Here is a 57671-nt window from a genome sequence, read left to right as displayed (position 1 = left end):
GCTGCGGGAAGGGGGGATTTTGATTGCCCCGATCGACAAAGGACGCGAACAGGTCATTACCCGCTTCACCAAACAAGGGGGAGTCATCCATGAGGATGCCCTGGAAATCTGTGATTTTGTCCCTGTCCTCGATGGAGTAGTACGCAAATGAGTGATCAGCGCGAATTTTGGAACGAACGCTACGAGAGAGAAGGGTACTTTTACGGTAAAGAGCCCAACCGATACCTCGCTTCGCATATCGACACGCTGGAAGCGGGGAAAGAGATACTTTTTCTGGGAGAGGGGGAAGGGCGCAACGCCGTCTATGCCGCTAAAGCAGGGCACCGTGTCACCGCCTTGGATGCTTCCGATATCGGCTTGGCCAAAGCTTCCGCCCTTGCCCAAAGCGCCGGATGTACCATCACCTGTATTCATGCCGATTTGGAAGAGTGGGAGCCGAGCGGTCACTATGACGCGATCTTTTGCTCGTTTCTCCACCTCGCCGAACCGCTTCGCAGTGACGTTTTTTCAAAAATGATCCAGCATCTCAAGAGCGGCGGATTGTTTGCCGGAGAGTTTTTCTCGATCCACCAGCTTCCCCGAACGACCGGCGGACCTAAAGACGAAACGCTTCTCTATACCGCTGACGCTCTGCGAAGTATCTTGGAACATACCCCCTGCGAAATCCTCGAACTCTGCGAAATCGAAACGGAACTCAATGAGGGAAGAGGGCACATCGGAATCGCGTCGGTCGTTCGGATGGCGGTACGCAAATGACGACGACCCTTCCCGAAGCCTTTGTCGAACGTCTCTCGCAAATTGTTCCACGTGAGCAATTCGAGTCGATCATCCGTACTTTTGATGAACCCAAACAGGTCACTTTTCGGGTCAATACCCTCAAATCGACTGCCGAAGCCCTCGAGAACGATCTCAAAGCGGCGAATATACCCTTTGAGCGTGTCGGTTGGCTGGAGGGTGTCTACCGTATCTCTCCCGCAGACAAACTGGCGCTCACCCAGACGGATGCCTTTTACGGAGGAAGACTCTATATCCAAAATCTCGCCTCCATGGTCGCACCGCTGATCCTCGCCCCGGAGCCGGAGGAGACTGTCCTCGATCTCGCCGCCGCTCCCGGAGGGAAGACTCTGATGCTGGCGGGCATGATGCAAAACACCGGATGGCTCTCGGCGGTGGAGCTTTCGCGTGAGCGCTTTTTCCGTCTTCGCGACAATCTCGAAAGCCAAGGGGTCACCAACGCCCATACCTACATGACCGACGGACGAAGCGTCGGGAAAAAATGTCCCGAGATGTTCGACCGTATCCTACTCGACGCACCGTGTTCTTCCGAAGCGCGCTTCAAAACCCATGATCCGAAATCAATGTCGTTTTGGACCATCCACAAAGTCAAAGAGACCTCAAAACTCCAGCGCCGATTATTGCTCTCCGCGTTCGAAGCGCTCAAGCCGGGCGGGAAGCTCCTCTACTGCACCTGTTCATTTTCTCCTGAAGAGAACGAGATACCGCTTCAGCACCTCTTGGAGCGCCATGGTGAACATTTAACGACCTTACCCCTCACTTTGCCCTTTGATAACATCCAAAAGCCTCTAAGCCGCTGGGGAAAAGAGATTTTCGATGAACGGATCCAGAATGCCGTCCGGATTTTGCCGACCGATACCATCGACGGCTTCTTTTTATGCCTTTTGGAAAAAAAGTGAACTCGATTCTCTTTGTCTGCCTCGGCAATATCTGCCGTTCGCCGATCGCAGAAGGGGTTGCGCGCCGCCTGATAGAAGAGGGGGCTCACTCGATCACCGTCGATTCTGCGGGAACGGGAAGCTGGCATGTCGGTGAAGCGCCCTGCAAACACTCCGTACAAGTCGCCCGCAATAATGGGATCGATATCTCAACCCTCCGTGCCCGTCAGGTCACCCGAGCCGATTTCACGTCGTTTGACCTTATCGTCGCACTCGATCAAAGCAACTATAACGATCTCAAAGCATTGGGATGTACGAATCTGGTGAAACTGGGTGAGTTCGGTCATGCGGGTGCGGATGTCCCCGATCCCTTTTTTTTCGATGGGTTTGAGGGATTCGATCACGTTTATGCGATGATCGAATCGTGTGTGAGAGAACTGCTTAGCCGCTAAAAGGAAGCTCCTGGTATCCCATAGAGGCTCCCTGGATATAAAACGGCGCTTCATTCACACGTCCACTGTAACTACCGATCGCTAACGCTGCACTGCTGGGTGTTATCTCTGCCGTTATCCCCTCGGACATGTCCAATCCACGTAAAACATTATCACTCACGAGTTTGGCATCATTCACACCCTCGAGTCGAAACAGCACATCGATCCAGTCGTAACCGCGTGCGATATCCTGAACACTGAAACGGATTTCGATGGAAGTAGGGGATAGAGGGGTAAGGGAGCGGATTTCGCCCTCATGGGCAGAATCGATACGTTCAAGCAGGCTTTTGAGCGCTTGGGCGCTCAGGGGCTTTACTGACACCCTTCACACTCCATCGAGCGGTCTGCCGTGTCTTGTTTTTGTTCCGGTGACTGGGAACGGAGGTAGTAGGTCGATTTGAGACCCAGTTTCCATGCGAGCATGTAGATATCGTTGAGATATTTCCCGCTGGCACGGTCAAGGGTGATAAAGATATTGAGGCTTTGCCCCTGATCGATCCATTTTTGGCGGATTGCCGCCGCTTTAACAAGGATCGTCTGATCGAGATCATACGCCGGAGTATAGTATCCCCATGTCTCAGGGCTGAGCTGAGGGGCAACGACCGGAATAAGACCAGAAAGATTCTCTTCAAACCATTTGCGTTTGTAGATCGGCTCGATCGTTTGTGTCGTTCCGGTGAGGATAGAGATCGAACTCGTCGGTGCGATCGCCATCAGGTAACCGTTACGCATCCCCTGGCGTTTGATCGTTTCACGAAGTTCATCCCACTCATAGTTCGGAGCGAAAAGTCCTCCGCGGTCGACGAGGTTTTGCACCTCCGCCGTCGCGTGATCCATCGGAAGGATACCGCGGCTCCATTTGGAACCTTGGTACTCGGCATATGAACCTTTTTCGAGGGCAAGATCCGAGGAAGCTTTGATCGCGTTATAACTCACCGACTCCATCACTTCATCGATTTTGTCAAAATGTTCTTGGCTTCCCCACACGATTTTGCTTTCCGCAAGCATCTGTGCTTCACCCATAACACCCAAACCGATAGCACGGCTGCGCATGTTCGTCCGTTTGACTTTCTCTAACGGATAGAAGTTGAGATCGATAACATTGTCCAGTGCGCGGATCGCTACCGGGACGATACGGTCAAAATCCTCTTTCGTATTCACGCGGGAGAGATTGACGCTGGCGAGGTTACAGACTGCCGTTGCACCGTCTACTTTCTCTTTCTCGACGATATAGATCGCTTTTCCTCCCATTGAATCGAGTGCCGTTACTTTGTTCGCCGGTTTTTCGATCCCGCTGTCCACTTTGACGATCTCATCTTCTTCGTAGGTCACAAACGATCCGTCATCAAATTTGATTTTGATCAGATAGTGGTTCGGCTGGGTATTTTGGAAAATCTCCGTACACAGGTTCGAACTGCGGATAATCCCGTAATGGTCATTCGGGTTAGCACGGTTAGCGCTGTCTTTAAAGCACAAGAACGGGCTTCCTGTCTCAAAATACGAGGTGAGGATTTTTTTCCAAAGGTCTTTGGCTTTGGTATGCTCTTTGATCACGCTCTCATCTTGTTCAAGTTCCAAATAACGTTTTTCGAACGCCGCTCCGTGAAGCTCTGTCAGTTCTTTTACATCGTAGGGATCGAACATAGTCCAAATGCCGTCTTCGACGACACGTTTCATAAACATATCGTTGATCCAGAGAGCAGGGAACAAGTCATGCGCACGGCGTCGCTCTTCCCCGGAGTTTTTCTTCACATCGAGGAAATCTTTGACATCCATGTGCCACGGTTCGAGATAAACGGCGATAGCCCCTTTTCGCGTTCCGAGCTGATCGACTGCGATAGCGATATCGTTCGTGATTTTCAAAAACGGCACCGTTCCGCCGGCCGCATTCTTATGGCCGTCGATAAATGATCCCATCGCGCGGACCTGCGTCCAGTCCCAACCGATTCCGCCGCCGAATTTAGAAAGCAATGCCATCTCTTTGTAGGCATCAAAAATCCCTTCGATGTTATCAGGGCTTGAACCGATGTAACACGAACTGAGCTGATGACGGGTCGTACGGGCATTAGAGAGAGTAGGGGTCGCCATCATCACTTCAAATTTCGACATCATGTCATAAAACTTTTTCGCCCACCCTTGGCGGTCGGATTCGTTTTGTGCCAGGAACATCGCAACCGCCATAAACATATGCTGAGGAAGCTCGATTGGATCACCCTTGCGGTCTTTGATCAAATAACGGTCGTACAGTGTTTTAACCCCGAGGTAATTAAACTGCAAGTCACGTTCAGGGACGATATACGCATCCAGCTCTTCCAGATTGTATTTCTCTTTGAGCCCCAAAAGAATACGCCCTTCGGCTTCACCGCGTTCAAAATAGCTTTTGAGTGTGCCGTATCCCGTAAAACCGTTTACACGGTGGTAAAGATCGTATAAAAAGAGACGCGATGCGACAAACGTCCAGTTCGGAGAGTCGATATCGATCTTATCGACCGCCGTTTTAATAAGTGTATGTTGAATCTCATTACTGTTAATACCGTCACGGAACTGGATCTGTGCATCGACTTCCAGTTCGCTTTGCGATACGTTAACCAAACCTTTGACAGCTGCTGAAGTATATTTTTGAATTTTTGTTATATCCAACGGCTCACGGCGGCCGTTACGTTTAACTATGGTTAGCATCTCTCTCCCTTGTAACCCATCTATTTTGAAAGCCAAGGGACTTTTCCCTTGTACCGTAAGGCACTAAATCTTGCCTCATTTTCGAGGCAGTTTAGACGTATTATAATCACTCAATATTGTATTGTTTCTTATACCGAAAGAATGTTTTTTTATGATAATTATTTAAACACCCGTGCAAAAATTTTATCGACATTTTTGGTGTAGTAATCAAAATTAAAACATTCGCGGATTGCTGCTTCACTCAGACTTTGGCCCAATTCTTCATCCGCCAAAAGATATTGCAAATAAAGGCTTTCCCCTTTTTCATTAACGGCACTGTTTCCTTGCTGCAGCCCTTCCCATACTTTCATCGCATTGCGTTGAACGATACGGTACGCATCTTCACGGCTCACCCCTTTGAGAGGAAGCTCAAGCAAAATACGTTGAGAGAAAACGAGTCCGCCGGTCAGGTTCAGATTACGCATCATATTTTCAGGATAAACAACGAGGTTCGCTATAACACTGTTAAAACGGTGCAGCATAAAGTCACTCGTTACAAAACTGTCCGGCAGCCAGAAACGCTCGGTAGAACTGTGAGAGATATCACGCTCATGCCATAACGCAACGTTTTCCATCGCAGGGATAACATAGGCACGAACCATACGGGCTAACCCTGTTATATTCTCCGTCAAAATCGGATTGCGTTTATGCGGCATTGCGGATGAACCTTTTTGCCCTTTGGCAAAAAACTCTTCACACTCATACACTTCGGTACGCTGCCAGTGACGAACCTGTACCGCAAATTTTTCGATCGAGCTCGCCATCAATGCCAAAGCGGAAGCAAGACGTGCATAACGGTCACGCTGAATAACCTGGTTAGAAGCAGGAGCCGATTTAAGCCCTAACGCCTCACACGCATACTCTTCAAGTTCCAACGGTGCGTGAGCAAAATTACCCATAGCTCCGGAAACCTGACCGACACAAATCACTTCCATCGTTTGTTCCAAGTTTTCCAAATGGCGGGCCATCTCGTCATACCAAACCGCTAACACCAAACCAAACGTAATCGGCTCGCCGTGAATCCCGTGGCTTCGTCCGACCATCAATGTCATCTTGTGTTCCATCGCACGTGTTTTGATCGATTCCATGACCATTTTGACATCTTCAATAATAAGTGCCAATGAATCGCGCATTTGAAGAGCGACCGCAGTATCAACCGTATCCGAACTGGTCATTCCATAATGGAACCAGCGGCTCTCTTCTCCGAGGGTTTCCGATACGGATGTTGTAAACGCAATTAAATCGTGACGGGTGATCGCTTCGATCTCATCAATACGCTCAACACTGAATCCCGCATTTTTGACAATCTTCTCAGCATCCTCATCAGGAATAAGACCCAATTTATTCCAAGCGATAACAACCGCTTTCTCTACATCAAGCCACGCTTGATATTTTGCTTGGATACTCCATTTGGACTTCATCTCTTCTCTGGCGTAACGATCTACCATATCTACTTCCTTACTATGCTAAAATGCGCATCTTATTAATTATAGAGTTTATCCAACCCTCCCTAAAAAGGAATTAAATTGCCCTTCATCACCAAAAAACTTCATGCTCCGACACGTCAAAAAGCATTCCGCTTTTTAATGCAAGAGTTAGGGATTGCTCAAAGTGAAGCGCAGCGTTTAATCGCAAAAGGGAGACTCTCCCAGGATGGGGTTGTAATGTCTAACAATGCTGGATTCATCGAAGGGACATTTGATTTTATCTGTTTCGAACCTTTGACGCTTGGACTGGAACCCATGTTCATCGAAGAGGAATTCGCCGTTTATGATAAACCAAGCGGCCTTCTCGTTCACCCTCAGAATCGTCATACCCCTTACAGCCTTAACGATGAAATTAAACACCGTTTCGGCCACAATGCCAATATTACCCATAGGATCGATCAAGAGACTAGCGGATTGGTTTTAGCAGCACGGAACAAAGTATCTGAGCGTACTTTAAAAATGATGTTTGAGGATCGTAAAATCACCAAACGCTATCTTGCCATGGTCAAAGGTCATCTGAAAGAACCGCTCGATATTCAAGAACCTTTATTACGGCGTGAAGATGCCAGCTCATTTGTCCGCATGATCGTTCGGGTTCACCCTGAGGGAAAACCGTCCCGAACATTTATAAAGCCTCTTCAATATTTCCCTGACACCGATATGACTCTTGTAGAGGCCTCACCTCACACCGGACGTCAGCATCAGATACGGGTTCATTTGTTCCACGTGGAACATCCGATCATCGGAGATCCTATTTATGGTCAAGATGAAATCAATGCCGTTCGCTTTTTAGATCGGGAGATGTCTGCCGAGGAGCGCTTTCTAAATACCGGGGCATCTCGTCTTCTTCTGCATGCGCATTCACTCGAATTTACCTATAACGATACTCTTTACACCGTTGTCTCTAAAGAAGATTTTGTTACCCAATGCTTTGATGCGATGAAAGCCAAATAGGTACTATGCCTTTCATTACTAAAAAACTTTATTCACCCGTTTCCCAAATGGCCCTAACGTTTTTGACAAATGAATTAGGCATCTCACGAAGCGAAGGTCAGCGACTCATCGCTCGAGGTCGCTTATCCCAAAACGGCATTGTTATGTCTGATCAATTCGGGTTCATTGAAGGGGATTGCGAGTTCATTTGTTTTGAACCGTTATCACGTGGATTCAAACCTATGTTTGACACAAACGACTTTGCGGTTTACGACAAACCCAGCGGTTTGTGTGTCCATCCTAACAGCCGCCTCTCCCCCTATACCCTTAATGATGAGATCAAACATATGTTTGGAAATGATGCTAACGCAACTCACCGTATCGATCAAGAGACGAGTGGTTTGGTTTTGGTTTCAAAAAACAAAAAAAGCGAAGCTGTTTTAAAACGGTTATTCTCTGAACGTTCTATTACCAAACGCTATCTTGCAATGGTAAAAGGGCATTTTGAACACTCAATCGATATCCAAGAGCCTTTATTGCGAAACGATCATCCCAGTCTTTTGATTAGTTCAGTGGTTCTGGTTCACCCTGAGGGAAAACCTTCCCGTACCTTTATCAAACCTCTTCAATATTTTCCTGAACATGACATGACGCTCGTTGAGGCTTCCCCATTGACAGGGCGAACGCATCAGATAAGGGCCCATTTGTTTCACGTGGAACATCCGATCGTCGGCGATCCGATCTATGGACAGGAAGCAATCGATATAGCACGTTTTTTAGAAAAAGAGTTGACGGATGAAGAGCGTCTCCGCAAAAGCAGCGCGACACGCCTCTTGCTTCATGCCCATTCTCTTGAATTTGAATATGAAAATAAACTCTATACTATCGTATCGAAAGAAGATTTTACTGCGCGGTGTTTTGAGGCGATGAGAGTTAACGAAAAGTAAGAATTTTTCATTCCAATTCCCTGTTTTGATCTCAGGGAAATAGAAAGTCTATATAAAATTTATTCGGCTCCCCGAATATACCGCTGCCGTTTTGCCTCTTTTATTTTACGGATATCTACCAATATATAGCCGTCAATACAATTATTAAAGTCGGTATCGATCCCGAAATCCATAAATTGTACACCCCCTTCTTCACACAATTCACTGTATTGTTTGTAGAGGGTAGGTATCGATACGTCCAATGCCCGAAGATAGTCTTTGAGCCTTTTAAAATCCTCGGGGTAATTGTCCCCTGAGAATAATTCTTGAAACTCTGAACGGACAAAGTCCGAAAGAAAATATGGGGATTTAGCTCTTACCATCGTATGGTCACATCCGAAATAAAGAGTGTAAAAATAGACCAATGCTTCTTGCGCATGCTTCGGAAAGCTCCCAGATATACTTACCGGACCCATCATATATTTGACTTGAGGATTGTGGCTTAGATAAGCACCGATCCCTTGCCATAGATAATCCAGCGCGCGGCTTCCCCAATATTTCGGCTGAACGAAACTGCGTCCGAGTTCAATCGCATCTTCCAATACAGGATCAAATTGATCACTCATTTCGCACAAATCGGACATATACAACCCTTCTTTGCCTAACCATGAGAGTATCCATTCACACTCGCCGATACGGTAGGCTCCGGCGATCTCTAACGCCTCATCGTCCCACAGCACTAAATGATGGTAATAGCGGTCATATCCATCGATATCGCGTGCATGTCCGCTTCCCTCACCCACTTTACGAAATGAATACTCTCGAAGCCGTCCGATTTCATTAATGATGTTAGGGGCATTTTCATGCTCAATAAGATAGATTTCTTTGTTATCGCTTGTCAGCCCTAACAGTTCTCCCTTACGAAGTTCGCTTCTAAGCTCTTGACGTGACACAGGATGGGCGATCGAACATTCTGTAGGATAAATTCCCTTTTTTCCCTTTGCAACGCGTAGAAGATGTTTACGGAAGAGTTTAGCATGACGTTTCTCACTCAGATTAAAATCACTGAGGGCTTTTTCACTCACCATCTGACCTATCGTAAAATCAAATACCCGATTTCGCGCGGCAAATATTTCATGGCTCAACAATAATCCGCCCAATGGTTTATAGATCCACGAAGCAGCATAAAACAATGGACTGTTCTTCCCTTTAATATGGATAGGAAGAATCGGCGCGGCATTGCGTTTGGCAAATTTAACAAATCCCCCTTTCCATATACCCTCTTTAATACCGAATATTCCTGCACGCGATACTTCACCGGAGGGAAAGAATATGACGGCCTCTTCCGCCTGCAGCGCATTGTCAATCTGACGAAGAGCATGTTTGGATACTCTATCGTTAAAATTATCCACGCCGATCATATACTCTTTTAATTGGGTAATTTCTCCCAGCATTCGATTTGCTACGATTTTAACTTTTTTATCTTGACGTACCGAGCATACCATCTGTATCAAACAAAGTGCATCTAACGCCCCTAAAGGATGGTTCGCAACAATAATAACTTTACCGATAGTCGGAATGTTTTCAATTTGACGATGAATCGTTTTATAGGATACATTTAAATATTCTAAAACTGCATCGATGAATTCCAATCCGCTTTTTTCTTCATGAATCTCCATAAAGCGGTTTATGGATTTTTCATGAAGGAGCACACGTGTTAATCCGACGATTGTTTTATTCACGATCGCCGGATAACGAAATACTTTCGGGTGTTCTTTTCGTAATATGTATTCTGCACTGACCATTGGATAAACCTTTATTGAAGAATTCACACTCTTCTTTGTGTTTCTATTTTTGAAACACTAAAGGATACGCATTGCGAAGCGGTTACATTTGGATTACCGCGCGATTACACCTCAAAAAGCGGAAAAAAAAATCAACTTATGTGAATAACTTTTTATAACAATGATTTATTTTATTATTTATAGGAATATATCTGTAAAAGTCCCTAAAATAGGGACTTTAAGGTGGTTTAAAGAAAGCATATTTCAGGGTATATTTATATAAAATATTTCTGAAACAAAGAAGAATATGAAGGCTTTTCGAGTATAAAATACCGTGACTTATTCACAGCACGGTCACAGTGTGAATATTACACATTTTGGAAAGAGTTTGAGTTTTTTTTCTGGATTCAGAAATCTTTTAGGCAATAACAAAGATAAACACTTAAGTCTGCCATCAATTGAAAATCATTAAGGATCTCTAAGGCTCTTTGGATAAACTTCTGACTTGGCGACCTTCCTGGTGTGTTGGTCGCTTACAGAACTGTTTTCAATATCTTAGCCCTCACGCAATTTCATCACACGCATTCTCTTTAACCGATAAACTTTTTTCTTTCAAACTATTTTTACGAACGATTTGATTTTGCTTATTCATTTCAAGTTTAACACGTTGGGCGTGGGTTATTGCCACAGCCATAGCATCCGTAATATCCAAAGGCTTGATCTCTTTGGTAATCCCCAGTATCTGTTTGACCATAAATGCGACTTGCTCTTTTGCCGCTTTGGCTTTTCCCGTCAATGCTTTTTTGACTTGCAGCGGTGTATATTCGGCAAACATACCAAATTCTTGCAAAAGCTTGAGGGTAATAGCACCGCGAAACTGGGCAAGCTTTAGTACTGTTTTCGGATTATGGGCATAAAAAATATCTTCCATTGCTACTTCATCGATTTTATGGGCTGCGAAAAGCTGTTCAATCCCTTCGGCCACCTGAGGAATTTGATATTGAAGCTCTTCACTTTTCATTTTGATCAATCCCGCTTCGATAAGACGTATTTTTTGCCCCTCGATTGCAACGATTGCGTATCCGCAGTTTCGTGTCCCCGGATCGATTCCCAAAATATTCACTTCAATACTCCATTCACAGGGGTGAATAAAGATATTCACCTCTTATTTGAACCTAATTATAGGCAAATATTGGTATTATTCACATTACTATTCACAGGGTCAGGTATAAGATGAATTCAATCGGCAAACAAGTTTTAAACGCACTCAAAGGGGAGATTAATGATATAGACTATCAACGCTATATCAAACAGCTCACCTATGATGAAAACGAATCCAAAAGCAACTTAGCCATTTTTCGTGCACCCAATGCATTGATAGCCAATTGGGTACGAACAAAGTTTGCCGATAAAATAGCGCATCTTTTTGAAATCAAAACCAATATTAAACCTACCGTATCCATTTTGATCCAATCTTCATCTGCACCGACAACAACCCAAAATTCTTCTGTAGCAGTTAATACAGAACGTCCCGGCGGATCTTTACTCAATCCATCCTTTACTTTTCAAAATTTTGTTGTCGGAGATTCAAATAATTTTGCTTTTATAGCAGCCAAAAATGTCAGTGAAAAACCGGGAGTCGTATACAATCCCCTCTTCATTTACGGGGGAGTCGGTTTGGGAAAAACCCACCTGATGCAATCGGTCGGCAATGTAATGTTAGCGCAAGGCAAAACAGTTATATATACATCGGTCGAACAGTTTCTAAATGACTTTACACGTCATCTCAGTAACCGGACCATGGACCGGTTTAAAGACAAATACCGTAAATGTGATTTACTCCTTATCGATGATATTCAGTTTTTAAGTAACAAAAATCAGATTCAAGAAGAGTTTTTTCATACGTTTGACGCTCTTCGAAATGAAAACAAGCAAATCATCATCACCTCGGATAAACCCCCTAAAAAAATCGGAGGGCTCGAAGAGCGCCTTAAAAGCCGATTTGAATCGGGACTCGTTGCCGATATACAGCCTCCTGAACTTGAAACCAAAATTGAAATTATCAAGAAAAAATGTGAAATCAACCGTGTTAAACTCGATCGTGAAGTTATCAATTATGTGGCAACCATTATTGAAAACAATACCCGGGAAATTGAAGGTATCCTCTCTAAGCTCAATGCCTATTCACAACTCATGGGTGTCGATATAACCATCGAATTCGCCCGCAATGTACTCAAAGAACAAATGGCCGAAAAACGGAGCAATATCACCACTGATCTTATTATGGATACGGTTGCCAAAGAACTCAATATTAAACCGAGTGAAATACGTTCCAAAAGCCGTAACAGCAATATCGTTTATGCCCGCCGTATTGCAATCTATCTCTCACGTTCCCTTACTCCGAATTCTATGCCTCAGCTGGCGCAATATTTTGGAATGAAAGATCATACCGCCGTCAGCCATACCATGAAAAAAATTCAGGAACTGATGAAAAATGATGAGGATTTTCGTGTAAAAGTTGAAGAACTGTCTAATAAAGTTTCTATTGCTACTCCGGAATAAAATTTTTGTGTTTGTAAAGGTCTTTTAAAAAAGATATAATTCAATATGTGAATAGAAGTGAATGAAACGTATACGGTTCATCACATCTTCAAAGCAGGAGAGATGGGAGTTTACAGGGTGTTTTCACCCATTCACACCCCCTTATTACTAACTACTACAATTAATGCTATATATAATAATAGGAGTCACTTATGAAAATTACCGTTGACAAGTCGGTCTTAGAAAATATTCTTTTGCACCTTCAACCTTTTTTAGAAAAAAAAGATACGTCACAAATCACTTCTCATATTTTGCTCTCCACTGACGGAAGAACTCTCTATGCAAAAGCTACTGATTATGAAATTGGACTTGTTATACAAACCAATTCCGTCAACGTTGAAGAACCGGGTTCACTAACTGCTAACGGTAAAAAGCTCCTTGATATAATCCGCATTCTCAAAGATGAAGAGATTGAACTCAATCTTGATAAAGATACTCTTCATATTCGCCAAAAACGTTCTAATTTTAAACTTCCTACTTATAAAAGCACAGAATTCCCTACTTTTCCTACAACCGATGGAAAACCTAAAATTATGATCAATTCACACGTATTGATTGAATCACTGAAAAAAATCACTCCTGCTGCCGATACCAATAATCCAAAATTCGAATTAAACGGTGCCTTGATCGATATCAAATCAAATCAGATCAATGTTGTCGCAACCGATACTCGCCGTTTGGCTTTAGTTCATATCGACAGTCAAAATGATGCTGAACTTTCTATTATTGTCCCTAAAAAAGCAATCATTGAAATTCAAAAACTTTTTTCGGAAAACATCGAAATTTATTACGATAACACCCATCTCATTATCAAATCCGAAGACTCTCTTTTTTATACCAAGCTTATTAACGGTAAATTCCCTGATTACAGCCGAATTATTCCAAAAGAAGCTCATCGTACTATTACCTTGCCTAAAAGTGCTATTATTACCGCTATCAAGCAGATAACGACCATTTCCAATGATCTCAAACTTACTTTTCAGCAAGACGCGATTTTGTTTGAAAGCTTAAGCGATGATAATATCGAAGCAAAAACGGCAGTAGAAATTGAAAACGGTTTTGATACTCCGTTTATTTTAGCAATCAACAGCCGATATATTTTAGATTTTCTAGGTCAAGTTCAAGGAAGTGAATTTATTCTTGAAGCCAATGAATCCAATCAGCCTTTCGTCTTAAAAGATCAAAATTTTAAAACCATCGTAATGCCGATAGTCATTTAATTTAATTCTAAAGGGATATTTTCCTTTAGTTAAATTGCTAATTTTCTTTCTCTAAAAATCCACGTGAAACAAGTTTTACTTTTCATCAACACTATTATTTATACTTCTCAATTGCAAAAAAAACCTTCTTTTTAGTTTATATCAGGTAAAATAAAGCCATTTAACACGCTATCGCGGGAGCAATTATGGAACAAAATTACGGTGCCAGCAATATTAAAGTCCTTAAAGGGCTCGAAGCAGTTCGAAAACGACCCGGTATGTATATCGGTGATACGGGTCATCGCGGACTACACCATCTAATTTATGAAGTTGTTGATAACTCGATTGATGAAGCGATGGCCGGACATTGTGACACCATAAATGTAACGTTGACAAAAAACGGAACAGCCATTGTAAGCGATAACGGACGGGGTATTCCGACCGATATCCACCCGGGAGAAGGTATATCTGCAGCTACGGTTGTATTAACCGTTCTTCATGCCGGCGGTAAATTTGATAAAGATACCTATAAAGTTTCCGGCGGTTTGCACGGGGTAGGGGTATCGGTTGTTAATGCACTGAGCAGTGATTTAAAAATGACCATTTTTCGTGAAGGTCAAATTTTTGAACAGGATTTTAAATGCGGTATTCCTCAAGAACCGCTTGCCGTAGTCGGTACAACCCGTAAAAAAGGGACAATGATCGAGTTTGCTCCCGATCCTTCTATTTTTACAGAAACAATCACGTTTGATTATGATTATTTGGCAAAACGATTCCGTGAACTTGCATACCTCAATCCTCGTATTACGATCGTTTTTAAAGATGACCGCAACGGGGCAAGCAATAGCTATCATTTCGAAGGCGGAATCAGCCAATTTGTTACTGATGTAAACAAAAAAACGGTAGTTGCGTCTCCATTTGCATTCAGCGAAAAAATCGAAGATATCGAGATGGATATCGCTTTGATGTATAACGACAGTTACGACGAAAAAATGTTTACCTTCGTCAACAATATCAATACTCCAAACGGCGGTACACACGAAGCCGGTTTCCGTGCAGGACTTACCCGTGTTATTTCAAACTACAACAAACAAAACGGTAATGCCAAAGAGAAAGATATCCCTTTATCCGGTGAAGATGTTTCTGAAGGTCTTATTTGTGTTGTATCGGTTCGTGTACCGGAACCACAATTTGAGGGACAAACCAAGGGAAAACTTGGAAATACCTATGTTCGGCCGTTAGTACAAAAAGTCACCTATGAAAAATTGACCAAATACTTCGAAGAAAACCCGATTCAGGCAAAAGCGATCATCCAAAAAGCCCTTATGGCGGCACGCGGACGTGAAGCAGCGAAAAAAGCTCGTGAATTGACCCGTCGTAAAGATGCAATGACGGTCGGGACACTTCCGGGAAAACTTGCCGATTGTCAGAGCAAAGACCCGAGTATCAGCGAACTTTACCTGGTGGAAGGGGATTCTGCGGGCGGTTCGGCTAAACAAGGGCGTGACCGTGTTTTCCAAGCGATTTTGCCTCTTAAAGGTAAAATTCTCAACGTAGAAAAAGCCCGTTTGGACAAAATCCTGAAAAGTGAAGAGATCACCAATATGATCACTGCTTTGGGTTGCGGAATCGGTGAAGAGTTCAATGAAGATAAACTTCGTTATCACAAGATTATCATCATGACCGATGCTGACGTCGACGGAAGCCATATTCAAACCCTTTTGTTAACCTTCTTTTTCCGATATCTTCCGAAAATTGTTGAAAACGGCTATCTTTATCTCGCACAGCCTCCATTGTTCCGATATAAAAAAGGGAAAAAAGAGATCTATTTTAAAGACGATCGCGTAATGAATGCCTTTTTGATCGAAAATGGGATCGAAGCATTAGAAGCAGAACATCTTAATATCGGTGTAAATGATCTTGTCTCATTTTTCAAAATGGTTGATCATTACCGCAGTACCCTTGATGCACTGGAGCGTCGTTATGCTTTGGTTGAATTGATCCGTTATTTCATCGAAAATCCGGATTTGATCGGATTGCCTCTGACTGAGTTATATTCTAAGGTCGAAGCGTTCTTAACGGCTAAAGGAAACAATATCCTCAGCAAAAGTATCAGTGATGAAGATATGCACCTTTTTGTTCAAACCAAAGAGGGTCTTGAAGAACTTCATGTGAATGATGAATTGTTTGCATCACCGCATTTTGCGGAAGCAAATTACATCTTTCAAAAAATCCAGGATTGGAATTTGCCTCTTGAGGGCGATTTGTTAGAGTTGCTTACCCAGATCACCGATTATGCGAAGAAAGGTTCTTATATTCAGCGCTATAAAGGTCTTGGGGAAATGAATCCTGAACAGCTTTGGGAAACAACTATGACTCCGGAAAACCGTGTATTGTTGCGTATTACGATAGAAGATTCCGAATCTGCCGGCGATTCATTTAATCTCTTTATGGGTGATGATGTCGAACCGCGTCGTAACTACATTGAAACGCACGCCAAAGACGTCAAGCATCTAGATATTTAATGACCTATACTGAAGAAAAAGAGAGGGAACACCGTTTTGCGCTAGCATTACGAATGGGGTTGCCGATCTTTTTTCTAAGCTCGGTCACTCTTTCTGCCCTTTTCACGCGATCTTATACGACCTTCTCTTCCCTGATTATATTGTCCATTTCGCTGCTGGCGATAATGGTTTATTTTATTTTTTATCTTATTTATCAGAGCACCCAAGAAAATATCACCGATACAACAACGCATACGTTTACACCGGAATATTTTTTTCGATTGTGCAAAAAAGCGCTTTCTAAAAAGACGCAAACGCTCGTATTGATCAGTGTAGAAAATTTATGGTCGATCAATGAACGCTACGGGGTCAAAAACGGTGATAATGCTTTACAGAGTACGGTGATCTTGCTTGATTCATTTTTTCGGGATAAAAAAATCGAAAAATTGCCGGTCAGTCGATACAAAGGCGGAGATTTTTTACTTTTTTTACCGGGTGAAAAAGAACAGTACCAATCTCTTATTGAACTTTTTTTGAGCAAATATCAAAATTATGTGAATAACGAGATGGAAATACGGCTAGAAGCCGTTATGCTCGATTCTCGGCTTTCAGATGACATGGATTTATTAGTAAGTCGTTTGTATGAATTTCATCATGACCGGATCAGTTCGGAAAAAGAAGATTTTTATACAATTAACGAGCTTGAAAAAGAAATTCTCGAAGCGTTGGAAAAAGGAAATTTTTCGATTGGATTTTGGCCTGTATGCTGTGATGAATATCCGGTTTATGATACTACGGTCAAACTGATCGACTCCGAAGGGCGTTTTATTCATCAAAGCCGCTATATTCCGGTTTTGAACAGACTTAATAAAATGCGTATTTTAGAGAGCGATGTATTGGAAAAAATCGGTGCCTTATGCGATGAAAGGGATCGAAAATTTGTGGTAACGATCTCATCGGTCACGTTACGTAATCCTCATTTTTTTGAGCATGCATTAACACTGTTCGAACGATATCCGTTGGCCCGTTATAAAATAATTTTGATGTTTGAAGAGAAAGAGTATTGTCACCAATTGGAACGTTTTGCCCATCAAATTGCCCATTATCGCAAAGCAGGGTACAAAATTGCTTTGGATCGCTTGGGAGGGTATCATACAACGCTTTTGTATCTTAAAGAGATCGAAGTGGATCTTGTTCGATTTGATTCACTCTATACGCGTCACATCAAAGAAAGAGGATATCAAAATATAGTGCAGGGACTTAACTTAAGTGCACATTTATGCGGTGCTAAAACGTGGTTAACAATGATCGAAGATGAATATACGGATAATCTTGCTCAATCGTTAAAGATTAACTATCGGCAGGGAAATTATCTGGGTAAAATTTTAACGATTGAACAATTATAAAAAAGGAAACAGATGAAATACGGAGAACAAATCGTCGAAAATTTTGATATTGAAAAAGATTTTGAAATATGGCCTAATGCGCATGAGCGTGATTATGTGATTAAAGTGACATTGCCGGAGTTCACCTGTTTGTGTCCCCGCAGCGGATATCCCGATTTTGCAACGATTACGATTGAATATACACCGGACAAATGGGTCGCCGAACTCAAAGCAATCAAACTATACATTAATTCGTTCAGAAACCGCCATATTTCGCACGAAAACAGTGCCAATGAGATCTATAGCCTATTTGAAGATAAAATCGCTCCAAGACGCTTAAAAGTGGTTGCTGATTTTTATCCGCGCGGAAACGTTCACACGGTGATTGAAATTGACAGTGAAAAGAATCAAGTATCCCGCTAACTGCGGGATCAATATTAAATCTAAATTTACGATCTAAAATTTGTAGGTGTAAGTGAGGTTGGCACTGCTTCCCCAGTGATGAGGAATGGTATTGCTTCCGTTTGTGTAATTGAGATTAGGGGTATAGACGCTTTCATTTAAGATATTATCAAGATAGAGAGATAATAAAGAGTGACCGTTCTTGCCAACTCCCCACATTTTCGCCGTATCAATTGAAATATTGGCAGTTAAAAGATTGTAGGCATCTGCTTTTGGATTACGCAGAGGTGCGCTATTGGTTTGTGTTAAATCGGTCGATTCTCCTATATAACTGTTAAAAATACCGATATTCATTCCATTTATCCCCTGATAGGAAGCACCGATTTTGGCCATCATGTTGGGGGCAAATGTGCTGTCTTTCACGCCGCTGTTCGTTTTGTTCACCTGATAGCTGAAATTGCCGAGAACGCTGATATACTCATTAACCTCTACACGTCCTTCGATCTCTAATCCTTGAAAACGGACATATCCTTGATTAGTAAAGGTTGTTGGGGTACCTGAGACTCTCACAATTAAATTCTCGAGCATTGAATCGTACAGAGCTATCGCAAAGTACTGTTTGGATGTTTGATAAATAAGCTGAGCATCATAAGTCGCCACTTTTTCCGGATCAAGTAAAGGGTTTCCTTTCAGGGTCGCCGCATCGATTTTGGCTTCTTGAAGATTCGGTGAGCGATAGGCTTCGCTGTAGAGAAGTTTGAGCCACCAGTTATCGCCAAATCCTTGAATAAATCCGGCCCGTGAGGAGTAGTCCGTTTGTGTCTCTTCCGGTTTGTTTAACTGGATCCCCGCAATAATTTTTTGTTTCGGGGAGATCATGTAGTCCATTTGGGTATAGGCGCTTTTATTGCTCATGCTTGAAGCGGTAAATCCTTTTGTGAATTCCGTTTTGTATGTCGACGTATTGGCGCCGAAAAGGAGATTTAGATCGGTAGCGACATTGCCGCGTACAATTACCTCTGTCATGTCGTAGCGATCTTTATAGTGGTTGCGTCCACCCGCTTCACTGATCTGCCAGTCGAATTCTCCTAAATTAACGGTATAGTTTAAAGAGACATCCCATCCGTATGTAATATCGTAGAGATAACCGATATCGAGATAGTTTCTTTTCTTTTTCATCGGGGAGGAAGGGAGCTGAAATGAAGAGCCGCCGCTGTCTTCATTATTGTTCATCACCATCGCATTGAGGGAAAACCCTTTGTATTGACCGTTAATCACAAGGTTATCGCTGTTTTCACCTGTATCGTATGTTCCGGCAATGTTATCTTTGTCGACAACGCCGCTTACGCTATCACCGCTGGCACGGATAGCGTTGAGTCCGACGTTCAGGCTGTAATCGGTTCCGGCTGTCAATGTTGAAAGTTGGAGCTGTCGGCGGTTAAAACTTCCTGCGCTGATGTCGACTTGAGTTTCATTGATCGATTTGTGTCCGTTTTTGGTAATGATGTTAATGACACCGGCCATCGCATTGGTTCCGTATATAACGGATCCTGGACCTCGTATCACTTCAATGTGATCAATCATTTCCAGCGGGAATCCGAGATAAATATCAAAATTGAATCCACCGTCTGTCCCGTCATGTATCGGACGGCCGTTGAGCAAAACCACTTCCCATCCCTCTTGATGGGCACCGTTCATTGCCCGTATTGAGGTTTTGTTATGCGGGCGCTGGTGTGAACTCAACACCTGCATTCCGACGAGACGGTCGATAACGTCACGCAGGTTTCTTGCGCCGTACTGGTGAATTTCCTGAGAGGTTATAACGGTAATGATACCGGGCGCCAAATGCTGGCTTTCGCTGCGCCGCGAGGTGCTCGTGACCTCAATGTTGAAGATATCTTCGAGTGAAAGAGGCGTCAATTCCGATGATTCATCCGCTTGGAGAAGTACACAGGAAATAGCTGTAAGAAAGAAAATATTTCTCATGAGCAACCTTTCTCTATTATTTAATACAATAATAACACTGTTAACATAAAATATATTTAAGAAATTGACTCATCCTTGTGTGTCGGCAACTCAAGAGGGAGGGTGATGGTAAGTTCTATCCCTTTTTGAAGCTCGGAGTCAAGGGCAATTTCTCCAGAAAGTTTTTGGGTAATAAGATTGTAAACAATATTCAATCCCAATCCTGTCCCCCCTGCATTGCGTTTCGTAGTTGTAAATGGTTCGAACGCGACTTTTTTGATGTGTTCTTCCATCCCGACACCATTATCGGCATACGATAAAATAAGATTCTTATCGTTTACTTTGAATCGGATTGTGATTGTCGCATCCGGCGTAGCGGCATTAAAACCGTGCAATAATGAGTTTTGAATAAAATTGCTGATGATTTGGGCAAATACGCCGGGATAAGATCTGATGATGAGATCATGATCCCCTTGTAGCTCTACCCTGACCGGAATTTTTTTAAGTTGGTTATGGAAGGTGAGCAGAATCTCCTCAAGGTACTCGTAAAGGTTGAAATCTTGTTTGTCTTCTACACTCTGATCGACGGATATACGTTTAAAGCTGCGAATCAAATTAGCCGCCTGATTAATACTTTTAAGAAGCAATTGGGCTGTTTCGTTCAATATACCGAGCTTTTGTTCCATGGAGGATTTTTTGAGGGTCCCTTCTTCCATTTGTCGAAGAAGCTGTTGCGTTTCCCTGACGATAATGGATCCGCCGGTAATCGCGTTGCCTAGGGGAGTATTGACCTCATGGGCTACACCGCTGACCAGATTTCCGAGTGCGGCCATTTTTTCAGACTGTACCAGCTGCACCTGCGTTTTTTTCAAAGATTCAAGGGAGTCTTGGAGCTCCTGTGTCCGTGATGCCACACGGGCTTCCAAATGGGTTGTTAATGATTCGGTATCACTTAAGAGATGGTTAAAGGCATTGTATAAATAAGCGATTTCATCGTTTTTGGTATGGGTTACACGCAGTGAGTAGTCGCTATTTTCCGCTACCTTTTTGGCGGCATCTGTTAGGGTAAGAATCGGTTGAAGGATCTTTTTACTGAGTAATCGTGACATTATATAGACAAAAAATATCAATCCAATAGAAAAAATTGAGACAATTTTTAACATATCTAAAATAAATGTAGTAATGCGATCCGTAGTTTTTTCAATATAAAGGTAGCCTAGAAGTTGCCCGTTTTGTTTAATTTCTAGAGTAGTTTTTAAATTTCCGAGTTCCCAGGGGATCCAACCCGAATTTTCATACCGTGTTCCCAGAGGAAAGATACGAGAGGGAAATGTACGGTTAGAGGGATTAAAAAAGGCTAGAGGCTTTTTATCGGGAGAGTAGACAATAGCCAAAAGAATATTTTTGTTACTCTGCAGACGACGCATGTTGGTTTTAATACCTTGAATATCGAAAAATGCCAACGGTGCCGTGATTAAGTCAACCACCAGATCAGCTTCCAATTTACTTTCATGGATAAATACCTGCTTTTCATGATCAGTACTGTACCAAATCTGGAACGATGTCGCAAAAATAACAATAAATAGGCCGCTTCCGACTAAAGAAAGAACCATTTGTGAGGTTATAGAGTGGCTATTTAGACGCATTTTGACTCCCGGTGGGTTCAATAACGGTAGCAAAGTTGAGAAGTTTGTAACTGGCATTTAAGCGGGCATTTTCAAGATTGCGCTGATTGATCACAAACCGAAACATATTGTTTTCCAAATAAAAACCGATCATTCCCCCCTGTCTGGTATCTCTGTCATCATCACTGATGAGCAAAACATTGTTTTTTCGTAACAAACTCAGTACGTTTTCATTTTGATTGGGCTTTGATCCTCGAAAATAGAGGATATTGCATTTCATCATTTCGTTTAACGGATCCCCGACATTGAGTGAGATAACCTTGAGGGGACGATTGTTGAAGAGGCGGGATGAATAGCTCTTTTGAAGAGATTTGGCAAATAGATTGTCATTGTAGATGCAGACGGTATACGATTCAATCGGTTCCGGCCATTGGATAAACATGGTAAAGCGTTCCAAATAGGCCGCTTTGATGCTTTCTTCTGAGACGGCTAGCAACGAAACAGCACAGAAAAGAGAGAAAAAAACGGCAGTAAAAGCTTTGCGCGCTTTCATTGAACCAAATCTGGTTTGGGTTCGCCTAAAAAATACCCTTGGGCATAATCAATTCCCATTGATTTGACGATCTCGTATACTTGAGCGCTGTGGACAAATTCCGCAACGGTTTTGACCCCAATTTTATTGGTAAAAAAGAGAATAGATTCGGTAATGGTTTGGGACTTTTTATTGACATCGATATCTTTGATGTAGACCCCGTCAATTTTAACAATGTCGAGATCGAGGTTACCGAGCTGGGCGAAGTTCGAACACTGGACCCCAAAATCATCCAGACATAGATGATATCCTATCGAGGTGAGTTCATTGAGATGTTTTTCGGCAATCGGATTGGTTAATATGCTGCTATCTTCCAGAATTTCAAAATAGATCCGATCGGGCTTGATTCCATAACGGGTACGTGTTTGTTCAATAAAATTGACAAAATTTTCTTCGATAAGATCCTGATCGGTAATATTGATCGTGAAGCCGAAATCATTGTCGGCAAATTTGGCACATGCTTTCTCAAACATCCTCTGGGTTATCTGGTAAAGCAATCCTGCATAGCGAGCTGTTCCTAAAAAGAGATACGGAGTATAGACGGTACCGTCATGTTCAAGCCGCACAAGGGTTTCATATTTGACTATTTCACCGCTTTTACAATCCACGATGGGCTGATAATAGGCAAGCAGTTTATTGTTATCGAGGGCATCTTTGAGCCATTTGGTCCATTTGGTATTTTCTTTGATTTGCGTAATAACACCCAGATTATCTGAATAAACTTGCACGCGATTGCGGCTCTTTTTTCGTGCTTCACGCAGAGCAATTTCGGCCTTTTGGATCATATTTCCCATGTCGTGTTCAACAACACCGATGGTGACATTAATGCGGTGTTCGATACCATTGATGAGAAAAGAATTTTTGCTGATACTGTTTTGAATGCGAAGAACTTCTTTTTGGACGTCCTGAACTCCTTTGAGACAGGCTAATATGGCAAATATATCTGCCTCAAGACGATAAACGGTACACATTTGGCAGGAGATATCACGTATGATATTGCCAAATTGGAGCAACATCTGATCCCCTACGTCAAATCCATATACATCGTTAATCATGCTGAAGGAATCGATATTCAGTAAAATCAACGACATCGGTTCTTCAGTATCGAGATCGTAGTTAAGTTTGACCCGATTTCCAAGACCGGTCAGACTGTCGGTTATGAGAGTGTTATAAATCTCATTTTTTTTATTGAGGAGTTCAATGATTTGTTTGTATTGGGAAAGTGCGCTTCGAATGGTGGTATAAAGGCGGTCAGTCGTGAGCTCGGTTTTTTCTTTATAATCATTAATATCGTAATGATCGATGACGTAGCGTTCCGGAGCTACACCCGGCTGTCCTGTTCGGATAATGATTCGTACGGCAGTATTATTAAAGTGATATCGGATAGTTTCGACAAGATCAAGCCCGGCCGTTTCTGTTTCCATAACGACATCGAGCAAGATGACTGCAATATCATCGTTTCGTTTGAGAATTTCAGCCGCTTCATTTGCACTGTAGGCCGAGATAAATTGAATGTGTCTGCGTTCATAAATAAAATCATGAAGGGCTAATTTTGTAAAGGAGTGGACTTCGGTATCATCATCTACGATCAATACAGTCCAAGGTGCTTCGGATAATTCCTCTTTTTCTTCGGGAGCGAATAAGAGCTCATCTTTTAGCATCCTTTTCCCTCCTTTATTCAATATACTATTTTTTTCTCATTTTTTAATAATAGCATAAAAAAATGCAGAATAAAGATAAAAATGTTGTATCAACCAAATTTTCCGGTAATGTATTCCTGCGTCAATTTTTCTTTCGGGGTAACGAAGAGTTCTTCGGTATGTCCCAACTCAATAAGCTCACCGAGATACATGAACCCTGTATAATCACTGACCCGTGCTGCTTGCTGCATATTGTGGGTAACGATAATAATACTGACGCGCTCTTTGAGTTCGATGACCAGTTTTTCGATTCCCTGAGTCGAGATCGGATCGAGTGCGGATGTCGGTTCATCGAAGAGCAATACTTCAGGTTCTACCGCAATGGCGCGGGCGATACACAAACGCTGCTGCTGACCGCCTGAGAGGCCGTTTGCGTCATTTTTAAGACGGTCGCTGACTTCTTTCCAGATTGCCGCATCTTTGAGCGCTTTTTCGACACGGTCGTTTAGCTCGGTTTTATTTTTGATCCCCTGAAGACGCATACCATACGCAACGTTATCAAAAATAGACATCGGGAACGCAGTCGGTTTTTGGAAAATCATCCCGATTTTACTGCGCAAAAGGATCAAATCTTCTTTGGCTTCGAGAATATTGCGTCCTTCGAACTCGATTTCACCCTTATAGGTATTTCCGGGATAGAGGTCATGCATACGGTTGAATGAACGCAATAAAGTTGTTTTACCACAACCGGATGGTCCGATAAGCGCTGTAACGGAATGTTTGGCAATCGGCATCGAAACTTTTTTGAGACTCGGAGCGGGTGCACCTTTATAGGTGAACTCAAAATTGCGGACGTGGAGTGCGCAATCTTCTTTAATATCGATAATGCTTGCCATAGTTATTTCCTTTTGCCGGCGAATAAAATTAGTCGTCCCACAATATTGAGACCCAAGATAAACATAGAGAGGATAAAGGCCGCTGCCCATCCCAGTTTTTGCCAGTCATCATACGGACTGATCGCATAGTTGAACATTGTTACCGTCAGTGAAGGCATCGCCGCATTGAGATCGGTGGTAAAAAAGTTATCGTTAAACGAGGTAAAGAGCAGCGGAGCCGTCTCTCCCGCAACACGGGCAATACCGAGCAGGACACCGGTTAAAATCCCCGCTTTTGCACCGCGATAAACGACATCGAGTATCACTTTGTATTTCGGAGCACCGAGGGCAAATGCCGCTTCACGAAGTGTACCCGGGACAAGCTGAAGCATATCGTCGGTTGTGCGTAAAATGATCGGAATCATCATAATAGCCAGCGCGATTGCACCGGCCCATGCACTAAAGTGACCCATCGGCATAACGACAACAGCGTATACGAATGCACCGATAACGATTGAGGGTGCAGACATCATGATATCGGAGATGTCTCGGATAGCATGGGCAAGTCGGGAGTTTTTACCGTACTCGCTCAAATACGTTCCCGCCATAATTCCCAGAGGAACACCGATAACGGTCGCCAATCCGACAAGGATGAGCTGTCCGACAAGGGCATGTCTTAGACCGCTGTCTTCGTATCCCGGAGGGGCACCTTCGTAGATGAAGATATTCCAACTGAGGGCATCAAGCCCTTTCATGACCAAAATACTTAAAATCCAAAACAAGAAGGCCAAGGCGACGATGGCGCTGAGTGTTGAAAAGGTTAACGCGATTTTATTGATAATAATCCGTTTTTGGGTTGCGGTCATTGTCCTTTCCTCACTTTACGTAAAAAGTAAAACTTTGCGACGGCGATAACAACGAAGCTCATAATGAGCAATGTCAAAGCCAACCCGAAAAGGCTAGAGAAATAGAGTGAACTGTCCGCTTCGGTAAATTCGTTGGCAAGAGTGACCGGGATCGAGGTCGTCGGATCCATAATACTTTTTGGAGTATGGTGAACATTCCCCATGACAAAGGTAACGGCCATCGTTTCACCGATTGCCCGGCCCAACGCAAGAATAAGCGAACCGATGATCCCCGCTTTAGCATAAGGGATAATAACGTCTTTGATAACGTCCCACTGTGTTCCTCCGAGTGCATAGGCAGACTCTTTCAGAATATCCGGAGTAGTATTCATCGCATCACGGGTAACGGCCGCCATAAACGGTAAAATCATAATGGATAAAACGATCCCTGCCGCGAGCAATCCGATTCCCATGCCGCCGAAAATATCACGTAAAATAGGGACAAAAAAGAAAAGTCCCCACATTCCGTAAATGACCGAAGGGATAGCCGCGAGGAGCTCGACGCTGACACCGAAGAACCCTTTGATCTTGTCATGTGCGATTTCACTGAGGAAGATCGCAACGCCGATAGCGATAGGAATAGCGAAAAGCATCGCCAGGAAAGTGGAAGCGACAGAACCGAAAATCGCCGCATAAGCCCCAAATTTATCGAGATTGGGAGCCCATTCATCTTTCGTGATGAAATCAAGTCCAAACGTCTGCATAGCTTCAGTCGACTGATTAAATAGAACCACAAAAATCCATGCGACGATGAATAAAATCAGCAGTGCACTGGTGCGGGTCATGTTTAGGAAGATTTTATCAATCATGCCAAGCCTTGCTTAAAAAATATAGGCAATTATAGTATAAGATCGTTACAAGTTCGTTACGACCCACTGTATCGCCTCTTCATGGGTGAAAAATTCTTGATTTAATTGCGCTTCGAATGCGGCTTCCAATATCGATTTAAACTCGACTGAGGGTTTTAATCCGAGTTTTATAAGATCACGTCCCATCACTAGAGGCGCAGGCGGATGGTGCAAAACTCCCAAAGCATTTGCACGTTCGTAAAGCCATTCGCCTGCTTCAAAATGTTCCGGTTTAGGAGTGTTAAAGTCCCGTCCAAAAAAATCGGCTTCTGCTAAAATAATTAAATCATGGATATTTACTAGGGTGCTAAGTCGAAGTATTTCACTCTCATTTGCCTGAGCGCGGTAGAGTTTTCTCGGCCATCCGTGATAACGGATCAGAGGCAAGACACGGCTGATAAGGGCTTTGTCTTCGGTAATACGATCCAGCCATTTCTGGGCAATTTCAACCCCTTCTTCGGCATGTTTCGGGGCATTGAGCATACCATCCGGATCGATTGTCGTATCGGGTTTGCCGATATCGTGCAGCAACGCTGCCAGCATCAGTGCCATATCGGCCCGGTTCTCGCCTTGTCGCATCGATGCCATCACATCAAGCGTCATCAGCGTGTGTATCCATACAGAACCTTCGGGATGAGACGCAGTATCCTGAGGGGTCAATTCGAGCTTTTCAAGCGGTGAAAAAAAAGAAAGACCTCCCATCTCCCGCAGCAGTTTCATTCCTATAGAAGGATGAGCACTTAGAAGCAGCAGTTTTTTAAGCTCCTCGAAAATCCGTTCTTTGGGAAGTTCGTCTAGAGCACCTTTCGCAATCATATTGTGACAAAGGTCTAACAGCTGATGATCGCATGTTAGCTCATATCGGGCGGCAAACTGCACTGCACGCAAAACTCTCAGAGGATCATCGATAAAGGTCTCAGGATCGACACACCGCAGACGTTGATGTTTTAAATCCTCACAGCCGTTGAACGGATCTAAGAGTGTATCGGTGAGAGGATCATAGCCGATGGCATTGATCGTGAAGTCACGGCGGCGTGCAGCGGTGGTAAAATCGAGTTCGCTAAACCACTCCATCTCGAACCCTTTATGCCCGAAACCTGACTTGGATTCACTGCGCGGCGGGGAAAAATCGATCGAGTATCCTCCATAGGAGAGTTTTAGGACACCGAAGCTTTTGCCGACGAGGTTGAGCTTTCCGAAAGGGCGGAGGAGGGTTTCGAGGGATTCTATCGATGTTACGCCATAGAGTTCTATATCCAAGTCGTGGGTAGGGTGTCCGGTGAAAGTATCACGGACGAATCCTCCGACCAAAATCGGTTTGATTCCATGTTCTGAAAGGTGTTTGAAAAGTTGTACCAGCGCAGAGGAAAGTGTAATTGTCATTTCGTTGTTTTGTTTTTCTGGATGAAGTTTTCGAGTGAGAAACTAAACGTCGATCCGACCCCCAGAGTACTCTCTATCTGGAGAGTGGAATCATGCAGTTTAAGGATATAGCTCACAATAGAGAGCCCAAGACCCATAGAATTGTCCCAGCGGTTTTTTTGAACCCGATAAAATTTAGAGGTGATCTTGTCGAGTTCATTAGGGGCGATACCGATCCCTTTATCACTAACGCGAAGTGAGTTTGGTGTTAGGGTGACCGTCACCTCTTCTTCGGAGTATTTGAGCGCATTATCGACGAGATTGGTGATGATGAGCTCGATCATCGTTTTATCGGCATAGACCATTTTGGAGAGACCGTTGTAGCGGATAACACGCGTCGGATATTTGACCTGTAAAATCGCAATGGATTCGGTACATATCTCGGACAGATCAAAGAAAGAAGGCTTAATGGAAAGATCATTGTTCTCAAGTTTTACCGAGAGGGCCAGACGGTCCAGCATCAAGGTAACGCGATGGGTATTGGAGAGAATTTTGGCTAAGAATTTTTCACGGATCTTCGGGTCAAGACCGAGATCGTCATGGAGTGTTTCAGCGTATCCCATGATCGCGGCAATCGGGTTTTTAAATTCGTGACTGATGGCGGAAAGGATATCGTTTTGCTGTTTGTTGATGAGTCGGAGTTTGGCGGTGTGTTTGCGTTTTTGTTTGTCGCGGTTATGGAGTTTTTTAACCAAATTTTTAAGAAGTATCGAGATTTGTAAAAACTCACGGAAGTATTCCGGTTTAAGGACCGCATGGTAGTTTTTAGCCGATACCTGATCTAAAAAGTGGGTGATCTGAAGAATATCATAACGGGCTTTTTTCGAGATGTTATAGGCAATCATGAGGGCTATGATGACTAAAATACTAAATCCACCCACCATTTTGAGCCATAATCCGTAAAAATGGTCCATCACGCTTTCCAAACCCATGGCAAGGCGGATGTAAAATATTTTCTCAGGAGTAATTATTTTGTGGGCGACATAGATAAAGTCGGTTTTGACGGTATTCGAATAACGGGTAGCAACCCCATAAGGCTCCGTCATAGCGTGCATCACTTCAATACGGCCGGAATGATTTTCCATCGTTGTCTTATCGGCATCACTTTCGGCGATCACTTCCCCGTTTTCAGCGATAATCGTTACCCTCAGAAAGGTTTTTCCGGCTACTTCTGCCGCAAATCGGTCATAATTATCCGTGGTGACGAGCAAAGGTTCCAAGAGGCTTATATCTTCAATAAGCCGATTTTCACTTTCTTGGATGATCATCGATTTGAGAGTGAAAAAGCTAATAAGCGAAGCGACCACAAGAGCGGCGAAAAAGAGTCCTAAAACATTTAGGAAAAAGAGTTGATGGATCCTTAGCACAGTGTGTATCCGACTCCCCGCACCGTTTTTATGTATTCTTTGCTTTTATCCGGATCAATTTTTTCTTTGAGGCGGTTGATGGCAACATTGACGGTTCGGTCTTGATATACTTCATCACTCCCCCATACATTTTCGAGGAGATAGTCACGTTCGAGGACAACGTTCTCATTGACGATCAGCGCATGCAGCAGATCAAATTCGAGTTTGGTGAGTTCGACCGGCTTACCTTCGATATGGACCGTTCGTGCGGCAAGATTTAGAGAAATATCGCGGTAGGTTACGTTGCCTTCGCTGGAGAGTTTTTTCGTACGTCGAAGGACTGCTTTGACCCGTAAAATAAGCTCTTTCATACTGAAAGGCTTGGTGATGTAATCATCTCCTCCCCGCTCAAAACCCTGCTCGATCTCTTCATCTTTTTGCTTAGCACTGACGAATATTACAGGGGTTTGAATCCCCCGTTTGCGGAGTGATTCGACAAACTCACTACCCTCGGCACCGGGCAGATTCCGATCCATTAGAATCAGATCAACACGTTCTTCTTCCAGGGCATCGACGACATGCTTGGTATTTAGAAAGCCGATCGTCTCAAAACCTTCACGCCCAAGGTGATACTCCATGAGTTCCAAAATATCTTGTTCATCTTCGACAATCAGTATCAACGTATCCACGCATGATTCCTTTTTTGTAATTCTAAATTTTGATACGGCCTAGTTGTGTAAATTCAGTTCGCCGCCTTTTTGTGCATAAAGCATCAGCGAAGCAATATTAACCGTACGGTCACCGATACGTTCAAGTTTGCGAAGGGTTCCCAAAACTTTGACATATTCGACGGAGAGTTCATTGGCGTTTATGATAAGTGTCAGAAGCTCTTTTTCCATAATAGAAAAGAGATCATCGTTTTTAGACTCTTCGACCATAACCTTGCGGTAGACATCATCCGCATCACACATATCAATATTATTCAAACATTCAATGATGTATTGTAACGCATTGATCGTCGTTTTGTGCAGCTGAATGATGGCATTGGTCAAAACAGACATGTCACATCCGCCCATGCAGTGTTCATAAAGACGTTTGCTGTATTTTTTGAGGCCGTCGCCGATACGATCGATTTCGTTCGTCATTTTCAGGTAGGCGACTAACAGTCGTAATTCATCGGCTTCCGGACCGAAAAGAGCAAAAGTTTTGATAATTTCATTATCAATCTTGTTTGCATCCGCTTGGAGGTTTTTGATATGGGTGCGTGAAGTTTCGTACAAATCGGTATTATCAGTTTCGAATGCTTCGAGTGTTTCTTCGCTGGCTAGAATGATTTGAGAGAGCATTAGTGAAATCATTCCGCGGATTTCATTCAGTTTGTTTTCATAGCGTGGTAGCATTAGTGTGCCTTTGGTTAAATAATAATACATCATTATAACGTTAGTTTATAACCATGAGATTACAAAAGATGCGTATTCATTGTAATCGTTTCGTTACCCGAACATTCTACAATGACGCCATCAAAATTCCAAAGGATTCCATTATGCTAAGAAATGCTACAAAAGGTTTGGTTATCGCGGCAATCGCGGCAACTTCGATGATCGCAGCCGATAAAATCAGCGGTGCAGGTGCGACCTTCCCAGCTCCATGTTATTATGACTGGGCATACAACTACCAAAAAGCGACTAAAACTCGTGTCAACTACCAAGCAATCGGTTCAGGCGGCGGTATCAAACAAATCACTGAACGTGTTGTCGATTTCGGTGCAACAGATGCTCCAATGACATCAAAAGAGCTTGCTAAAGCAAAATTGACTCAGTTTCCTGCGGTAATCGGTTCTATCGTTGTAGCCCACAACCTTCCGGGTGTTGCCGATGAAAAACTTAAACTTAAAAACTCTGTTGTAGCAGACATCTTTGCCGGAAAAATTACAATGTGGAATGATCCTGCTATCGCTGCGGACAATGCAGGTATCAACCTCCCGGCTGAAAAAATCATTGTTGCTCACCGTTCAGACGGATCAGGAACAACGTATGTATTTACTGATTTCTTGAGTGATTCATCTAAAAACTGGAAAAGCAAATTCGGTGTTGGTAAAGCAATCGGCTGGGCAACCGGTGTCGGCGGAAAAGGAAACGAAGGTGTAACTAACCTCATTAAACAAACTCCTTACTCTATCGGATACATTGAAAACGCCTATAAAGAGAAAAACAATCTTTCAGCGGCAACATTGCAAACAGCGAGCGGCAAATGGGTAACAGCGACAAAAGCAAACTTTATGTCAGCAGTTAAACAAGCTTCTTGGAAAAAATCAGAAGATTTCTACGGTTCATTGGTATCTCAAAAAGGTGATACTGCTTACCCGATCGTAGCGGCAACCTATATTCTTTTACCGAAAGAAAAAACAGAAGTTAACGCAGAAGTTATCAAATTCTTTGACTATGCATTCAAAAACGGTGATGCAGCGGCAACAAAATTGGGCTATATCCCACTTCCTGTCGAAACAACAAACCTTGTTCGTGAGTACTGGGCAGAAACTAAATAAGTTTTTCCTTCACCCCTTTGAGGGGTGGTACCTTTAAGCGCATAAAGTGCATTTAGAGGTGCCCTTGTGGCACATTCATTTCTTCTCCTTCTTCAATTCCTTAAGTTTTGCTTGTCTGTCCTGGCGTATGCGTTCAGACTGGCGTTTTATTCACATCTGTCTCCCCGTTTTTCATTCATTTTCCTTATTGTAATCATTCTGTAATGTAACAATCACGTAATCAAATTTCTCTACAATGACATCACTAAAAAACAGGAGTGATTCTTATGAATAAAGTTGTATTATCTGCCCTTGCTGCGGCGATGATTAGCGGTGTTGCATCAGCTGATGCACTAACCCTTTACAGTGACCCGAAAACAGGTCAAGTTTACACAACACCAGGCGAAGGCCGTGTAGAGATGGGCGATTTTATCGATGCTAAAACGGTTGATATGCAAATGCGTGATCAAGAATCAAATTTTGCTCAATATCAAGACAAACAAAAGAAATATGTAAACGTTAAATCAAAAGCAAAAACGCTTGAATTTAGCGGTACACACTATTTTGGTTTGACATCTATCAGTCCTGAGCGTACAGGCAGTACAAGTGTTGATAACTCACGAGGATTTGAACTTCGCCGTAACTATGTTCAAGTAAAAGCATATTTTAACGACAAAGACTATTTCCGTGTAACAATGGATACAACGAAAGAACTTACGAGCGGAACTTCATATGCAAATATGTATGCGAAATATGCTTACCTTTGGTTGGATGAAGTTCTTCCGTACACTGGCGTAGAGATCGGTATCGCACACCGTCCGTGGATCGATTATGAAGAGCACAATGCTTGGCACTATCGTTCAATCAACAAAGTTGCCCTTGAGCAAAAAACAAATGCGACAGACAACGGACCGGATTTAATCAACTCGGCTGACCTTGGATTCAATCTTAAAACCAAAACAGATATGTTCTCATCTGAAATCGGTCTATTCAACGGTGAGGGTTACCATGCCGATAAAGCAGCGGCAAACCAAGAGAACAGCACAGATCTTTCACTCGAATGGCGTTTGACGGCTCACGTACTCGGAAGCGGAACGAAAGTGGGTAAAAATGACCGTACAAAAGATACGTATGCGAACATTTCTACGTATGGTATGATCTCTAAAAATCATAAAGACAATAACGTTGTTGAAGACGATGCGGCTGAATACGATCGTTCTTTCTACGGTATCCATGCGGTCTATAACCAACCGGAATTCTTGATTGCAGGGCAATATTATACTGCAAAAGATAAAGCACAAAATTCTGCACTTGGTTCTGGTAAAGAGTACAAAGGGTGGTCAGTCAATGCTGAAATCCGCCCAATACAAGACTGGACAGTGTTAGCACGTTATGATGTAAGTGATATTGATGCAGTTGCAGCAGGAACCGGTGTTAAAACTAAGTCTCAAGATATGAAGCAAACCATTTACGGTGTAGCATATAAATACAATAAAAATGTAAGCTTCATTGCTTCTGGTAAACATATCACGGATGCAACAGAAATCACTGATCCTGCTACAATTGATAAAGCAAAAGAGAAAGATGTTTACATGTTGACTACCGAAGTTAAATGGTAATAACCGCTTAACGGCAAATCTTCTATAAGTATCCCGCTTTTGCGGGAGACATTCTCCTTCATCCATTTTTAGCTACAATACTTCTCATATCAACTAAAGAGTCACCATTATGATCACTATCAATTTAATACTCACCATAGTGGGGTTATTGTTTGTTTTAATACTGTTAGTCGGGATATATGTCTGGAGCAGTAAAACTAAAACAGCACAACCCGAAAGTCCCGCGACTATTGAAACGTTTGAATCACTCAGTGCGATACTCAAGAACCGATCATCCTCTGGGGCTGAGCTTAATCATGCGGTAGAGATGATTTTAAGCCGTTTCGGAACGATTAACTCGCATACGATAGGCACATATAAACATTTAGTTGAATCACTCTGTGTACATCCCCGCACCGATTCTAAGCTGATATTGCGATTTGAAAAAACACTTCGTCAGGCTAATCCGGCTTACGCGCATGAGATCGAACAGTCTCTCGGAGTTGGACTGGGCGCACGAGGATAGTTTATCGCAGTTTATACTCGATCGGAACAGTGATTCGTACCGATTTGGAAGGTTTCGGAAATTCGGAGGCAGAAGTTTCGATGAGTTTTCTTGCGGCATCATCGAGAAACTCAAACCCGGAGCTTTGGGCGATAGTAATTTGACTCACTTCCCGGTTGGTCCCCAAGGTAAACGAAACGACGGTTTCTCCCTGCTGGTTAAGACGGAGTGCATTTCTTGGATATTTGAGCCGTTCCGATAATATAACCCGAATTTTCCCTAAATTTTCTTCAGCATAATTTTCCTCGATTTTCAAAACGGGAGTCTTTTGCGTCATAATTGGCGACGGTTCAGGTATTTTGGGCGCAATGGTCGGAGTGACGGGTTCAGAAAAAACCGGAGGCGGTGTGATATTCGGCTTATCCATAGGGATGACCGGTATTTTAGGTGATGGTGTAGCCAATGGTGTTTTGGGAACAGAGGCCAATTTCTCTATTTTTGTTATCGGCGGAGATGACGGGGTTTCAGGGTGTACCAAAACAGATTCGGGAGATTGCATTAAAATCTTGATTTTGATTTTTTCCGGCGCTATCGGCATATTTTTGTACACTATGCCCATCGCTCCGATAAAAAGAGCAAAAAGGGCAAGATGAATACCTATCGACAGGATAAGAGGATTAGTGGGGCGCACGTATTCCAAATATCATTTAGAGTTTGACTTCTACTTTGGCTGCCGCACGGAGAGAATCGGTCGTTTTATTCATCTGGGATTTAAACTTTTCAACTTTTAAAAACTGAGCGATCTCTTTTTTGACCTGCTCATACGGCAGTTTTTTATCTCCCTGCTTCATTTTGTCACCGTTAGCATCATAAAACGCTTTTGTCTCAGCTTCGGTTACGCTGATTTTATTCATCTGCTGTTTCATCCACATGTCGACGGCCAAATCATCTTTGATCGCCGCATATTGTGCTTTGAATTGAGGGGTGTTTTGCATACCGCTTTTCATAACCTGATTTTTGATGAGAGTTTGATTGACGAGTTGATCGACTACCTGACGTTTCATTTTCGGATCGAGTTTTTCAAAACTCATCCCCGGGATGGCTTTCGCCATAAATGCGTTTGCATCATTGGTTGTGATTGCTTTGCCGTTTACGGTAGCAAGCGTTGCGGGTGCAGCAAATAAACAAGATGAAGCAAGAGTTAGTGAGGCAAGTAAATGAGAAAGTTTCACGAAATTCCTTTTAAATTATGATGAAAAACATTCTAGTATGAAAATGTTAACAAACTTCTTTTATGGGCACATTTAAATAGAGATGTTTGAAAGAATAATTGTAATTAAAATATTGATCATAACGATTTATAGTTTTTTATACTTTTTTAATCTATAGAGTTATATTATGAACGTAGGTTAACGAAAAAAGGAGTAAACAATGAAAAAAGAGCTTTCAATAGCATTGGCTTCAATACTAATTCCATTAAGTAGTTTTGGATTGACATTACAAGAGGCAGTCCATCATGTTACCTCTACAAATCCTATCATTTTGGAAAGCATTGAAAATTATCGTGCTACGACATATGATGCCGATATGGCAAAGGCGGGTTATCTTCCAAGTATCGATTTGGTCGGCCGTTACGGTACAGAAAAAACAACTACGGCTGCTACCCCTTCGGACGGGCGTTCGCTGAAACGCTATGACAGGGAAATCAAAGTGACGGAAAATATTTTTAACGGGTTCGGAACCGTTGAAGATGTTAAAAAACAAGAAGCGCGAATTGAAGCGGCTAAGATGAGTGTTATGGAGAAAGCCAATCAGTTGAGTCTTCAGGCTACGGAAGCGTATTTGGGGCTTATGAAGCAATACGAAACCCTAAAATTGGCAGAAGAAAATCTCAAAAAACATGAAGAGATTCATCAAAAAATCAAAGAGCGTACCGATAGCGGATTCGGGACAAAATCAGAAATCGATCAGTCTTCGGCGCGTGTAGCTCTTGCAAATTCCAACGTGATTATTCAGCGCAGCAATTATCGGGATGCAATGACAAAATTCAAACGTATATATGGAGAAGATGTAGCACCGGAAACGATGGTAAAACCTGTTTTCAGCTCCGCTCTTGCATCAAATTTCGATACGGCACTGGATGAAGCAAATGCCAACTATCCGTCATTACTGGTACAAAACAATAATATCATTGCGGCAGAGCATAATGTAAAAGTAGCGATGAAAGAGTACTATCCTCGAGTGGATGTTGAACTTCGTCGAACCCGTAATGACAATGTCAGCGGAGTAGAAGGGCCGGATGATACCGAATCAGCCATGATTATCGCTTCCTACAATCTCTATGCCGGCGGTTATTATCAAGCCAACCGCGATAAACAACAAGTGAATGTTTTGAAAGAAAAACAATCTATTAATGATATCAAGCTGCGGGTGAGAGAAAATCTTGATTATGCTTGGACAGCATATGATGAACTCAAAAAGCAGATGCCATATTTAAAAGAACATCGAGATTATACGACCAGTACGCTTGAATCGTATGCAAAAGAATTTGAACTGGGCAGACGGACGCTCATCGATATGCTCAATACCGAGAATGAGCGGTTCAGTGCTGAAAAAGAGGTTGTCAACAATGAATATGACCTCCTTTTTGCACAATACCGGATTCTCGAAGCAACGGGGGCTCTTGCTAAAGAGCTAGACGCTAATCCATCGTTGTAATTCAAAAAGGACGGAGATGCCAAGGCGGGTTATTCGTCAGAGTGTGATTGTCAGTCTGATAGTACTTGGATCGAAAGTATCGCTGTGTGCTGCAACGCTAGAAGTTTGTCCGTTGCCGCGTGTTGCTCCCAAATATGGGGAAGCGGCTCAGAAGCGATTCAAGACGTTAAAGAAAATTATCAATGAAAATGCCGGGCGCAGCGAAGAAGAGCGTCTTGTATGCATTAATAACTTTTTTAATCAGGTTCCTTACCAGAGTGATCGGGAGTGCTGGGGGATTTCGGATTATTGGGCCACACCGATAGAGATGCTGGGAGTCGGAAAAGCAGATTGCGAAGATTATGCAATTGCCAAGTTTTTTACTTTGATAGAGATGGGAATACCTCAAGAAAAACTCTTTTTAACCTATGCGGCAACCGATAATGCAAGCAATAAACATGTGGTATTAGCCTATTATGCGGATGAACGGGCGGTTCCTCTGATCCTTGATAATCGGGTAATAAACATCGTACCCGAAAAAGTCGATAAAGATTATATACCGTTATATCGGTTTAATTTACAGCAATACATGGCGTATGATCAAGGATTTGCCCGTAAAAGTCCGATTGACATGAAAAAACTAGAGAAGTGGGAAACCCTTACAAAACGTTTATAAATGGCTGACGAATTAGTTAGCCAAAAGGGATATTATGCTGAAATATGCCAAAATCGACCCGTTATTGGTAACTTTATCGATTTTTACAAAACGTTATGGAAAATCATTTAGTGTTGAAGCCTTGACGGCAGATTTGCCGGTTGCCCCGGGTAAGGCAACGGCGGAAATGTTTTCTCTCAATAATTCAAAAGCGGTATTTTCACGCGCTTCGGCCAGAGCCGGGTTTAAATCCAAAATAGTTCAGCGCACGTTGGCCGATATTTCTCCCCTTGTCCTTCCGGTGATTCTTATTTTAAAAGATCAAAATGCCTGTATTCTGGAAAAAATTGATCTGGAGCAGGGCGGAGCATTTATCATATTGCCCGAAGACGAAGAGGGTGTTGAGCAGTGGGTTGAGCTGAAAGAGCTAGAAAAACAGTATCTTGGTTTTGCTTTTTATCTTAAAAAAAGCAGGAGTTTTCATCAGTTCGTGGATCCGCTGATCCATATGCAAAAAGAATCCTGGTTTTGGGGATCACTGAAGTATTCGAGAAAAATCTATGCGGATGTCATTATTGCTTCCTTGGTGATCAATCTTTTTGTCCTCGCCAGTCCTCTTTTTACCATGAATGTGTATGACAGGGTTGTCCCTAACGATGCTACGGAAACGCTTTATGTCTTGGCCTTAGGTGTCGTCGTCGTCTATTTCCTTGATATCATTTTGAAATTTGCGCGTTCTTATTTTTTAGAAATAGCTGCAAAAAAGAGCGATGTCATTATTTCATCCATACTTTTTCAGAAAGTGATGAATCTTAAATTTTCCAATATCCCTGAATCGGTGGGATCATTTGCCAATAATCTTAAAGAGTTTGACAGTATCCGCTCTTTTTTGGCGACATCAACACTGGCTCTGGTGATCGATCTCCCTTTTACCATCATTTTTATCGTGGTGATTTACATAATCGGCGGGATTATCAGTATTATCCCTATTGTATTTATTTTTCTGATTATGGCGTATGCTCTGGCTATCAAAGGATCGCTGCAGCGCAGTGTCGAGAGTACGTATCATGCCAGTGCCAATAAAAATGCCGTATTGATTGAAAGCCTGAATGCGCTTGAAACGATCCGAACGATGGGTATCAGCAACCATTCCCAATATATTTGGGAAGAGGCGACGGGGGATGTCGCATCCAAGGGGCTGACTTCCCGGGTTCTTTCCAACTCTTTAGGGAGTGTCACTTCATTTTTAATCCAGCTGAGTAATGTATTCATCTTGATCGCAGGTGTTTACCTCATTAAAGAGCTTGAAATGACAATGGGGGGACTGATTGCCGTTGTGATCCTTTCCTCCCGTGCATTGGCCCCAATGGGGCAGGTTGCTTCTCTCTCGGCAAATTACGAGCACACTAAAACCGCGTATAAGACGCTTGATAATATTATGAATCTTCCTGAGGAACGCCCTGCGGAAAAAGAGTTCCTTCGATTTAGCAAATTCTCAGGCCTTATTGAATTTCGTGACGTTACTTTTACCTATCCTAATGAGACGGCTCCTATTTTTGAGAACCTCTCATTCACAATCCATCCGGGCGAGCATGTCGCCTTTATCGGCAAGATAGGATCCGGAAAGACGACGGTTTTAAAACTCCTGTTAGGGCTTTATACTCCGGATAAAGGGTCTGTTTTGATGGATAATATCGATATCAATCAAATTGATCCTGCCGATATACGCCAAAATATCGGGTATGTGGCTCAAGACATCACGCTCTTTAGAGGGACGGTAAAATCCAATATCGTCTCTAAAGCCCCTTATGCCGATGACGGTGCCATCATACGAGCGGCTAAAATCGGTGGAGTCGATGAGTTTGTTCAGTACCATCCGAAAGGGTTTGATATGCCGGTACGCGAACGCGGAGACGGCATCTCAGGAGGACAGCGTCAGAGTATCGGAATTGCGCGGGCATTTTTAGTGGACGCACCGATTTTGCTGCTGGATGAGCCGGGAAATTCGATGGATGAAAGTTGTCTTTTGCGCATGATTCAAAAGATCAACGAAAATACTAAAGATAAAACACTGCTTCTCTCGACGCACGATACCCGAATGCTGAAAATGGTTAACCGTATCATCGTCCTTGATCGAGGCAAGATCGTTCTGGATGGATCTAAGCAGGAAGTAATGTCGGCGTTGATGAGAAACAATGCAAAAGTGAGCCAATCCAATGAATAAGATCAACCCTTTACAAACGGAAACTCCTGATAATACGACGGAAGTGCATCCGCACTATTCCCCTGAAGACATCGAATACATGTCCAGTCTCAGTGCCGCGGTATTGGAGCAGCAGACCTCAAAATCTCATATTGCGGTCTGGCTCGCTTCTATCGGGATTTTATGGCTGATCGTGTGGAGCAGTTTTGCACAGATTGATGAACGGACGCGCGGATCGGGAAAGGTTATCCCTTCTCAAAGAATCCAGACCATACAAAATCTCGAAGGGGGTATCCTCTCTGAAATTTATGTGAAGGAGGGGGCCCGTGTTAAGAAGGGGCAGCCTCTGATGAAAATTCAGGATGTCGGGTTTACCGGTTCTTACAATGAAAAACAGCTCAAAATCAATGAGCTAAAGGCTAAGATGTATCGCCTCAGAGCAGAAGCAAGCGGCCAAAGCTTTACGATTCCGGAGTCTGAGCGCAATGGAATGTCTATGCTTGTTTCACAAGAAGCAAATCTCCATATGTCCAATCAAAGCCAACTTTCCAATAGTGTCGCGATCATAGATTCTCAGATCTCCCAGAAAGAGAATGAATTGCTTGAGAGTAAGTCCAAACGTACCGAACTCAAAAATGCCTATGATCTTATTTCCAGAGAACTTTCCATTACCGAACCTTTGACAAAGAATAATGTCGTTTCGGAAGTGCAGTTCTTGCAGATGAAACGGCAGGCTACGATGATCAAGGGAGATTATGATGCCACAGAACATACAATTGCCAGAATTATGGGAAATATCGGGGAACTGCGAAAAAGACGGATGGAGGTTGTGTATGAGTTTCGCAACAAAGCGAAGCAGGATCTCAATGCGGTTACTGCCGAGATTCAGCAGATTAAAGAGACGGAATCAGTCCTCGCGGACAGGGTAGATCGAACGATCGTCCGTTCTCCGGTAAACGGAACGATCAATCAGATTTTGATCAATACGATCGGAGGAGTCGTCAAACCGGGTATGGATTTGCTAGACATCGTTCCGCAGGATGATGTTTTGATGGTCGAGGTAAAAATCAAACCTTCTGATATCGCTTATATCTATCCGGGACAAAGTGCTAATGTTAAATTCAGTGCGTATGATTTTTCGATTTACGGAGGACTGAAAGGGAAAGTAAAACACGTCAGTGCCGATACGATTACCGATGATCGCGGAAACAGTTTTTACTTGGTAAAGATTGCAACGGATAAAAGTTTTTTAGTGAAAGATGGGAAGCCGCTGGATATTATGCCCGGGATGACGGTCGATGTCGATATTTTAACCGGTAAAAAAACAGTGATGGATTTTATCCTTAAACCGATTCTAAAAGTTAAACAGAACGCATTAGGGGAACACTGATGAAAACCGTATTGACGTATACCGCACGTGATTCTATTCTTCAAGAGTGGAAAGAAGCCCTTCAAAACGAATACGAAATTATCGTCTGTCAGGATGAAGATACTTGTCTTAGCGCACTTGAACAACATCCGAAGAGTACCCTTCTCCTTCATAATAATTCGATGAAAAGTGATATCGCAAAGTTTCTCAAAACGATACATTATCAATTTCAGCATGCTAATATCCTCCTTTTGAGCGACGTCCCGAAATATCAAGAGGGGATCGCCATGCTGCGTATGGGAGTTAAAGGATATGGCAACAGTTATCTTAACAGGGCGCATCTGACTCATGCCATGGATGTCGTCAGTGACGGAAATATCTGGCTTTATCCCCAGTTTCTGGATGTTTTGATTAAAGAGACCTATCAACCGCACAATGAGAAAAAGGAGGACCCCCGCCTCAGTCTCCTTAGCAAACGGGAAATGGAAGTTGCCGAATATGTTGCACAAGGTCTCAATAACAATGAGATCGCGGAACGGGCACAAATCACGATACGCACCGTTAAAGCACACATTACCTCTATCTTTGAAAAACTTCATATTACAGATCGTCTTTCCCTTGCGCTGATTCTGCGCTAATTCACCAAAAATGTTTTCTGTTTGATCTAATTTATTATTAATTGGACCTAAGTACAATATAAATATTCAAACTTGGACCAAAGTACAATAGTATTGGTATTTCTTATGATGCTACAATGAACGTAATCAAATAGAAGGAGTCCATTATGGCAAAGGTAATTGGTACTGTTAAATCTATACATGGAAAAGCAGCCGTCAAAACAGTGGATGGTGAGTTAGTAACATTAAAAGTCGGTGATGTTCTCCATATAAACGAAATGGTTTATGCATTAGGCGCTGATTCGACCGTTACATTAGATCTCGAAGGAGGTCGCACTCTTAACTTAAACGGTTACGATGAAATTTTACTGGACAGCTCTGTTTTTGCCGGATTGGAAAAAGGGGAATCTCTAGATGTGGACGCATTGCGACAAGTGATTGCAGAAGGAGAGGATCAGACGGAAGCAGGCGAAACGGCAGCCGGTAATGAAGTTGTCAGTGAATCGAATGCAGGTGCCGATTTTGCCGTGCGTGCAGATGGACGAGGAAATCCCAGCAGTTATCTGACCGGTACGGAGAGCAGTCCGTTTGCCGTGACATTGGAACCGGATGACAACATAATACGTGAAGATGCAATTGTTCCAACGGATAATGGTGGAGGAGATGAAGGTGGAGGAGATGAAGGTGGAGGAAATGAAGGTGGGGAAAATAATCCGCCGGATGCCGTAGGTGATAATTTTACATCTCCGAATGAAACGTATACCATTCATACTGAAGGGCCGGGTGTCTCTATCCAGTTAGGGGGAGGAAAAGACTCGTGGAACTCTAATGTTGTAACAATCACTGCGATCGGCGGTGAGCTTGACATTAATAACGGGAATGGAAAATTAGGAGTACGCGGCTCAAATCCAGATTCTCCATTGATTGACAATGATGGGACAGATGAAGGAATCAAATTTGAGTTTAAGGAGCTTGTGCAATCGGCTGACGTGACATTGAGCAGCTTTAATACGGCCCATACCGGTACAGATATGCTGACATGGCAGGCGATGTTAGGTTCAGCCATCGTCGCATCCGGTACATTTGAAGCGTCCGCAAATGATGCGACATTGTCTATATATACTGATGGCAAGGTATTTGATACCCTGATTATTGGAACGGGAGAAGGTGACCATACAAATTATTTCATTGATTCTCTTACCGTCAGCACGCCAGGGTGGGAAAATGATTTAATAGTCAATCAAAACGTTCCATTGATTATCCCTGAAGATACATTAATCGCAAATGATAGCGACAGTGACGGAGATGCGTTAAATATAGTGGATTTCGATATAACGGGTACAATCGGAAATGTTTCGATGGATGGGGATGGAAATATTACATACGATCCGGCTGGCCGATTTGATTATCTTGGGGCAGGTGAAACGGCTACGGATACTTTCACCTATATTCTGAGTGATGGAAGTTTAACGGATACTGCAACCGTAACCGTAAATATTGTCGGAGGGAGCACGAATGCCGATAATATTATTGGAATCGATATTAACGAGTTGATGAATTATGATGGTGAAGTCGGTTACGATACAGTCGTCCTTTCCGGTGCAGGAAGCACTGCCATAGATTTTGATAATATCAGTAGCAAGCTTGTTAATATAGAACATCTTGATCTCAAAGATGGCGGTAAAGAACTCGTGAATATTACTCCTCAAAATGTTTTGGATATGACAGATAGTGATAATTATCTGAGAATTTCTGGAGAAGTGGATGATAAAGTTCAGCTTAATGGATTTTCCCTTGATGCGGAGGCTTCTGCCAATCTTGATGGATATAACGCTTATGTAGGCAATTTTGAAGGATCAGAAGTTGTCTTGCATATCGATGCTGACATCAACATTATCCCATAACTTTCGGTAGAGCTTCGGCTCTATCACCACTTTTTTTTAACACTCCCATTATTTTTATTATTGTTACTTGATTTGTCAATGAAGAGAAAAAAATTGCTGAATCCAAACAGGATCGAACTGTCGATTTTGATCCTGCGCGGATTCACTAAAAACGTTTTTAGTTTAATCTAATTTCTTATTGATTGGACCTAAGTACAATATAAATATTCAAACTTGGACCAAAGTACAATAGTATTGGTATTTCTTATAGTGTTACAATGGAATCAATTAAAGAGAAGGAGTCCATTATGGCAAAGGTAATTGGTACTGTTAAATCTATCCACGGAAAAGCAGCCGTCAAAACAGTAGATGGCGAGTTGGTAATTTTAAAAGTAGGTGATACTCTCCATGCAAACGAAATGGTTTATGCATTAGGCGCAGATTCAACTGTTACTTTAGCCCTCGAAGGAGGCCGTACTCTCAACCTAAACGGTTACGATGAGATTTTGCTTGACAGTTCAGTCTTTGCCGGATTGGAAAAAGGGGAATCTCTAGATGTGGACGCATTGCGACAAGCGATTGCAGAGGGTGAGGATCAGACGGAAGCAGGCGAAACGGCAGCCGGTAATGAAGTCGTCAGTGAATCGAATGCAGGTGCCGATTTTGTCGTGCGTGCAGACGGACGAGGAAATCCCAGCAGTTATCTGACCGGTACGGAGAGCAGTCCGTTTGCCGTGACATTGGACCCGGATGCTTTAGATATTCAAAACGCCGCCCCGATAGCGTTTGATGATGCCGGAGTCGCGGTCGAAGAGGGAAGCGGCGGGGAAAGTCAGTATGATGTTTCGGTACCGGCGACGGGAAACTTGCTTGCCAACGATAGCGACGACGGGATGCCTACGCCGCCGACGGATATGGATGTCATTGGCATTAGTTCGGATGATACGTCCAATATCACAACAACAGACGGTAGTGGTAATTTCTTGGTTGTTGGTAAATACGGTACTTTGGTGGTAAACGGTGAGACCGGTGAATATACGTATACCATTGACAACGCAAATGGAGCGGTTGATGCGCTTAATATCGGGGATTCGGTAGAAGAGAGCTTTACCTATACGGTCAGCGACGGATCATTGACCAATACAGCGACTCTTTCCATCACTGTAAACGGTAGCAATGATGCTCCTGTTGCAGTAAGTGAGGGTGGCCAAAATGTCTCTTATGATTCGGATGCCGCTTTGAGTGATATTTCGACATCGCCGACGGAAGGTGCAGCAGTAAAATTTGTTATTCAGGCCGAAGCAGGAGAAACGGTTACATTTAATTGGCAGTTCAATGCGGCCGATTATATGCCGTATAATGATTTTGCCTTTGTTGCCGTTGATAACGGTGACCTTCAGCTTCTGAGTAACGTCTCCATGGTAGGTGACTACGGAAGTTCAGGATTACAGACATTCAGTATTACCTTTTCTGATAGTGGTGCCCATACCGTTACATTCGGTACCATCGACTTTGGGGATACTGGAGTCGATTCTGCTCTGGTGATCTCCAATATGAGTGGTGGAAGTTTGCTGGATGTTTTGTCTATCGGTAGTGTTGGATCAAGTGGTATGACTTACTCTTTGACCAATGCAGGAGCATCTGTTGGAGCGATTAATGATTTCCTTGATACGAATATGACAATTGGCGAGTTGATTAATGCAATGGAGGGGAATGAGACTGATGCCGTTATTCCGGCAGAAGGGAATGTTCTGGCGAATGATTATGATGTCGACAATGACCATAGTAGCCTGAGTGTTATCAGTGTTAGCGGTGAAGCAGTGCCTCAGGGAGATGGTTCGATAATTGTTTATGGTCTATACGGTACACTTGTCATGCAATCGAATGGTGAATTTACTTATACCCCATATGAACCTGGCTCTGAGCATGAGAATGCCGGATTGGTCGACAGTCTTAATGTCGGCGATACCCTGAGTGAAAGTTTCAGCTACACGATCAGTGATAATGAGCCCGGCGGAGCCAAAACAGATTCAGCTACATTGATGGTAACGATCCAGGGGACCAATGATGCTCCTGTCGCATGGGATGATTTCAATACTATTACAGAAGACGAATATAGCCAACTTCCTGTTTATAATATTGCCCAAGCCGATTTCCCATTGGTTTTTAATGGTGAAGAAGGCTACTATTTCCAAACGATGAGCAGTGGAAATGTCATCGAAGGTATTGGTAATCCTGACACGCCGCAGGGACCGGACAGCGATGTTGACAATACGCTGTTGAGTGTTGTCAGCGTCGTTTCCCAAAATGTGGAATCAGGAGAAAGTGATTCTCCTTCAATGTTTCCGGATGCCAATTTCAGTAGTGTCGGTGAATATGGTACCCTTTATATGTACGAGAATGGTGCTTATATCTATGTGCTTCATAACGAGCAAGAGAATGTCAATAGTCTAAATGAAGGTGATCATGTACAGGAAGTGTTTTCCTATACTATTACCGATGGCGATAAATTCGCGAGTGCGACATTGACGATTAATATTGCAGGAACTAATGACGCGCCGGTTGCCCATCCTGACAGTGTAGAGGTCAGCGAAGATTGGTTCGGTGTGCTGAGTATTGATGCATTGAGTAATGATACCGATGTTGATTCGGGTGACAATCCGTCTAATTTCAATCTCGTTAGCGTCTCCGTTGAAGGCGGATGGGCAAATGGTATTGCATGGATCGATCCACATACAGATACAATCAAATATATCCCGACTTGGGCATTAAACCAAAGTCTAAACGTAGGCGATTCTAAAGATATTATCCTCAATTACACCATGATTGATGATTCAGGGGCTACTTCATCATCAACGGTCACAGTCACCATCATAGGGGTAAATGACAGTCCGTTTGCATATGGCGGGTGGAATATCGTATACGAAGATGCAAGCGTGGGCGGTCAAGTTCATGCAATAGATATCGATGAAGGGGAAACGAGTACGCTGACCTATTCATTGCTGCACGATGCACCTACAGGTTTGACGTTCAATGAAGACGGAACTTATACTTTTGATGCCGATAGCTATGATTATTTGAGTAAAGGTCAAATCAAGTTTCTGAGTATTCCTTATATGGCGACCGATGAAAACGGTGCAACATCCAATACCGCCTATTTAGTCATTAAAATCATCGGTACTAATGATGCTCCGACAATCGAAAATGCAACAGTAGCTTTCAATCTTTCGGAAGAGGGGCTTGCAGGCGGTATCGCAGATACCCTTCCTGCAGGCGATGATACTACTAATGCCGTATATGCAGAGGGTTCTATGGGGTTCAGCGATGTAGATGGCGGTACGTTACATGTCCATCTCTCGGCACCTTCTGAAGCGATGACGTCGGGCGGCGAAACAATCACATGGCAAGGTGTCGGTACGGGAACATTGGTCGGTTCTGCTAATGGCTCTGAAGTAGTTACCATTGCGGTAGATAATACCGGGCATTATGAAGTAACACTTAAAGGGGTTATTGATCATCCGATTAGCTCGATAGAAGATACCCTTTCATTTGGGGTCCATGTTACGGTTACCGATGGCAAAGGAGGCAGTGCCAATGCGGATCTTGAAATCACTATCGAAGATGATATGCCGACAGTGAATATTGTTGATCCTTCCGTTTCCGTTGAAGAAAGTTCTATTTCAAGTGCGCAGGATAATGTTGTATTGATTCTAGACCGCTCCGGCAGTATGAATAGCAGCATAGAATCGGTTAAAGCGGGGGTCCTCGATCTATTAAATAGCGGTCATGTCCATTCCGTCTTTATTGCTTCATTTGCAAAAAACGGCAGTGTTGAAACTAATTACGATACTGGCGGTCATTGGTATGACGTTACTACGCCTGATGGTATTGCGGCTGCTATGGACGCAGTGGATCATGTATATAGCGCTTATACGAGCTGGTTTTATAGCGGAGGGACGGATTACGATGCAGCTTTAAATACGGTTATGAGTAATTTTACAGCCCCAACCGGCGGCAATCGATTGATTTCTGTGTTTATGAGTGACGGCGAACCGAATGAAGAACCGGGAACTATCGGTATTAGCTCTGGCGAAGAGGCTGCGTGGATTCAATTTTTACAGGATAATGGTTTTGCCGAATCGTATGCAATCGGATTTGGGACTATCACAGCGGGTGATAGCAATTATTTGGAACCGATTGCCTGGACAAGCTCGGAAACGGCGGCAACCTATACGACGGGAGCTGACGATGCCAATGTTATAGTACTCAATGTTACAGAACTCGGCGATACCCTTGTCGGTATTACCCACACCCCTAATACCGTAGAAGGGAACTTGCTCGATAACGCAGTTCCTGGTGCTGATGGATGGGGTGAAACGCCTATATCAACAGCAACGGTCAACGGGGATACCTATAATTTCAGTTCAGCGAGTGATTCACATACCTTTACGTTGGAAAACAGTGCGGGTACCGTTACGATTTATGGAAACGGAGATTATATTTTTACCGGTTCTACAGATGTGAAATATGACGCGAGCGGTATCGTCACTTATACTGCCGTTGACGCAGACGGCGATGGTGTTGTTGGGCATATGACGTTGACTACGACCGACAGCAGTGAAGTGTATGCTTATGACAATGAGAATGGGGCTCAAATTGTTCAGGTAACGATACCTGGTACACCGACCACACAAATGTTGGCCGATTTCCAAACAGGCCAAACTCCGAGCGGGGATGACTATAATCCGTGGATCTATGATCATTCGGGAGGAACCAAATCGGTATATGATTGGGGTGATTTATCTTTCAATTCAGCCGTTTCCGGTCATACCAATAAGTGGGTTGTAGGCACACAAAATTCAAATAGCTTTGATGCACAGATTGAAAGCCATCGTCTTGTAATTCAGGACAATAACGGATCAGCTCCCGGCGAAGCAAAATTGTTAACACCTGTTTTCACGGTAGCAAACAATGGTACGATGCTACAATTTGATTATGCACGAGGAGACGCCAATGCTTCTGATAATGTGTCGTGGCAATTGTATAAACAAGTCGGAGGTAACTGGGTCGCCGTATCCGGTTCCGGGAATTCGGGTTCTCTCACTGCGGCCACTTCAGGGGAGCAAACTATTACTTCCGGTCTTTTGAACACGGGAAATTATCGTATCTATTTTAAAGTTAACGATGGGGGAGGAAGCGGTAATTCCAGACTGTATCTTGATGATATCCGCTTAATCGTACCGGGAGAAGATATCATCCAAACCAGTATTATCGCGGCTGCCGGTAATATCCTTACCGATCCGAACACGCTCATTTCCAGCAGTGATGTATGGCATGCAGTGGATTCTCAAGGCTCTGAAGGGGCTGAATTGAGCGTATTCAACGGCTTTACCTATATTCCGGTAGATACTGTGACCACGATAGCCGGGGCGTATGGTACTTTAGTCATCAACAGCGACGGTTCCTATGTTTATACACCTGATAGTGATGCCGTTGGTAATACAGAGACCTTTACCTATATGCTGACTCAACCTGACGGTGACAGCGATACGGCAAGTTTGGTCATCAATATTACGGACAGTACCTATACAGAACCGACACCGATCAGCGGATCTGGAGATGTGTATGGAACGAGTGGTGATGATGTTATTTTAGGTAGCAGTGGCGATGATACACTTTATGGCTATGCCGGAAATGACCATCTGGAAGGCAGGGATGGCAGTGACACCCTCTATGGCGGTGATGGAAATGATGTGCTGATCGGTGGTGCAGGAGAGGATAGCATGTATGGCGATATAGGCAACGATACCCTTGTCATCGACAGCGAAGACGGCATTGTCAATGGGGGAGAAGGGTATGATACCGTAATGCTAAGCGGTAATCACAATATCGATTTTAGTAATCTGAGCAATCTTCAGATCAGTAATATCGAAGCCCTTGATCTTACCAATGGAGATCACACCATCACAAATGTTACCGCTGCCGATGTGGTAAATATTACGAGTGATAGCAATACTCTGCAAATCACAGGGGATGGCGGTGATACTGTAGGACTCGCAGGAAGTGATTGGAGCGCTAGTGGTTCTACAGATATTGGTGGAGTTGAATACAATGTGTATGTCAGTACGGATGCCACCCTCAATATCCAAGATGGTGTTAATGTAGATATTATTCCTTAACCTTCACACGATAGAGCTTCGGCTCTATACCTGCTTTTTTTAAAATACCCATTTGTTTTTATGATTGTTACTTGGATTTTGATTCGTTAATGAAGAGATGGAAATTTGGTGGACCCTAGCGGGATCGAACCGCTGACCTCGTCGCTGCCAGCGACGCGCTCTCCCAGCTGAGCTAAGGGCCCTAAAGATGATAGGAGCAGAATTATACGGCGTGCGCTCTTAAATGTCAATGTGAATGCAAAAGAGATGGTCTCGGGTAAAGTTTTATTCTTAACATGTCGATATAGAGGTATGAAAAATTTAGCCCTAATTATGATGTTAAGTGTGACCGGTGTAGTGTTGAGTGCGGAGGAATATACGATTCAAACGATTAGTGCTCTCAAAGAGAGCTCGATCACTCCCGCTTTTGAAAAAAAAGTGAAAAAAAGTGCTCTTTCTTCTGCACAAATAAAAGAGGGGGATTGTAATATCGTAACGGTCGGTAAGTATCCTACCCCAAAAGCGGCAAAAACAGATATTCAAAAAGCCAAAGCGATTAGTAAAGACGCATTTGTCCGTCCGTTAAAACGAGTGATTCCGGCAGTATGTGAAAGTAAACATGCGATGAGTGCTATGGCGATGAATGATGCAAATAGTTCTGTTACGGTTCCAAAACAAGAGGATGCTGTAATGACCTCGGCAGAGAAAGTAGCTGTTGTTGCACAGGCAGTATCAAAAGAGACGGCTGCAGTAACTGAAGCTCCGACTGCCGTTGCAACTGCACCTATGGTTCAAACTGAGATGAAAATGGAACCGTGTAAAGTCCAGCCTTGTGAAAACTCAACTACGGTATACCTATACGACCGAAATCTAGCCCGCAAGAGTGATATTTCTGAAGCAATCGAATATTATAAGAACTCCCCTTATCACACTTTCCGTCCCGCACTCGCTTTACAGCGCTAAAAGAGCCTTAAGGCTCTTTATTAGCCGCACTATATAGGCAGTCTAAATCAATTTTATGTATTTTCTTTGCTTCTTGATGGAGGGATTCCAGCAACTCGTCTGCATGCTCTCCGTTGGAAGGGTAGCAGACTGCCGCAGAGGGGATAGGCACAGCAAAAAGATCTTCGATCATCCGCTTGACGATTCCGCATCCGTACCGGTCGGTATACGGCATGACAAAAAAGTAATAATGTTCCCAATGGACAATTGAATCCGAAGTACGAAGCAGGCTTGGAAGATTTGTATCTATCAACGTTTGTGAGATCTTCGAAAAATCGCAAAATAAAATGGTAAAACTTTCTGACCGATTCTCATCCAACCGATCCGAAATCCCGATATTGAGATCGATCAATGATGCAAAATTGTAAAATGAAAACAATACTCCTGCCATACTAACTCCTCAAAAAAAATGGTTAAAGTTAGTATAGCGTTAATTTACTCAAACTAATAATGCTTTAAAACGACTCGGAGTAAACTAAAATAATTATGTTTAATGATGCACGTTAAGAGGGAATCTATAGAGGTGCACTAAACAATACAGGTATAAGGAGAAACAATTATGGTTGATGAGATAAAAAGCCTTCCTCCTCTTCCGGCTTCAATCGTGCGGATTCAAGAATTATGCATGAATATTGATACTGATATTGATGAACTTGCACGGGTGATCGAAAGTGATCCTATGCTGAGTGCAAATATTCTAAAATCCGTAAATTCCCCGCTATATGGGATGAGTAAAGAGATATCATCCATTCCTCAAGCCGTGATGCTGTTTGGGATATCGATGATTCGCGGATTCGCGGCAGCCAATGCGATTAAGAAAACCATTCCTATCGATTTAACTCCTTACGGTGCTACGATCGATGGTTTAACGAAAGTGTCGACATTGCAAATGTCACTGGTTCGAGAGTGGTATCGTAATGTGGATAAAACGATGCTGCCGTTATTGCAAAGCGGTGCTTTTTTGATGGAATTAGGAAAACTTCCCGCATCGCTCAAAGTGATTAGTGCCGGCAAGTCAGAAAACTTTTCACAGGATATCGCAAAAGGTCAGCCGATTATCGAGATTGAGAAGTCCTATCTTGGAGTGAGCAGTTATGAGATAGCGTCAATGATGTTTGAACATTGGAATTTCGAGACAGCGCTTATCGAAGTATTAAGAGAAATTTCTAATCCTGCAACCCATAATCCTTATGCACAGGTATTAAATGCCGTATCGAAAGCTATTAATTTACGAGATACTCTCAGCTCTCAGGGGATAACGGAAGCAATAGAAGCGATTGAGGTTTTCGGGTTAAACCGTGCTGCATTTGAAGAAGCGGTAGAGACGCTTAAATCGGCGAAACGATAACTCAGAGCGGCAGATCGAAAAAATAAGCCAACCCGTAATAGACACTGTAGAGACCATAGATGAGAATTGCCAGCGCTGCGATACGATTCATGGTCTGACGAAAAGCGATCTCTTTGAAAAAACTCACCGACTGCCCTAGTGCCAGCAAGGTCGGAACCGTAGCGAGACCAAACGCCGCCATAATCAGCCCGCCGTCGATAATGGACGCCGAAGCGGCCGCTTTGGCAGCAAAGAAAAAGACAAATCCGCAAGGGAAAAATCCGTTCATTACCCCGAGGGCAAAGAAGCTCCCGATGCTTTTACTTTTGATCAGCCGTGAAAAGAGCGTTTTAAAAAGGGCATTGGTTGAGAATGAACGCTCCAGTATATGGATCAGTTTTGAGAGACCGAACATCCCCAGCGCCGTGACGATCATGACGATTCCCGCAAAGATAAACAATGCTCCATGCAGTTCCAGACTCAGGGCAAACAGCGAGCCTATCCCTCCAAAAATCATCCCAAGTGTGACGTAGGAGCTGACACGTCCGATATTGTAGGCCCCATGACGGATGAGCTGCGCTCCGCGGCTCATGGAAGCATCGATTTTGGTTGAACTGTAGGCAACGATAAAACCGCCGCACATCCCGATGCAATGGCCGAAGCTTCCGGCGAATGCTATTGAGATTATAAGCCACCATTCAATACCGTGCATCATAAAACCTTTTTCTAAAATATCAACAGTCTAAAGAATAATCGTTACAACAGTGTTAAGGTTTAACACAAATTTAACAGTTCTATGAAACAATAGCATGAAATCATTTAAAGGATTCGTGAATGAAAAAAGTTCTACTCTCGCTAACAGCATTGATCGCCGTTGCCAGTGCTGATCAACTGGTCAACTTGAAAATCGAGGGGATGATGTGTCCTGCGTGTGTCAAGAATGTCAAAGGCTCTTTGAATGAAGTCAATGGGGTCAAAGATGCAAGTATCTACCTCAAAGAAGGACGTGCAGAAGTAAAAGCTTCCGATGGCACCAAACCAGAAGCAATGTGCGATGCCGTTAAAAAAGCGGGATATGGCTGTTCTGTAGCGAAATAAACATCATACCCTGATGGGTATGGTAATCGATTAAATAAAATACTTCGTCGCATCTTTGCGACTAAGGTCACAGACCGCCGTGATCTTTTCTTCTCCGAAATCCAGTACCTGCGGCCCTTCGAAGTTCTGTTTACAATACGCTAGGATGAGTTTTGCCGCCAACATTTTATCGCTATCACTTGCATTGGCAGAGATGAGCGAATGAGGACCGAACAGATCGGTATCGATGTGGATGTATTTGCGATTTTCAATCGTTTTTAAGATAGCGTTATCGTCCGCATCACGTCCGATGATGAGTTTTGCCCCATCAGGAAGTCGAAGCTGACGACCGTATTTGAGAGTCGGGATATCGGCAACTTCGAAGGTGTCATGGGCGATAAAATCACGAATCTTACGGGAAAAATGCTCATCGGTCAGCAAACATCCGCCGCCTGGTGCTTCGTAATCTTTTAGACCGAAGGACTCGGCTAATTCCATCTGACGGTCGCGGTTGCGTCCAACAATGTTTTCGAGCTTTTCACGATCTACCCACCCCTCGAGTTCCGCAATCGTCGGTTCGAGTGATTGTGCGCTCATCGGGCGCAGAAGCAGGCCGTCACAATTGCTGAGGTTGAGTACTTTATCGAGGGATTCACGGTTTTGGCTCATCGGGCGTTGTCCTAACACTTCGCCGCTGATGAGGAAACTCGCTCCCCACTCCTCCATTTTCCGTTTCGCAACTTCAAACATTTTGCCATGACAGTCGATACAGGGATTGAAGTTTTTACCGTAACCGTATTTCGGTGAAAAAAGCACCTCTTGGATGTACTCATCACGGATATCGACACTCCGAAATTCGGCACCCACTTGCTCACACATATTTTTCATGTGACCCAGTCGGTCTTTCGTCGAACCGAATCCGGTATTGATATTACAGGCGATTACTTCGATTCCCTGGTCAATGATCAGTTTCATTGCCAAAGTAGAGTCGAGTCCGCCGCTGAATAGGGCTATTGCTTTCATGGAAGTCCTTGTCTAGGTCAGAGGTACTAATTCGCCTTTTTTAAGACGCGCTATTTTTTCACGTATCTGACGTATTAAATACGATTTTTGATCGAATGATACCGTATTTTGGGTCGTGAGTTTCTTGAGTTCACGGTTATAATGGGCGTTCAAGAAGGTAATAAGTTCCAGCTTTATCCCCTCGTCCCCCTCAAATACCCGAATCCGATCATCCATCATCAGAGCGCTGAGGCGGGGATCGTTAAACCGCCCTTGCAGCGCCGCTTCAAATTCACTCGCATGGTATTGCAGGAGGCTCCCGTCAATAAAGTCGAGCAGCGTATCGGTGATGTGAGGACGTTCGATCAGGGTTTTGATAAAGCTCAGTTCCCAAATATCGTGATGGGAGAGCTGAAGCGGCTGATGCTGAGTATTTTGGGTGTTTCCGAGCCGTATCAGTGAGGGTGATATGCCGAGTTTAGCGGCTACAAGAGGCCGGTACTCTTCTTGGAGCAGCGGAGAGAGGGTTTTGAGAAAACCGATCGTCTCATGTAACCCGCTCTCTTTTCCTTTCGGATCTTGAAGATCATAATTGTTGATTGTCTCGGAAATGACAAACTCGATAAAAGGGATCGGACGGTGCAGGAGTGCATTAAGGGCTTCGATCTGATTGTTTTTAATCATATCGGCAGGGTCAAGCCCCCCTTCAAACAGTACCACTCCACCGTCAAATCCCGACATGCTCAGCAGTTTTGAGGCTTTAAAGGCTGCCGCCCGTCCCGCTTTGTCTCCGTCATACGCCAAAAAGATTTTCGGCTCGCCTTTGCGCAGCAGCGGCAGGTGTTCGGCGGTCAGTGCCGTTCCCAGCGTCGCGACGGAATGAGTAAAACCGGCCTGATGGAGCATTACGACATCCAAATACCCTTCGGTGACGATGATCTCTCGGCGGCGGTAGATTGCTTCACGGGCGAGATGATAGGCATAAAGGAGACGTGATTTGTTAAAAATCGCACTTTGGGAGGAATTGACATATTTCGCTTGATGCCCGGTGATCGTCCGTCCGCCGAATCCGACGATGGCACCGCTGGTAGAGTGGATCGGAAAGGTGATCCGTTCGATAAACCTCGCAAAAAGTCTTCCGTCATCTCCTTTTCCGATTGCCCCTTGCTCGATTGCTTCGGACGTCGGGAGCCGACGCTGTTCTAAAAATCGGAGGGTATCCCCCGATACGGGAGCATATCCGATACCGAATCGTTCGATACTCGAGGCATAGATACCCCGCTCGTGCAGATAATCTTGTGCAACGCGGTTTTGTTCGAGAAGTTTTTGATACCACTCATTCAAGGTTTCCAGAAGATTGGAACGCTTTTTTTGGTGGGCATTATCGGTATAGTGAAGGGTAAAATTGGTCGAGGCCGCCAGTTTTTCAATGGCTTCGGGATAGCTGAGCTTTTCATACTCCATGACAAAGTTGATAGAGTCCCCTCCCGCGCCGCATCCGAAACAGTGATATTTTTGGCGCGAAGGATTGACGGTGAAGCTCGGAGATTTCTCATCGTGAAACGGGCAGGGAGCCTTGAAGCTCGACCCTGCGCGTTTGAGCTCAATGTAGGAGCCTACGACATCAACAATGTCAAGTCGGGCTTTGAGAGCCTCGATGGAATCTTGGGTAATCATAATAATATTTTAGCAAAATGGTGCTTATTTTAATGTGTCGTAAATTGTCCTAATTGAGTATCAAGTGCGTTTGCCGAAGAGGCAATCGCCTGAACGATAGCGGAGAGCTCTTGCATGGAGATGTCATTGGCCGATGTAATGGATCCCAGTGTATCAATATGGGAGAGCATATCCTCGATATGGCGGGCAATGGTTTGTGAATTGCTAACGCTTTGGGTGGTGAGGGCGTTAGTCTGCTCCATCGCCTGAACCGTTTCATTGATATTTCGGTCAACTTTTTCAGAGATCGTTGAGACATTTTGAAGGGCATCGGTGTTTTGGTGCATTTGATCGGTTGCATCGGAGATACTTTGGACAATGATATTGATCGTTGAATTGATTTCAATAAGGCTGTACTGGGTTTTCTCGGCAAGTTTGCGTACTTCATCCGCTACAACGGCGAACCCTCGACCGTGTTCCCCTGCGCGTGCCGCTTCGATGGCGGCATTAAGCGCCAGCAGATTGGTTTGGTCGGCGATATCGCCGATGACGGAAAGAATATGTTTGACCTGAGACGCTTCCGTATTGAGATTATTGAGTTTTTCGGCAAGTTCTGCTTCGAGCTGGGTACTGTGTGAAATCGTTTCGAGCAGTGTGGATAACTCCTGCCGTCCGTTATGCAGCTGTGTCAAAGCACCGCTCATGGTATGCAGGGTAGTGGATAAACTCTCAACCCCTTCATTGGCGATAATTTCAATGGATCGGGCTTGTTCAGATGTTTTGTTGGTGATGGTGTAGCCTTGATGGGCACGATCTTTGACCTCTTTACTGATGGAATCAAGCGTATGGGCGGCGGAGAGGTTAGAGGTTGCGATCGTTTTAGATTGCGAAATCGCATGCTCCATTTCGGAAACAAAGCGGTTTAGACTGCTCATCATAATGCCGGTTTCATCCCGGGTAAATCCTTGAAACGATTTGGTGAGATTAAAAAGATCCGTTTTAAGATTATCGGTGAGATTTTTGACGGGACGGGTTACCTGAGAGATGAGCAGGGTCATATTCAGGGCAGAAATGACGATCCCGATGAGGGCGACGACAATATTTTTACCGAGCAGCGTCGAAAGATCAAGATGAGGCAGCGCATAAAGCAAAATGGCATTCAGCAGAACCAATAAAACGATATTTCCGATGATCGTGGTAAAAATGGCGAGAACCATTTTTCGTCCAAATGATATAAAGGGATGGTGTTCGCTTAGCGGGACATCGGCCGTCCACTCTTCGAGGCGGATGACAAATAAAATAAATACCGGAATGATAAAGAGCAGAAGCAACGGCAATACGGCGAATTCAGCCAATCCGAATCGTTCAATCGTAATAAACGATTTCCCGGAAAGAACGACGGCAGGGCCTAAGAGAGTGTAGAGCATCTCCCCGACTAAAAACCAATACGGAAGCCGTGAGATGATGGCCGCCGCTTCTTCATGGTTCTGTGACGTGCTCATCAGTCTCTCAAGTTTGCCAAGGGTACGGTTAAACCCGAAAATCATGATCGAGGTAGCAATGACCATATAAAGGGTCATCGGAATAGAAACCAGTATCGAGACCAACTCTTCGAGGGTGAAAAGATGTGAATAAAAAAGGAGAAAAACCCACACTACAGGGGGAATCATCATCCCGGCAAAGACCAGCCACATCAATGTTCTGCGTGGATTCATTCAAAACTCCGCGTATGCAATATATAAATGATAACCTATATTAGGATAAAAGATTCCTTTTTCGATGAAATTCAGGTATGATTCGGTTTCAAAAATTTTAAATAGAAAGTAGGTGATGTGAATGCCTGGTATCGTTCTTAGACAAGATGATAACTTTGATGCTGCTTACCGCCGTTTCAAGAAACAAACAGATCGTAATCTGATTGTTACTGAAGCTCGTGCTCGTCGTAACCATGTTACAGAGACTGAAAAACGTAAACAGTTCAAAATCAGCGCTCGCAAAAAGATGTTAAAACGTTTGTATATGATGCGACGTTACGAATCTCGCCTGTAATCTCTTGCGCTTCGGCGCTTGGGTTACA

Annotated in this window: 47 protein-coding genes, 1 tRNA gene and 1 pseudogene (1 of these 49 running past the window's edge); 25 read left to right on the top strand and 24 right to left on the bottom strand. The window is 43.5% G+C overall.

The window, feature by feature from the left end:
- The 4 genes in view from WAO38_RS04710 to WAO38_RS04695 are tightly spaced (each overlapping or abutting the next) and all read left to right on the top strand, a layout consistent with a single transcriptional unit that may run on beyond the window.
- Positions 1–151, top strand: the final stretch of a protein-coding gene (locus tag WAO38_RS04710; protein WP_422234830.1) for a protein-L-isoaspartate(D-aspartate) O-methyltransferase. The gene continues 497 nt to the left of window position 1, outside the view; only the last 151 of its 648 coding nucleotides appear in the window; its start codon lies beyond the left edge, outside the window; the stop codon is at positions 149–151.
- The gene (locus WAO38_RS04705) at positions 148–756 is read left to right on the top strand and encodes a class I SAM-dependent methyltransferase (RefSeq protein ID WP_422234828.1); all 609 of its coding nucleotides are present in this window, start codon (positions 148–150) and stop codon (positions 754–756) included. Before WAO38_RS04710 ends, WAO38_RS04705 begins: the two co-directional genes overlap by 4 nt.
- Positions 753–1694 carry an RsmB/NOP family class I SAM-dependent RNA methyltransferase gene (locus tag WAO38_RS04700; protein ID WP_422234826.1) on the top strand — a complete coding sequence of 314 codons (942 nt, stop codon included), beginning with the start codon at positions 753–755 and terminating at the stop codon, positions 1692–1694. Before WAO38_RS04705 ends, WAO38_RS04700 begins: the two co-directional genes overlap by 4 nt.
- On the top strand, positions 1691–2125 hold the full coding sequence (locus tag WAO38_RS04695) for a low molecular weight protein-tyrosine-phosphatase (protein ID WP_422234824.1): 435 nt from the start codon (positions 1691–1693) through the stop codon (positions 2123–2125). The genes WAO38_RS04700 and WAO38_RS04695 overlap by 4 nt, the downstream gene beginning before the upstream one ends.
- Here the strand turns inward: WAO38_RS04695 and WAO38_RS04690 are convergent.
- The 3 genes from WAO38_RS04690 to purB all read right to left on the bottom strand — a co-directional run bounded on the left by WAO38_RS04690 (position 2115) and on the right by purB (position 6330).
- Positions 2115–2486, bottom strand: coding sequence for a hypothetical protein (locus WAO38_RS04690; protein ID WP_422234823.1), 372 nt, complete (start codon positions 2484–2486; stop codon positions 2115–2117). The genes WAO38_RS04695 and WAO38_RS04690 overlap by 11 nt on opposite strands.
- Entirely contained in the window at positions 2477–4843 is a 2367-nt protein-coding gene (locus WAO38_RS04685; RefSeq protein ID WP_422234821.1) for a ribonucleoside-diphosphate reductase subunit alpha, read from the bottom strand. Before WAO38_RS04685 ends, WAO38_RS04690 begins: the two co-directional genes overlap by 10 nt.
- 158 nt (positions 4844–5001) lie before the next feature.
- A complete protein-coding gene (gene purB, locus WAO38_RS04680; RefSeq protein ID WP_422234819.1) occupies positions 5002–6330 on the bottom strand; it encodes an adenylosuccinate lyase in 1329 nt (442 codons plus the stop codon).
- Positions 6331–6408: 78 nt separating this feature from the next.
- On the opposite strand from purB, the gene WAO38_RS04675 reads away from it, so the two are divergent.
- Entirely contained in the window at positions 6409–7323 is a 915-nt protein-coding gene (locus WAO38_RS04675; protein ID WP_422234817.1) for an RluA family pseudouridine synthase, read from the top strand.
- Positions 7324–7466: 143 nt separating this feature from the next.
- Positions 7467–8249, top strand: coding sequence for an RluA family pseudouridine synthase (locus WAO38_RS04670; RefSeq protein WP_422234815.1), 783 nt, complete (start codon positions 7467–7469; stop codon positions 8247–8249).
- A 59-nt stretch (positions 8250–8308) separates the two neighbouring features.
- Here WAO38_RS04670 and WAO38_RS04665 read toward each other — a convergent pair whose 3' ends face one another.
- A complete protein-coding gene (locus WAO38_RS04665; RefSeq protein WP_422234813.1) occupies positions 8309–10033 on the bottom strand; it encodes a lysophospholipid acyltransferase family protein in 1725 nt (574 codons plus the stop codon).
- Positions 10034–10667: 634 nt separating this feature from the next.
- A pseudogene (gene ruvC, locus WAO38_RS04660) lies at positions 10668–11135 on the bottom strand (crossover junction endodeoxyribonuclease RuvC); the annotation flags it as partial.
- Between the two features lie 110 nt (positions 11136–11245).
- Between ruvC and dnaA the strand changes: the two are divergent.
- From dnaA to queF, 5 genes are all read left to right on the top strand, one after another.
- Positions 11246–12574 carry a chromosomal replication initiator protein DnaA gene (gene dnaA, locus WAO38_RS04655; RefSeq protein WP_422234811.1) on the top strand — a complete coding sequence of 443 codons (1329 nt, stop codon included), beginning with the start codon at positions 11246–11248 and terminating at the stop codon, positions 12572–12574.
- Between the two features lie 191 nt (positions 12575–12765).
- Entirely contained in the window at positions 12766–13833 is a 1068-nt protein-coding gene (gene dnaN / locus WAO38_RS04650; protein ID WP_422234809.1) for a DNA polymerase III subunit beta, read from the top strand.
- Positions 13834–14018: 185 nt separating this feature from the next.
- Positions 14019–16337 carry a DNA topoisomerase (ATP-hydrolyzing) subunit B gene (gene gyrB / locus WAO38_RS04645; RefSeq protein WP_422234808.1) on the top strand — a complete coding sequence of 773 codons (2319 nt, stop codon included), beginning with the start codon at positions 14019–14021 and terminating at the stop codon, positions 16335–16337.
- Positions 16337–17722 (top strand): EAL domain-containing protein, encoded by a 1386-nt coding sequence (locus WAO38_RS04640; RefSeq protein WP_422234806.1) that lies wholly within the window; start codon positions 16337–16339, stop codon positions 17720–17722. The genes gyrB and WAO38_RS04640 overlap by 1 nt, the downstream gene beginning before the upstream one ends.
- Before the next feature lie 12 nt (positions 17723–17734).
- Positions 17735–18124, top strand: a complete 390-nt coding sequence (gene queF, locus WAO38_RS04635; RefSeq protein WP_422234804.1) for a preQ(1) synthase — start codon at positions 17735–17737, stop codon at positions 18122–18124.
- A gap of 33 nt (positions 18125–18157) precedes the next feature.
- Here the strand turns inward: queF and WAO38_RS04630 are convergent, their stop codons facing one another.
- The 11 genes from WAO38_RS04630 to WAO38_RS04580 form a co-directional block, all read right to left on the bottom strand.
- Positions 18158–20089, bottom strand: coding sequence for a TonB-dependent receptor plug domain-containing protein (locus tag WAO38_RS04630; protein WP_422234802.1), 1932 nt, complete (start codon positions 20087–20089; stop codon positions 18158–18160).
- 56 nt (positions 20090–20145) lie between these two features.
- The gene (locus WAO38_RS04625) at positions 20146–21714 is read right to left on the bottom strand and encodes an ATP-binding protein (RefSeq protein ID WP_422234800.1); all 1569 of its coding nucleotides are present in this window, start codon (positions 21712–21714) and stop codon (positions 20146–20148) included.
- Positions 21701–22246, bottom strand: a complete 546-nt coding sequence (locus tag WAO38_RS04620) for a YfiR family protein (RefSeq protein ID WP_422234798.1) — start codon at positions 22244–22246, stop codon at positions 21701–21703. The genes WAO38_RS04625 and WAO38_RS04620 overlap by 14 nt, the downstream gene beginning before the upstream one ends.
- Positions 22243–23946 carry an EAL domain-containing protein gene (locus WAO38_RS04615; RefSeq protein WP_422234796.1) on the bottom strand — a complete coding sequence of 568 codons (1704 nt, stop codon included), beginning with the start codon at positions 23944–23946 and terminating at the stop codon, positions 22243–22245. The genes WAO38_RS04620 and WAO38_RS04615 overlap by 4 nt, the downstream gene beginning before the upstream one ends.
- An 89-nt stretch (positions 23947–24035) precedes the next feature.
- On the bottom strand, positions 24036–24821 hold the full coding sequence (pstB, locus tag WAO38_RS04610) for a phosphate ABC transporter ATP-binding protein PstB (protein ID WP_422234794.1): 786 nt from the start codon (positions 24819–24821) through the stop codon (positions 24036–24038).
- Positions 24822–24823: 2 nt separating this feature from the next.
- Positions 24824–25666 carry a phosphate ABC transporter permease PstA gene (pstA, locus tag WAO38_RS04605; protein WP_422234792.1) on the bottom strand — a complete coding sequence of 281 codons (843 nt, stop codon included), beginning with the start codon at positions 25664–25666 and terminating at the stop codon, positions 24824–24826.
- Positions 25663–26514 carry a phosphate ABC transporter permease subunit PstC gene (pstC, locus tag WAO38_RS04600; RefSeq protein ID WP_422234790.1) on the bottom strand — a complete coding sequence of 284 codons (852 nt, stop codon included), beginning with the start codon at positions 26512–26514 and terminating at the stop codon, positions 25663–25665. The genes pstA and pstC overlap by 4 nt, the downstream gene beginning before the upstream one ends.
- A gap of 45 nt (positions 26515–26559) precedes the next feature.
- On the bottom strand, positions 26560–27936 hold the full coding sequence (locus WAO38_RS04595; RefSeq protein ID WP_422234788.1) for a CCA tRNA nucleotidyltransferase: 1377 nt from the start codon (positions 27934–27936) through the stop codon (positions 26560–26562).
- A complete protein-coding gene (locus WAO38_RS04590) occupies positions 27933–29342 on the bottom strand; it encodes a sensor histidine kinase (RefSeq protein ID WP_422234787.1) in 1410 nt (469 codons plus the stop codon). Before WAO38_RS04590 ends, WAO38_RS04595 begins: the two co-directional genes overlap by 4 nt.
- Complete coding sequence (locus WAO38_RS04585) at positions 29336–30010, bottom strand: response regulator transcription factor (RefSeq protein ID WP_422234785.1); 675 nt, start codon at positions 30008–30010, stop codon at positions 29336–29338. The genes WAO38_RS04590 and WAO38_RS04585 overlap by 7 nt, the downstream gene beginning before the upstream one ends.
- Before the next feature lie 39 nt (positions 30011–30049).
- Positions 30050–30721, bottom strand: coding sequence for a phosphate signaling complex PhoU family protein (locus tag WAO38_RS04580; RefSeq protein WP_422234783.1), 672 nt, complete (start codon positions 30719–30721; stop codon positions 30050–30052).
- A 143-nt stretch (positions 30722–30864) separates the two neighbouring features.
- Here WAO38_RS04580 and pstS point away from each other — a divergent pair, with 143 nt between their 5' ends.
- From pstS to WAO38_RS04565, 3 genes are all read left to right on the top strand, one after another.
- Positions 30865–31866 carry a phosphate ABC transporter substrate-binding protein PstS gene (gene pstS / locus WAO38_RS04575; protein WP_422234781.1) on the top strand — a complete coding sequence of 334 codons (1002 nt, stop codon included), beginning with the start codon at positions 30865–30867 and terminating at the stop codon, positions 31864–31866.
- A gap of 266 nt (positions 31867–32132) precedes the next feature.
- Complete coding sequence (locus tag WAO38_RS04570; RefSeq protein WP_422234779.1) at positions 32133–33464, top strand: hypothetical protein; 1332 nt, start codon at positions 32133–32135, stop codon at positions 33462–33464.
- 148 nt (positions 33465–33612) lie between these two features.
- A complete protein-coding gene (locus tag WAO38_RS04565; RefSeq protein WP_422234777.1) occupies positions 33613–33969 on the top strand; it encodes a hypothetical protein in 357 nt (118 codons plus the stop codon).
- 1 nt (position 33970) lies between these two features.
- On the opposite strand, the gene WAO38_RS04560 is transcribed toward WAO38_RS04565, so the two are convergent.
- Positions 33971–34639, bottom strand: a complete 669-nt coding sequence (locus WAO38_RS04560; protein ID WP_422234775.1) for a TonB family protein — start codon at positions 34637–34639, stop codon at positions 33971–33973.
- Positions 34640–34655: 16 nt separating this feature from the next.
- A complete protein-coding gene (locus WAO38_RS04555) occupies positions 34656–35180 on the bottom strand; it encodes a hypothetical protein (RefSeq protein WP_422234773.1) in 525 nt (174 codons plus the stop codon).
- Between the two features lie 199 nt (positions 35181–35379).
- On the opposite strand from WAO38_RS04555, the gene WAO38_RS04550 reads away from it, so the two are divergent.
- The 7 genes from WAO38_RS04550 to WAO38_RS04520 all read left to right on the top strand — a co-directional run bounded on the left by WAO38_RS04550 (position 35380) and on the right by WAO38_RS04520 (position 49551).
- On the top strand, positions 35380–36666 hold the full coding sequence (locus tag WAO38_RS04550; protein WP_422234771.1) for a TolC family outer membrane protein: 1287 nt from the start codon (positions 35380–35382) through the stop codon (positions 36664–36666).
- 16 nt (positions 36667–36682) lie between these two features.
- A complete protein-coding gene (locus WAO38_RS04545) occupies positions 36683–37321 on the top strand; it encodes a transglutaminase-like cysteine peptidase (protein WP_422234769.1) in 639 nt (212 codons plus the stop codon).
- A 34-nt stretch (positions 37322–37355) separates the two neighbouring features.
- Positions 37356–39524, top strand: coding sequence for a type I secretion system permease/ATPase (locus WAO38_RS04540; RefSeq protein WP_422234768.1), 2169 nt, complete (start codon positions 37356–37358; stop codon positions 39522–39524).
- Positions 39517–40893: an HlyD family type I secretion periplasmic adaptor subunit gene (locus tag WAO38_RS04535; RefSeq protein WP_422234766.1), complete on the top strand. Its 1377-nt coding sequence runs from the start codon at positions 39517–39519 to the stop codon at positions 40891–40893. Before WAO38_RS04540 ends, WAO38_RS04535 begins: the two co-directional genes overlap by 8 nt.
- Positions 40893–41510: a response regulator transcription factor gene (locus WAO38_RS04530; RefSeq protein WP_422234764.1), complete on the top strand. Its 618-nt coding sequence runs from the start codon at positions 40893–40895 to the stop codon at positions 41508–41510. Before WAO38_RS04535 ends, WAO38_RS04530 begins: the two co-directional genes overlap by 1 nt.
- A 257-nt stretch (positions 41511–41767) precedes the next feature.
- On the top strand, positions 41768–43393 hold the full coding sequence (locus WAO38_RS04525) for a cadherin-like domain-containing protein (protein ID WP_422234762.1): 1626 nt from the start codon (positions 41768–41770) through the stop codon (positions 43391–43393).
- Between the two features lie 287 nt (positions 43394–43680).
- Positions 43681–49551 (top strand): VCBS domain-containing protein, encoded by a 5871-nt coding sequence (locus WAO38_RS04520; protein ID WP_422234760.1) that lies wholly within the window; start codon positions 43681–43683, stop codon positions 49549–49551.
- Positions 49552–49657: 106 nt separating this feature from the next.
- On the opposite strand, the gene WAO38_RS04515 is transcribed toward WAO38_RS04520, so the two are convergent.
- Positions 49658–49733: transfer RNA gene (locus WAO38_RS04515), tRNA-Ala, on the bottom strand.
- 109 nt (positions 49734–49842) lie between these two features.
- Between WAO38_RS04515 and WAO38_RS04510 the strand changes: the two genes are divergently transcribed.
- Positions 49843–50493, top strand: a complete 651-nt coding sequence (locus tag WAO38_RS04510) for a hypothetical protein (RefSeq protein ID WP_422234758.1) — start codon at positions 49843–49845, stop codon at positions 50491–50493.
- A 7-nt stretch (positions 50494–50500) separates the two neighbouring features.
- Here WAO38_RS04510 and WAO38_RS04505 read toward each other — a convergent pair whose 3' ends face one another.
- Entirely contained in the window at positions 50501–50923 is a 423-nt protein-coding gene (locus WAO38_RS04505; RefSeq protein WP_422234756.1) for a hypothetical protein, read from the bottom strand.
- A 168-nt stretch (positions 50924–51091) separates the two neighbouring features.
- On the opposite strand from WAO38_RS04505, the gene WAO38_RS04500 reads away from it, so the two are divergent.
- The gene (locus WAO38_RS04500; RefSeq protein WP_422234755.1) at positions 51092–51880 is read left to right on the top strand and encodes an HDOD domain-containing protein; all 789 of its coding nucleotides are present in this window, start codon (positions 51092–51094) and stop codon (positions 51878–51880) included.
- A 1-nt stretch (position 51881) separates the two neighbouring features.
- On the opposite strand, the gene WAO38_RS04495 is transcribed toward WAO38_RS04500, so the two are convergent.
- Positions 51882–52574 (bottom strand): sulfite exporter TauE/SafE family protein, encoded by a 693-nt coding sequence (locus WAO38_RS04495; RefSeq protein WP_422234753.1) that lies wholly within the window; start codon positions 52572–52574, stop codon positions 51882–51884.
- A 119-nt stretch (positions 52575–52693) separates the two neighbouring features.
- Between WAO38_RS04495 and WAO38_RS04490 the strand changes: the two genes are divergently transcribed.
- Positions 52694–52957 (top strand): heavy-metal-associated domain-containing protein, encoded by a 264-nt coding sequence (locus WAO38_RS04490; protein ID WP_422234751.1) that lies wholly within the window; start codon positions 52694–52696, stop codon positions 52955–52957.
- Positions 52958–52987: 30 nt separating this feature from the next.
- Here the strand turns inward: WAO38_RS04490 and WAO38_RS04485 are convergent, their stop codons facing one another.
- The 3 genes from WAO38_RS04485 to WAO38_RS04475 are packed head-to-tail and all read right to left on the bottom strand — an operon-like array spanning position 52988 to position 57309.
- A complete protein-coding gene (locus tag WAO38_RS04485; RefSeq protein ID WP_422234749.1) occupies positions 52988–53959 on the bottom strand; it encodes an argininosuccinate synthase domain-containing protein in 972 nt (323 codons plus the stop codon).
- Between the two features lie 12 nt (positions 53960–53971).
- A complete protein-coding gene (gene dnaG / locus WAO38_RS04480; RefSeq protein ID WP_422234747.1) occupies positions 53972–55615 on the bottom strand; it encodes a DNA primase in 1644 nt (547 codons plus the stop codon).
- Positions 55616–55644: 29 nt separating this feature from the next.
- On the bottom strand, positions 55645–57309 hold the full coding sequence (locus WAO38_RS04475) for a methyl-accepting chemotaxis protein (protein ID WP_422234745.1): 1665 nt from the start codon (positions 57307–57309) through the stop codon (positions 55645–55647).
- A 121-nt stretch (positions 57310–57430) separates the two neighbouring features.
- Between WAO38_RS04475 and rpsU the strand changes: the two genes are divergently transcribed.
- Positions 57431–57643 (top strand): 30S ribosomal protein S21, encoded by a 213-nt coding sequence (gene rpsU / locus WAO38_RS04470; protein WP_015652475.1) that lies wholly within the window; start codon positions 57431–57433, stop codon positions 57641–57643.
- The last annotated feature ends 28 nt before the right edge of the window (positions 57644–57671 follow it).

The sequence above is a fragment of the Sulfuricurvum sp. genome, from assembly GCF_049277495.1.
Classification (GTDB): Bacteria; Campylobacterota; Campylobacteria; order Campylobacterales; family Sulfurimonadaceae; genus Sulfuricurvum.
This window is presented reverse-complemented; position numbering and strand designations above follow the sequence as displayed.

Coding starts and splice junctions, on each gene's coding strand:
- WAO38_RS04595 (WP_422234788.1), bottom strand. CDS start 27,936: ATGACAATTACACTTTCCTCTGCGCTGGTACAACTTTTCAAACACCTT.
- WAO38_RS04545 (WP_422234769.1), top strand. CDS start 36,683: ATGCCAAGGCGGGTTATTCGTCAGAGTGTGATTGTCAGTCTGATAGTA.
- queF (WP_422234804.1), top strand. CDS start 17,735: ATGAAATACGGAGAACAAATCGTCGAAAATTTTGATATTGAAAAAGAT.
- WAO38_RS04495 (WP_422234753.1), bottom strand. CDS start 52,574: ATGATGCACGGTATTGAATGGTGGCTTATAATCTCAATAGCATTCGCC.
- WAO38_RS04625 (WP_422234800.1), bottom strand. CDS start 21,714: ATGCGTCTAAATAGCCACTCTATAACCTCACAAATGGTTCTTTCTTTA.
- WAO38_RS04485 (WP_422234749.1), bottom strand. CDS start 53,959: ATGAAAGCAATAGCCCTATTCAGCGGCGGACTCGACTCTACTTTGGCA.
- WAO38_RS04550 (WP_422234771.1), top strand. CDS start 35,380: ATGAAAAAAGAGCTTTCAATAGCATTGGCTTCAATACTAATTCCATTA.
- pstA (WP_422234792.1), bottom strand. CDS start 25,666: ATGACCGCAACCCAAAAACGGATTATTATCAATAAAATCGCGTTAACC.
- WAO38_RS04570 (WP_422234779.1), top strand. CDS start 32,133: ATGAATAAAGTTGTATTATCTGCCCTTGCTGCGGCGATGATTAGCGGT.
- WAO38_RS04615 (WP_422234796.1), bottom strand. CDS start 23,946: ATGCTAAAAGATGAGCTCTTATTCGCTCCCGAAGAAAAAGAGGAATTA.
- dnaA (WP_422234811.1), top strand. CDS start 11,246: ATGAATTCAATCGGCAAACAAGTTTTAAACGCACTCAAAGGGGAGATT.
- WAO38_RS04520 (WP_422234760.1), top strand. CDS start 43,681: ATGGCAAAGGTAATTGGTACTGTTAAATCTATCCACGGAAAAGCAGCC.
- WAO38_RS04630 (WP_422234802.1), bottom strand. CDS start 20,089: ATGAGAAATATTTTCTTTCTTACAGCTATTTCCTGTGTACTTCTCCAA.
- WAO38_RS04500 (WP_422234755.1), top strand. CDS start 51,092: ATGGTTGATGAGATAAAAAGCCTTCCTCCTCTTCCGGCTTCAATCGTG.
- dnaN (WP_422234809.1), top strand. CDS start 12,766: ATGAAAATTACCGTTGACAAGTCGGTCTTAGAAAATATTCTTTTGCAC.
- dnaG (WP_422234747.1), bottom strand. CDS start 55,615: ATGATTACCCAAGATTCCATCGAGGCTCTCAAAGCCCGACTTGACATT.
- WAO38_RS04490 (WP_422234751.1), top strand. CDS start 52,694: ATGAAAAAAGTTCTACTCTCGCTAACAGCATTGATCGCCGTTGCCAGT.
- WAO38_RS04670 (WP_422234815.1), top strand. CDS start 7,467: ATGTCTGATCAATTCGGGTTCATTGAAGGGGATTGCGAGTTCATTTGT.
- WAO38_RS04530 (WP_422234764.1), top strand. CDS start 40,893: ATGAAAACCGTATTGACGTATACCGCACGTGATTCTATTCTTCAAGAG.
- WAO38_RS04665 (WP_422234813.1), bottom strand. CDS start 10,033: ATGGTCAGTGCAGAATACATATTACGAAAAGAACACCCGAAAGTATTT.
- WAO38_RS04620 (WP_422234798.1), bottom strand. CDS start 22,246: ATGAAAGCGCGCAAAGCTTTTACTGCCGTTTTTTTCTCTCTTTTCTGT.
- WAO38_RS04640 (WP_422234806.1), top strand. CDS start 16,337: ATGACCTATACTGAAGAAAAAGAGAGGGAACACCGTTTTGCGCTAGCA.
- WAO38_RS04505 (WP_422234756.1), bottom strand. CDS start 50,923: ATGGCAGGAGTATTGTTTTCATTTTACAATTTTGCATCATTGATCGAT.
- WAO38_RS04540 (WP_422234768.1), top strand. CDS start 37,356: ATGCTGAAATATGCCAAAATCGACCCGTTATTGGTAACTTTATCGATT.
- WAO38_RS04475 (WP_422234745.1), bottom strand. CDS start 57,309: ATGAATCCACGCAGAACATTGATGTGGCTGGTCTTTGCCGGGATGATG.
- WAO38_RS04685 (WP_422234821.1), bottom strand. CDS start 4,843: ATGCTAACCATAGTTAAACGTAACGGCCGCCGTGAGCCGTTGGATATA.
- WAO38_RS04510 (WP_422234758.1), top strand. CDS start 49,843: ATGAAAAATTTAGCCCTAATTATGATGTTAAGTGTGACCGGTGTAGTG.
- WAO38_RS04700 (WP_422234826.1), top strand. CDS start 753: ATGACGACGACCCTTCCCGAAGCCTTTGTCGAACGTCTCTCGCAAATT.
- pstC (WP_422234790.1), bottom strand. CDS start 26,514: ATGATTGATAAAATCTTCCTAAACATGACCCGCACCAGTGCACTGCTG.
- rpsU (WP_015652475.1), top strand. CDS start 57,431: ATGCCTGGTATCGTTCTTAGACAAGATGATAACTTTGATGCTGCTTAC.
- pstB (WP_422234794.1), bottom strand. CDS start 24,821: ATGGCAAGCATTATCGATATTAAAGAAGATTGCGCACTCCACGTCCGC.
- pstS (WP_422234781.1), top strand. CDS start 30,865: ATGCTAAGAAATGCTACAAAAGGTTTGGTTATCGCGGCAATCGCGGCA.
- purB (WP_422234819.1), bottom strand. CDS start 6,330: ATGGTAGATCGTTACGCCAGAGAAGAGATGAAGTCCAAATGGAGTATC.
- WAO38_RS04525 (WP_422234762.1), top strand. CDS start 41,768: ATGGTTTATGCATTAGGCGCTGATTCGACCGTTACATTAGATCTCGAA.
- WAO38_RS04535 (WP_422234766.1), top strand. CDS start 39,517: ATGAATAAGATCAACCCTTTACAAACGGAAACTCCTGATAATACGACG.
- gyrB (WP_422234808.1), top strand. CDS start 14,019: ATGGAACAAAATTACGGTGCCAGCAATATTAAAGTCCTTAAAGGGCTC.
- WAO38_RS04705 (WP_422234828.1), top strand. CDS start 148: ATGAGTGATCAGCGCGAATTTTGGAACGAACGCTACGAGAGAGAAGGG.
- WAO38_RS04580 (WP_422234783.1), bottom strand. CDS start 30,721: ATGCTACCACGCTATGAAAACAAACTGAATGAAATCCGCGGAATGATT.